At 59.9% G+C, this 45,881-nt stretch carries 46 protein-coding genes (1 of these 46 running past the window's edge); 10 read left to right on the top strand and 36 right to left on the bottom strand.

Annotated elements, in window-relative coordinates; genetic code table 11:
* Positions 1 to 178: 178 nt before the first annotated feature.
* From AC3WPZ_RS03730 to AC3WPZ_RS03715, 4 genes are all read left to right on the top strand, one after another.
* Positions 179 to 2,149, top strand: coding sequence for a DNA topoisomerase IV subunit B (locus AC3WPZ_RS03730; RefSeq protein WP_382323752.1), 1,971 nt, complete (start codon positions 179 to 181; stop codon positions 2,147 to 2,149).
* 118 nt (positions 2,150 to 2,267) lie between these two features.
* Complete coding sequence (gene parC / locus AC3WPZ_RS03725) at positions 2,268 to 4,616, top strand: DNA topoisomerase IV subunit A (protein ID WP_492438261.1); 2,349 nt, start codon at positions 2,268 to 2,270, stop codon at positions 4,614 to 4,616.
* Positions 4,617 to 4,623: 7 nt separating this feature from the next.
* Positions 4,624 to 5,730, top strand: coding sequence for a DNA glycosylase AlkZ-like family protein (locus AC3WPZ_RS03720; RefSeq protein WP_444688175.1), 1,107 nt, complete (start codon positions 4,624 to 4,626; stop codon positions 5,728 to 5,730).
* A gap of 21 nt (positions 5,731 to 5,751) precedes the next feature.
* A complete protein-coding gene (locus AC3WPZ_RS03715) occupies positions 5,752 to 5,931 on the top strand; it encodes a hypothetical protein (RefSeq protein WP_382323755.1) in 180 nt (59 codons plus the stop codon).
* Positions 5,932 to 6,036: 105 nt separating this feature from the next.
* Here AC3WPZ_RS03715 and AC3WPZ_RS03710 read toward each other — a convergent pair whose 3' ends face one another.
* The 4 genes from AC3WPZ_RS03710 to AC3WPZ_RS03695 all read right to left on the bottom strand — a co-directional run bounded on the left by AC3WPZ_RS03710 (position 6,037) and on the right by AC3WPZ_RS03695 (position 13,723).
* A complete protein-coding gene (locus tag AC3WPZ_RS03710; RefSeq protein WP_382323756.1) occupies positions 6,037 to 6,507 on the bottom strand; it encodes a RidA family protein in 471 nt (156 codons plus the stop codon).
* Positions 6,508 to 6,549: 42 nt separating this feature from the next.
* Positions 6,550 to 7,515 (bottom strand): transglutaminase family protein, encoded by a 966-nt coding sequence (locus AC3WPZ_RS03705; protein ID WP_382323757.1) that lies wholly within the window; start codon positions 7,513 to 7,515, stop codon positions 6,550 to 6,552.
* 1 nt (position 7,516) lies between these two features.
* Positions 7,517 to 10,117 (bottom strand): circularly permuted type 2 ATP-grasp protein, encoded by a 2,601-nt coding sequence (locus AC3WPZ_RS03700; protein WP_492438259.1) that lies wholly within the window; start codon positions 10,115 to 10,117, stop codon positions 7,517 to 7,519.
* A 99-nt stretch (positions 10,118 to 10,216) separates the two neighbouring features.
* Positions 10,217 to 13,723, bottom strand: coding sequence for a transglutaminase family protein (locus tag AC3WPZ_RS03695; RefSeq protein WP_492438257.1), 3,507 nt, complete (start codon positions 13,721 to 13,723; stop codon positions 10,217 to 10,219).
* Positions 13,724 to 13,842: 119 nt separating this feature from the next.
* On the opposite strand from AC3WPZ_RS03695, the gene AC3WPZ_RS03690 reads away from it, so the two are divergent.
* Entirely contained in the window at positions 13,843 to 14,679 is an 837-nt protein-coding gene (locus AC3WPZ_RS03690) for a ComEC/Rec2 family competence protein (RefSeq protein ID WP_492438255.1), read from the top strand.
* Positions 14,680 to 14,710: 31 nt separating this feature from the next.
* Positions 14,711 to 16,273, top strand: a complete 1,563-nt coding sequence (locus tag AC3WPZ_RS03685; RefSeq protein ID WP_492438253.1) for a recombinase family protein — start codon at positions 14,711 to 14,713, stop codon at positions 16,271 to 16,273.
* A gap of 317 nt (positions 16,274 to 16,590) precedes the next feature.
* Here AC3WPZ_RS03685 and AC3WPZ_RS03680 read toward each other — a convergent pair whose 3' ends face one another.
* The 30 genes from AC3WPZ_RS03680 to AC3WPZ_RS03535 all read right to left on the bottom strand — a co-directional run bounded on the left by AC3WPZ_RS03680 (position 16,591) and on the right by AC3WPZ_RS03535 (position 40,743).
* Positions 16,591 to 17,052 carry a hypothetical protein gene (locus tag AC3WPZ_RS03680; protein WP_492438251.1) on the bottom strand — a complete coding sequence of 154 codons (462 nt, stop codon included), beginning with the start codon at positions 17,050 to 17,052 and terminating at the stop codon, positions 16,591 to 16,593.
* Positions 17,049 to 17,219 carry a hypothetical protein gene (locus AC3WPZ_RS03675; RefSeq protein WP_492438249.1) on the bottom strand — a complete coding sequence of 57 codons (171 nt, stop codon included), beginning with the start codon at positions 17,217 to 17,219 and terminating at the stop codon, positions 17,049 to 17,051. Before AC3WPZ_RS03675 ends, AC3WPZ_RS03680 begins: the two co-directional genes overlap by 4 nt.
* A complete protein-coding gene (locus AC3WPZ_RS03670; RefSeq protein ID WP_492438247.1) occupies positions 17,216 to 17,383 on the bottom strand; it encodes a hypothetical protein in 168 nt (55 codons plus the stop codon). The genes AC3WPZ_RS03675 and AC3WPZ_RS03670 overlap by 4 nt, the downstream gene beginning before the upstream one ends.
* A gap of 479 nt (positions 17,384 to 17,862) precedes the next feature.
* A complete protein-coding gene (locus AC3WPZ_RS03665) occupies positions 17,863 to 19,083 on the bottom strand; it encodes a hypothetical protein (RefSeq protein WP_492438245.1) in 1,221 nt (406 codons plus the stop codon).
* Between the two features lie 59 nt (positions 19,084 to 19,142).
* Positions 19,143 to 19,409 (bottom strand): hypothetical protein, encoded by a 267-nt coding sequence (locus AC3WPZ_RS03660; protein ID WP_492438243.1) that lies wholly within the window; start codon positions 19,407 to 19,409, stop codon positions 19,143 to 19,145.
* Positions 19,410 to 19,417: 8 nt separating this feature from the next.
* Positions 19,418 to 21,034, bottom strand: a complete 1,617-nt coding sequence (locus tag AC3WPZ_RS03655; RefSeq protein ID WP_492438241.1) for a hypothetical protein — start codon at positions 21,032 to 21,034, stop codon at positions 19,418 to 19,420.
* The gene (locus tag AC3WPZ_RS03650) at positions 21,034 to 22,533 is read right to left on the bottom strand and encodes a hypothetical protein (RefSeq protein WP_492438239.1); all 1,500 of its coding nucleotides are present in this window, start codon (positions 22,531 to 22,533) and stop codon (positions 21,034 to 21,036) included. Before AC3WPZ_RS03650 ends, AC3WPZ_RS03655 begins: the two co-directional genes overlap by 1 nt.
* 60 nt (positions 22,534 to 22,593) lie before the next feature.
* Positions 22,594 to 22,998, bottom strand: a complete 405-nt coding sequence (locus AC3WPZ_RS03645) for a phage tail fiber protein (RefSeq protein ID WP_492438237.1) — start codon at positions 22,996 to 22,998, stop codon at positions 22,594 to 22,596.
* A gap of 33 nt (positions 22,999 to 23,031) precedes the next feature.
* Entirely contained in the window at positions 23,032 to 23,421 is a 390-nt protein-coding gene (locus tag AC3WPZ_RS03640) for a hypothetical protein (RefSeq protein ID WP_492438235.1), read from the bottom strand.
* A gap of 103 nt (positions 23,422 to 23,524) precedes the next feature.
* The gene (locus AC3WPZ_RS03635) at positions 23,525 to 27,397 is read right to left on the bottom strand and encodes a TipJ family phage tail tip protein (protein ID WP_492438233.1); all 3,873 of its coding nucleotides are present in this window, start codon (positions 27,395 to 27,397) and stop codon (positions 23,525 to 23,527) included.
* 24 nt (positions 27,398 to 27,421) lie between these two features.
* Positions 27,422 to 28,066 (bottom strand): tail assembly protein, encoded by a 645-nt coding sequence (locus tag AC3WPZ_RS03630; protein WP_492438231.1) that lies wholly within the window; start codon positions 28,064 to 28,066, stop codon positions 27,422 to 27,424.
* On the bottom strand, positions 28,041 to 28,799 hold the full coding sequence (locus tag AC3WPZ_RS03625) for an NlpC/P60 family protein (RefSeq protein WP_492438229.1): 759 nt from the start codon (positions 28,797 to 28,799) through the stop codon (positions 28,041 to 28,043). Before AC3WPZ_RS03625 ends, AC3WPZ_RS03630 begins: the two co-directional genes overlap by 26 nt.
* Complete coding sequence (locus AC3WPZ_RS03620) at positions 28,796 to 29,317, bottom strand: phage minor tail protein L (protein ID WP_492438227.1); 522 nt, start codon at positions 29,315 to 29,317, stop codon at positions 28,796 to 28,798. The genes AC3WPZ_RS03625 and AC3WPZ_RS03620 overlap by 4 nt, the downstream gene beginning before the upstream one ends.
* Positions 29,317 to 29,664 carry a phage tail protein gene (locus AC3WPZ_RS03615; RefSeq protein ID WP_492438225.1) on the bottom strand — a complete coding sequence of 116 codons (348 nt, stop codon included), beginning with the start codon at positions 29,662 to 29,664 and terminating at the stop codon, positions 29,317 to 29,319. The genes AC3WPZ_RS03620 and AC3WPZ_RS03615 overlap by 1 nt, the downstream gene beginning before the upstream one ends.
* Positions 29,665 to 29,673: 9 nt before the next feature.
* Entirely contained in the window at positions 29,674 to 31,752 is a 2,079-nt protein-coding gene (locus AC3WPZ_RS03610) for a phage tail tape measure protein (RefSeq protein ID WP_492438223.1), read from the bottom strand.
* A complete protein-coding gene (locus AC3WPZ_RS03605; RefSeq protein WP_492438221.1) occupies positions 31,655 to 32,155 on the bottom strand; it encodes a phage tail assembly chaperone in 501 nt (166 codons plus the stop codon). The genes AC3WPZ_RS03610 and AC3WPZ_RS03605 overlap by 98 nt, the downstream gene beginning before the upstream one ends.
* The gene (locus tag AC3WPZ_RS03600) at positions 32,118 to 32,513 is read right to left on the bottom strand and encodes a hypothetical protein (protein WP_492438219.1); all 396 of its coding nucleotides are present in this window, start codon (positions 32,511 to 32,513) and stop codon (positions 32,118 to 32,120) included. Before AC3WPZ_RS03600 ends, AC3WPZ_RS03605 begins: the two co-directional genes overlap by 38 nt.
* Positions 32,513 to 33,421 (bottom strand): phage tail tube protein, encoded by a 909-nt coding sequence (locus tag AC3WPZ_RS03595; protein WP_492438217.1) that lies wholly within the window; start codon positions 33,419 to 33,421, stop codon positions 32,513 to 32,515. The genes AC3WPZ_RS03600 and AC3WPZ_RS03595 overlap by 1 nt, the downstream gene beginning before the upstream one ends.
* Positions 33,422 to 33,465: 44 nt before the next feature.
* Complete coding sequence (locus AC3WPZ_RS03590) at positions 33,466 to 33,873, bottom strand: phage tail terminator-like protein (protein ID WP_492438215.1); 408 nt, start codon at positions 33,871 to 33,873, stop codon at positions 33,466 to 33,468.
* Positions 33,870 to 34,178, bottom strand: coding sequence for an HK97 gp10 family phage protein (locus AC3WPZ_RS03585; protein ID WP_492438213.1), 309 nt, complete (start codon positions 34,176 to 34,178; stop codon positions 33,870 to 33,872). The genes AC3WPZ_RS03590 and AC3WPZ_RS03585 overlap by 4 nt, the downstream gene beginning before the upstream one ends.
* On the bottom strand, positions 34,178 to 34,501 hold the full coding sequence (locus AC3WPZ_RS03580) for a hypothetical protein (RefSeq protein WP_492438211.1): 324 nt from the start codon (positions 34,499 to 34,501) through the stop codon (positions 34,178 to 34,180). The genes AC3WPZ_RS03585 and AC3WPZ_RS03580 overlap by 1 nt, the downstream gene beginning before the upstream one ends.
* Position 34,502: 1 nt before the next feature.
* Positions 34,503 to 34,946 carry a DnaT-like ssDNA-binding protein gene (locus AC3WPZ_RS03575; protein WP_492438209.1) on the bottom strand — a complete coding sequence of 148 codons (444 nt, stop codon included), beginning with the start codon at positions 34,944 to 34,946 and terminating at the stop codon, positions 34,503 to 34,505.
* Positions 34,947 to 34,949: 3 nt separating this feature from the next.
* On the bottom strand, positions 34,950 to 35,111 hold the full coding sequence (locus AC3WPZ_RS03570) for a hypothetical protein (RefSeq protein ID WP_492438207.1): 162 nt from the start codon (positions 35,109 to 35,111) through the stop codon (positions 34,950 to 34,952).
* Between the two features lie 114 nt (positions 35,112 to 35,225).
* Positions 35,226 to 36,236 (bottom strand): major capsid protein, encoded by a 1,011-nt coding sequence (locus AC3WPZ_RS03565; RefSeq protein ID WP_492438205.1) that lies wholly within the window; start codon positions 36,234 to 36,236, stop codon positions 35,226 to 35,228.
* A gap of 184 nt (positions 36,237 to 36,420) precedes the next feature.
* Positions 36,421 to 37,179 carry a hypothetical protein gene (locus tag AC3WPZ_RS03560; RefSeq protein ID WP_492438203.1) on the bottom strand — a complete coding sequence of 253 codons (759 nt, stop codon included), beginning with the start codon at positions 37,177 to 37,179 and terminating at the stop codon, positions 36,421 to 36,423.
* A gap of 32 nt (positions 37,180 to 37,211) precedes the next feature.
* Positions 37,212 to 38,486, bottom strand: coding sequence for a DUF4055 domain-containing protein (locus AC3WPZ_RS03555; protein ID WP_492438201.1), 1,275 nt, complete (start codon positions 38,484 to 38,486; stop codon positions 37,212 to 37,214).
* Between the two features lie 66 nt (positions 38,487 to 38,552).
* A complete protein-coding gene (locus tag AC3WPZ_RS03550) occupies positions 38,553 to 38,696 on the bottom strand; it encodes a hypothetical protein (RefSeq protein ID WP_492438199.1) in 144 nt (47 codons plus the stop codon).
* Positions 38,693 to 40,003 (bottom strand): terminase large subunit domain-containing protein, encoded by a 1,311-nt coding sequence (locus AC3WPZ_RS03545; RefSeq protein ID WP_492438197.1) that lies wholly within the window; start codon positions 40,001 to 40,003, stop codon positions 38,693 to 38,695. Before AC3WPZ_RS03545 ends, AC3WPZ_RS03550 begins: the two co-directional genes overlap by 4 nt.
* Positions 39,987 to 40,283, bottom strand: a complete 297-nt coding sequence (locus AC3WPZ_RS03540) for a hypothetical protein (RefSeq protein WP_492438195.1) — start codon at positions 40,281 to 40,283, stop codon at positions 39,987 to 39,989. Before AC3WPZ_RS03540 ends, AC3WPZ_RS03545 begins: the two co-directional genes overlap by 17 nt.
* The gene (locus AC3WPZ_RS03535) at positions 40,276 to 40,743 is read right to left on the bottom strand and encodes a hypothetical protein (RefSeq protein ID WP_492438193.1); all 468 of its coding nucleotides are present in this window, start codon (positions 40,741 to 40,743) and stop codon (positions 40,276 to 40,278) included. Before AC3WPZ_RS03535 ends, AC3WPZ_RS03540 begins: the two co-directional genes overlap by 8 nt.
* A gap of 136 nt (positions 40,744 to 40,879) precedes the next feature.
* Between AC3WPZ_RS03535 and AC3WPZ_RS03530 the strand changes: the two genes are divergently transcribed.
* From AC3WPZ_RS03530 to AC3WPZ_RS03520, 3 genes are all read left to right on the top strand, one after another.
* Positions 40,880 to 41,863 carry a hypothetical protein gene (locus tag AC3WPZ_RS03530; RefSeq protein ID WP_492438191.1) on the top strand — a complete coding sequence of 328 codons (984 nt, stop codon included), beginning with the start codon at positions 40,880 to 40,882 and terminating at the stop codon, positions 41,861 to 41,863.
* 137 nt (positions 41,864 to 42,000) lie between these two features.
* The gene (locus tag AC3WPZ_RS03525; protein WP_492438189.1) at positions 42,001 to 42,336 is read left to right on the top strand and encodes a hypothetical protein; all 336 of its coding nucleotides are present in this window, start codon (positions 42,001 to 42,003) and stop codon (positions 42,334 to 42,336) included.
* Between the two features lies 1 nt (position 42,337).
* Complete coding sequence (locus AC3WPZ_RS03520; RefSeq protein WP_492438187.1) at positions 42,338 to 42,829, top strand: hypothetical protein; 492 nt, start codon at positions 42,338 to 42,340, stop codon at positions 42,827 to 42,829.
* Between the two features lie 641 nt (positions 42,830 to 43,470).
* Here the strand turns inward: AC3WPZ_RS03520 and AC3WPZ_RS03515 are convergent.
* Together AC3WPZ_RS03515 and AC3WPZ_RS03510 are read right to left on the bottom strand one after the other, a co-directional pair.
* Positions 43,471 to 43,614, bottom strand: a complete 144-nt coding sequence (locus tag AC3WPZ_RS03515) for a hypothetical protein (protein ID WP_492438185.1) — start codon at positions 43,612 to 43,614, stop codon at positions 43,471 to 43,473.
* Between the two features lie 335 nt (positions 43,615 to 43,949).
* Complete coding sequence (locus tag AC3WPZ_RS03510) at positions 43,950 to 44,189, bottom strand: hypothetical protein (protein ID WP_492438183.1); 240 nt, start codon at positions 44,187 to 44,189, stop codon at positions 43,950 to 43,952.
* 909 nt (positions 44,190 to 45,098) lie between these two features.
* Between AC3WPZ_RS03510 and AC3WPZ_RS03505 the strand changes: the two genes are divergently transcribed.
* Positions 45,099 to 45,881 carry the 5' portion of a plasmid replication protein, CyRepA1 family gene (locus tag AC3WPZ_RS03505; protein WP_492438181.1) on the top strand. The gene runs 2,445 nt beyond the window's last position, so only the first 783 of its 3,228 coding nucleotides appear in the window; the start codon lies at positions 45,099 to 45,101; the stop codon falls past the right edge of the window.

The raw sequence follows: 45,881 nt of genomic DNA, 5'->3' as shown, positions 1-45,881 counted from the left end.
GGTGGGGGTCGAGGGCATCCGGGAACTGTAGCGAAGATGGATGGGCCTTGCCTGTCACGGGCATGCCGCGAAGGCTTGATATTTTCCCGCGCCACTGATGAATCGCGCGCATCGCTGGTCGGCCTGAAGCCGAAAGTCTGTATTTGCATACAGTCTTCGGGGCATACAATCCGCCCCCATGGCGACCCAAACACCCAACGAATACTCCGAAGGCTCGATCCGCGTCCTCAAGGGGCTGGAACCGGTCAAGCAGCGGCCGGGCATGTACACCCGCACCGACAACCCGCTGCACATCATCCAGGAAGTGCTGGACAACGCGGCCGACGAGGCCCTGGCCGGGCACGGCAAGAAGATCAAGGTCACGCTGCATGCCGATCATTCGGTCAGTGTGGAAGACGACGGCCGGGGCATCCCGTTCGGCCTGCACCCCGAGGAAAAAGCCCCGGTGGTCGAACTCGTGTTCACCCGCCTGCACGCGGGCGGCAAGTTCGACAAGGGCAAGGGCGGCGCCTACAGCTTCTCCGGCGGCCTGCACGGCGTGGGCGTGAGCGTGACCAACGCGCTCTCCACCCGGCTGGAAGTGACCAGTTTCCGCGAGGGCCAGGTGGCCAAACTGGCGTTCTCCGCTGGCGACGTGATCGAACCGCTGGTGATCTCGCCCAAGGGCGCAGACGACCGCAAGCAGGGCACCACGGTGCGCGCCTGGCCCGACGCCAAGTACTTCGAAGCCGCCACCCTGCCCATGGCCGAACTCACCCACCTGCTGCGCAGCAAGGCGGTGCTGATGCCGGGCGTGAGCGTGACGCTGGTGAACGAAAAGACCAAGGACACCCAGACCTGGCTCTACAAGGGCGGCCTGCGCGACTACCTGCAGCAGACGCTCACCGGCGAGCCGGTCATTCCCCTGTTCGAGGGCGAAGGCTTCGCCGACAGCGGGCACGACAGCTTCGCCGAAGGCGAGGGCGCGGCCTGGTGCGTGGCCTTCACCGAAGACGGCCAGCCGGTGCGCGAGAGCTACGTGAACCTGATCCCCACCAGCGCGGGCGGCACGCACGAAAGCGGCCTGCGCGACGGCCTGTTCCAGGCGGTCAAGGGCTTCATCGAACTGCACGCGCTGCTGCCCAAAGGCGTGAAGCTGCTGCCCGAAGACGTTTTCGCGCGCGCCAGCTACGTGCTCTCGGCCAAGGTGCTCGACCCGCAGTTCCAGGGCCAGATCAAGGAGCGCCTGAACTCGCGCGACGCCGTGCGCCTGGTCGGCAGCTTCGTGCGCCCCGCGCTCGAGCTCTGGCTCAACCAGCACGTGGACTACGGCAAGAAGCTCGCAGAGCTCGCCATCAAGGCCGCGCAGTCGCGGCAGAAGGCCGGCCAGAAAGTCGAAAAACGCAAGGGCTCCGGCGTGGCCGTGCTGCCCGGCAAGCTCACCGACTGCGAGAGCAAGGACCTCGCGCACAACGAGGTGTTCCTGGTCGAGGGCGACTCGGCCGGCGGCAGCGCCAAGATGGGCCGCGACAAGGAAAGCCAGGCCGTGCTGCCGCTGCGCGGCAAGGTGCTCAACACCTGGGAAGTCGAGCGCGACCGCCTGTTCGCCAACACCGAAATCCACGACATCGCGGTCGCCATCGGCGTGGACCCGCACGGCCCGAACGACACGCCCGACCTCAGCGGCCTGCGCTACGGCAAGGTCTGCATCCTGTCCGACGCCGACGTCGACGGCTCGCACATCCAGGTGCTGCTGCTCACGCTGTTCTTCCGCCACTTCCCCAAACTCATCGAGGCCGGCCACGTGTACGTGGCGCGCCCGCCGCTGTTCCGCGTGGACATCCCCGCGCGCGGCAAGAAGCCGGCGGCCAAGCAGTACGCGCTGGACGAAGGCGAGCTGCACGCCATCCTCGACAAGACCGCCAAGGACGGCGTGCCGCCCGAGAAATGCCAGATCAGCCGTTTCAAAGGCCTGGGCGAAATGAGCGCCGAGCAGCTGTGGGACACCACCCTCAACCCCGATACGCGCCGCCTCATGCCGGTCGTGCTCGGCGCGATCGACTTCGCCGGCACCGAAGCCCTCATCACCAAACTCATGGGCAAGGGCGAAGCCGCCTCGCGCCGCGAGCTGATGGAGTTGCATGGCGACTCGGTCGAAATCGATATCTAGTTGAACTCCCCCCGCGCCGCTTCGCGTCACCCCTCAGGGGCGACACTGGCAGACCGGCAGAGCCGGATCTGCGGTGTCCTTGACCGAATCGCCGCCTTGAACGAAGAACTGATTTGCCATGACTGAAACTCCTGAACTGCCGCTGTCCGCGCCGGACGACGACGGCATGAACCTCGCGAACTACGCGCAGCGCGCCTACCTCGAATACGCGCTTTCGGTCGTGAAAGGCCGCGCCCTGCCCGACGTGTGCGACGGCCAGAAGCCGGTGCAGCGCCGCATTCTCTACAGCATGGACCGCATGGGGCTGGGCTTCAGCGGGCCCAACCGCAACACGGCCGCGCGCCCGGTGAAAAGCGCGCGCGTGGTCGGCGACGTGCTGGGCCGCTTCCACCCGCATGGCGACCAGGCCGCCTACGACGCGCTGGTGCGCATGGCACAGGACTTCGCGCAGCGCTATCCGCTGATCGACGGCCAGGGCAACTTCGGCTCGCGCGACGGCGACGGTGCCGCGGCCATGCGTTACACAGAAGCGCGCCTGGCGAAGATCACCACCCTGCTGCTCGACGAGATCGACGAGGGCACGGTGGACTTCGTGCCCAACTACGACGGCTCCACCGTCGAGCCCAAGCAGTTGCCCGCGCGCCTGCCGTTCAACCTGCTCAACGGCGCCAGCGGCATCGCCGTCGGCCTGGCCACCGAGATTCCCAGCCACAACCTGCGCGAGGTGGCCGACGCCTGCGTGGCGCTGGTGAAGAACCCCAAGCTGGCCGACGACGAGCTGCTCACGCTGCTGCCCGGGCCCGACTACCCCGGTGGCGGCCAGATCATCAGCCCGGCCGGCGACATCGCCGATGCCTACCGCACCGGCCGCGGCAGCCTCAAGGTGCGCGCGCGCTGGAAGATCGAAGACCTCGCGCGCGGCCAGTGGCAGCTCGTGGTGACCGAGCTGCCGCCGGGTGTGAGCACGCAGCGCGTGCTCGAAGAGATCGAGGAACTCACCAACCCCAAGGTGAAGGCCGGCAAGAAGGCGCTGACGCAGGAGCAGACGCAGCTCAAGGCCAGCATCCTCATGGTGCTGGATGGCGTGCGCGACGAGTCGAGCAAGGACGCGCCCGTGCGCCTGCTGTTCGAGCCCAAGAGCAGCCGCATCGAGCAGCAGGAACTCATCACCGCGCTGCTGGCCCACACCAGCCTGGAAACCTCGGCGCCGATCAACCTCACCATGGTGGGGCTCGACGGCCGGCCGACGCAGAAGTCGCTGCGGCAGATGCTCACCGAGTGGATCGAATTCCGCCAGGGCACCATCACCCGCCGCTCGCAGCACCGCCTCACCAAGGTGCTGGACCGCATCCACATCCTCGAAGGCCGGCAGCTGGTGCTGCTCAACATCGACGAGGTGATCCGCATCATTCGCCACAGCGACGAGCCCAAGGCCGCGCTGATCGAGCGCTTCAAGCTCAGCGACCGCCAGGCCGAGGACATCCTGGAAATCCGGCTGCGCCAGCTGGCGCGGCTCGAAGCCATCAAGATCGAGCAGGAACTCAAGGAACTGCGCGAAGAGCAGGGCAAGCTCGAAGACATCCTGGGCAACCCCGGCAGCCTCAAGCGCCTGATGGTGAAAGAGATCGAGGCCGACGCCAAGACCTTCGCCGACGAGCGCCGCACGCTGATCCAGGCCGAGAAGAAGGCCGTGGCCGAGATCAAGGTGGTGGACGAGCCGGTGACGGTGGTGATCTCCAGCAAGGGCTGGGTGCGCGCGCGCACCGGCCACGGCCACGAGGCCGGCAGCTTCGCGTTCAAGGCCGGCGACGGCCTGTACGGCACCTTCGAGTGCCGCACGGTGGACACGCTCATCACCTTCGGCAGCAACGGGCGCGTGTACTCGGTGCCCGTGGCCAGCCTGCCGGGCGCGCGCGGCGACGGCCAGCCCATCACCACGCTGATCGAACTCGAAAGCGGCACGCAGCCGCTGCACTACTTCGCCGGCCCGGCCAATGCGGCGCTGCTGCTCAGCAGCAGCGGCGGCTACGGCTTCCTGGCCACGGTGGAGAACATGGTGTCGCGCCAGCGCGGCGGCAAGACCTTCCTCAACCTCGGCGAAGGCGAAACGCCGTGCGCGCCGTCGCACGCGGCCTTCACCTCCGGCGGCGTGCCGCTGGTGCCGGCCACGCACGTGTGCTGCGCCTCCACCGGCGGGCGCATCCTCACCTTCGAGATCGGCGAACTCAAGCTGATGGAGAAGGGCGGCCGTGGCCTGATGCTGATCGACCTCGAAGCCAAGGACACCCTGGCCGGCGCCGCCGCCTACACCCGCAGCGTGAAGATCGAAGGCATCGGGCGCGGCGGCAAGGAGCGCGAGGAAACGCTGGAGATCCGCAGCCTCAACAACGCGCGCGCCGCGCGGGCCCGCAAGGGCAAGGCGGCCGATCTCGGCTTCAAGCCCAGCCGCATCACGCGGGTGGAGTAAGGCGGCCATGGCGCGCTCGCCCACCCTGGCCGAGCTGCGCCGCTATGCGATCGCGCGCAGCCTGTTCAAACCCGTGACGCTGCCGGCCGCGATCCGCCGGCTCGGTTTCGTGCAGGCCGATCCCATGCGCGCGCCGGCGCGCGCGCAGGACCTCATCCTCTACCAGCGGGTGCGCGACTACCGCGCCGGCGACCTGGAGCGCCGCTACGAGCGGCTGGGTGTGGAGGAGGACGCGTTCGTCAACTACGGCTTCGTGCCGCGCGAGATGCTGGCGCTGCTGCACCCGCGCACGCCGCGCCGGCCCTGGGACGCGGCCACCACGGACCGCGCGCGCGAGCTGCTGGCCTTCGTGCAGGAGCGTGGCGTGGTCCACCCGCGCGAGGTGGGCGAGGCCTTCGTGCACCATGGCCGCGTGGCCGGCTACTGGGGTGGTGAACTCAATGCCAGCACCCGGCTGCTCGACGACATGCACCACCACGGCTGGTTGCGCGTGCGCCGCCGCGAATCGGGCACGCGGGTGTACGAGGCGATGCGGCACACCGAGCAGGACGACAGCCCGGCGGCGCGTCTGGCGCGAGCCCAGGCCTTGGTCGATGTCATCGTGGCGCTGTACGCACCCATTCCGGCACCCAGCCTCGGCTACCTGGTCACCCTGCTGCGCTACGGCGCCAATCACTTGTCGGTCGAGGCACGCGCCGTGGTGAAGACCGCGCGCGAACGCTATGGCCATGCCGTGATCGACGGCACCACCTGGTTCTGGCCGGCCGATGAAAACCCCGCTTCGCGCCGCCACCAGCCCGATGAAGGGGTGCGGCTGCTTGCGCCGTTCGACCCTGTGGTGTGGGACCGGCGGCGGTTCGAGATGCTGTGGGACTGGGCATACCGCTTCGAAGCCTATGTGCCAGCGCCCAAGCGCACCATGGGCCACTACGCCCTGCCGGTGCTGTGGGGCGAACGCATGGTGGGCTGGGCCAACCTGCGCCTGGAGCGCGGGCAGCTTCGGCACGAACTGGGGTTTGCCGAGGCGCGCCCCCGAGATGCCGTTTTCCGGCGCGCGCTGGACGAGGAACTGGAACGGTTCGAGCGCTTCCTGGCGCCCGCCGGATCCGAATGAAATGACGCAGGTGAGCTGACGATGGACAACAGCGAATGGACGGGAATCGTGATCGCCGCGGTGATGGCGGCGCTGGCCTTTGGCGTCGCGCGCTTCGCCACGCGGTATTTTGCGAGGCGCCGTGCCGGCCAGGCCAAGGCGGTCCCGCAAACCGCCCAGAGCCGCCAGGTGCGGCGCGCCAACGAACGCAAGAAGAAGTAACCGGGCTGGAGTGGGGGAGCCCGTCCAGAGACACCCAGGGTCCGGCTCTGCCGGCCCAAGGTGTCGCCCCCCTTCAAGGGGGGAGCGCCGAAGGCGCGCGGGGGGTTACTTCAACTCTGCGATCAGCTCGATTTCCACGCAGGCGCCCAGGGGCAGCTGCGCCACGCCGAAGGCGCTGCGCGCGTGCGCGCCGGCCGCCGAGCCGAACACCTCGCCGATCAGCTCGCTGCAGCCGTTGGTGACCAGGTGCTGCTCGGTGTAGGTGGCGGTGGAGTTGACCAGGCTGAGCACCTTCACGATGCGCTTGACGCCATTGAGGTCCGTGCCAGCGGCCTGGCAGGCGGCGGCGAGCGTGCCCATCAGATCGATGGCCACGGCGCGCGCCGCGGGCTTGGCTTCGTCGGTGGTCATGGTCAGGCCGAGTTGGCCGACCCAGGGCTTGCCGTCCTGCTTCGCGATGTGGCCGCTCAGGAAGATCAGCTTGCCGGTCTGCACGAAGGGCACATAGGCCGCGGCGGGCACCGCCACGGGCGGCAGGGTGATGCCGAGTTGGGTCAGCTTGTCGTAAATGCTCATGGAAGGCTCCTGAAGAATGAGCGGTCCATTCTATCGACGGGTTCAGGCGTCTTCGGCCGTCTGGAGTTGTTCCAGTTCGTCGGGCGGGGCCACCGTCACGGCTACCGCCAGCGTGTGGCGCGCGCCGCTCTGGATCACGCCGCGCATGGGCGAGACGTCCGCGAAATCGCGCCCGATCGCCAGGGTCACGTAGTCCTCGCCCGGGCTGCCCCAGCCGCAGCGGTTGTTGGTGGGATCGAAGTCGAACCACGCGCCGGTGGGGGCGGCGTCGGGGTCATCGGCCGAGGCGGGCAGGGGCACGTACACCGAGACCCAGGCGTGCGAGGCATCGGCGCCGATCAGGCGCGGCTTGCCCGGCGGCGGGCGCGTGAGCAGATAACCGCTGACGTAGCGCGCGGGCAGGCCGAGCGAGCGCAGGCAGCCCAGCATGATGTGGGCGAAGTCCTGGCACACGCCCTTGCCTTGCGCCAGGGCGTCGAGCGCGGGGGTGTTCACCTCGGTGCTGTGGGTCTCGTAGCTCAGCTCGTTGTGGATGCGCTCCATCAGCGCGCGCGCCGCTTCCAGGGCCGGCAGGCCGGGCTTGAAGGCCGGGCGGGCGAAGGCGGCAAAGGCGTCGTCGCGCGGCACGTAGGGCGAGGCGAAGAGGAACTCGCTGGCCGCGTCGAACGGTGCCTGGGCGCGGTAGCGGAAATGCTCGCGCACGCGCTCCCAGTTCATGCCGCGCCAGGGCGGGCCTTCGGGCAGGGGCTCGGGCGCTTGTGTCTCGACCAGGCTGTCGGCCTCCACGGTCAACATGCTGTGGATGGATTGCAGCGAGAAGAAGGTGCGCGGGTTGCCGAACACGTCGGTGGTCTCGCTGCGCGCGGCCGGCTCGGGGTCGATGCGCAGCTCGTGCGAGCGCACGCGCTGCGAGGCCGTGTCCACCGGCCGCAGGTGCACCATGTGCTGCGCCATGTCGATGGCGCCGTGGTAGCGGTAGCGGGTGCGGTGCAGGATGCGCAGCAGCATGTCAGGCCCCGAGCGATTGGTTGCGCTGGTCCGCGTGGCTGAAGTGCAGGCGCGTGATCTCGTCGGAGAGGTCGATCGCCGAGATCTCGCAGCCGTCGAGCAAGGCGGCCAGGTCGCTCCAGACGCGCTGGCCGTCCGGGCTGCGCTGCCAGTTGCTCAGGTCGGGCAGCACCCAGGTGTTGGGGTCGGGCAGGCCGCGCGCGAGCACCGCGTCCTGCGGCGTGGCGCTGTGCGAGAGCTTGGCCAGGCGCGAGCGCAGCGTGTGCACCACCCAGGCCAGCGAGCGCGGGTTGTCGCGGTCCATCACCAGCAGGTCGATGAGCGCCACCATGTCGCGCCGCTGCTGGTATTGCGCGTGGAAGGTGATGGTGCTGTCGAACAGCGCGACCACGGCCTCGAAGCCGGCCTGGTCGTGCACGCAGCCGTGTTCGAGCGCGAGCGACAGCGCGCGCGCCAGCGTGATGAGCCGTTCGATGTGGCGGCCCATGGAGAGCAGGCGCCAGCCGTCGTCGCGCACCATGCGGTCGGTCTGCGAACCGGTGATGGCCGCGAGCAGCTCGCTGGCGTTCTGCAGCGCCGCGATGGCTTCGGCGGTGGCGTACTCGGCGTCGGTGGACAGGGCGGCGCAGTCGCGCGCGAAACTGGCCTCGGTGCGCTCGATCAGGTTCCAGTGTTCCTGCGACAGGCGCTCGCGCACCTGCGCGGCCGCCGCCTTGAGCGCGCGCAGGTTGAAGCCCACGCTGAAGGACTGCGCGGCCAGCGCATCGCCGGGCGCGGGCGAGAGCGCGGCGATGAGGCTGCGCGAGAACACGCGCGCCGAGAGCGAGGCGGTCGGCACATCGGGCAGCACCAGGGCGTTCTCGCGCGCCATGCTGGTCAGCCAGGCCATCAGCGCGCGCGAGTTCGGTTCTTCACCGCCCAGGTGGCTGAGCACGATCTGCGCGAGCCGCACGCTGTTTTCGGCGCGCTCGGTGTAGCGGCCGAGCCAGAACAGGTTTTCCGCGGCGCGGCTGGTCACGGGCCGTTTCTGCTGCGCCAGCGTGAGCGTGCTCGGCGCGGATTGCAGCAGGCTGGTGTGGTCCACCGGGCCGTCGGTGAGCACCCAGCAGTCGGCGCTGCTGCCGCCGCGCTGCATGGCGGCGATGAGCTGGCCGCGCGGTGCCAGGCGCACCATGCCGCCGGGCAGCACGCGCCAGGACTTCGGGCCGTCGGCCAGCGCGAACACGCGCAGCATGGCCGAGCGGGGCATCAGCCGCTCGCCGCTCCAGGTCGGCGTCTGCGACAGCGGCAGCCAGGACTGCACGGTGTAGTCGTCGGCGTGGCGGGCCATGCGGCCCGACCACTCGTCGAGCTCGCGCGCGCTCAGGCTCTGGCCCATCACGGTGTCCAGCCCGGAACGCGGGTAGGTGGGCTTGATCACGCTGTCGCGCAGCAGCGGCAGCACCTCGCGCAGCGCGGCGTCTTCGCCGCACCACCAGGTGGCCAGCGAAGGCAGGCTCAGTTCCTCGCCCAGCAGGTGGCGGCTGATGGCGGGCAGGAAGCCCAGCAGCGCGCTCGATTCCAGCGGGGCCGAGCCCGGCGCGTTGGCCAGCAGCAGGTTGCCCGCGCGCAGCACCTGCAGCAGGCCGGGCACGCCCAGGCGCGAATCGGAGCGCAGTTCCAGCGGGTCCAGCCACTCGTCGTCCAGCCGCTTGATGAGCGCGTGCACCGGCTCCAGGCCGCTGAGCGTCTTGAGGAACAGGCGCTGGTCGCGCACCGTGAGGTCGTTGCCTTCCACCAGCGTGAGGCCGAGGTAGCGCGCGAGGTAGGCGTGTTCGAAGTAGGTCTCGTTGTAGGGGCCGGGCGTGAGCAGGGCGATGCGCGCGTTCTCGCCCTCGGGTGCCATGCGCTTGATGCCGTCCATGAGGGCGCGGTAGCTCGCGGCCAGGCGCTGCACCTTCATGCCGGCGAAGGCTTTGGGGAACTGGCGCCCGATGGCGATGCGGTTCTCCAGCAGGTAGCCGAGGCCGGAGGGCGCCTGGGTGCGCTGGCCGACCACCCACCAGCGGCCGTCGGGCCCCTGCGCGAGGTCGAAGCCCACGATGTGCAGCCAGGTGTCGCCCGGCGGGCGCACGCCCTGCATGGAGCGCAAGTAGCCCGGGTGGCCTTGCACCAGCGCGGCCGGCAGCAGCGCGCGCTTGAGCAGTTCGCGCTCGCCGTACAGGTCGGCCATCATGGCGTTGAGCAATCGCGTGCGCTGCAACACGCCGGCCTCGATCTGCGCCCAGTCCTGCGGACCGATGAGCTTGGGGAAGAGGTCGAGCGACCAGGGGCGTTCGAGCCCGGTGGAGGCGTCGGCGTAGACGTTGTAGGTCACGCCGTTGTCGCGGATCTGGCGCTCGAGGTTCTCGGCGCGGCGGTTGAGGTCGCTGAAGCCGTCGGCGCCGATGTGTTCGAAGAAGCTGGCCCAGGGGCGCGACAGCGCCGAGGCCTCGGGGTCGCCGCCGGCGCGCAGCTCGTCGCGGTGGCCCGCGTCCGCCGGCACGGACAGGGAGAGTGCCCAGGCCCCCGGGGTGTCCGGGCGCAACTGGGCAAAGAGGGATTCGGTGGGGTCGGGATTCACGGGCTTAGAGTATGCCCGCTGGGGTATCGGCGGGCCGGGGGGACGTGAATCGCCGTGTGGCATCCTTCAAACAGGTTCTGGCAGGCCCGGGCCGCGTGTTCAGGTCCGCAGGTCGAGCGTGAACGGAAACTCGCGGCTGTGCTGGGCCGGCGCCACGTCCATGCGGCCGGGCGTGTGCCCCATCTGGAAGAAGCGCGACAGCCGGCGGCTCTCGGCCTCGTAGGCGTTGATGGGGAAGGTGTCGTAGTTGCGCCCGCCCGGGTGGGCGACGTGGTACTGGCAGCCGCCCATGGAGCGCTTGAGCCAGGTGTCGACGATGTCGAAGGTCAGCGGCGCGTGCGCCGCGATCGAAGGGTGCAGCGCCGAGGGCGGGCTCCAGGCCTTGTAGCGCACACCCGCCACGTACTCGCCCGCGGTGCCGGTGCTCTGCAGGGGCAGGGCGCGGCCGTTGCAGGTGATCACGTGGCGGCTGTCGTTGAAGCCGCTCACACGCACCTCCACGCGCTCCAGCGAGGAGTCCACGTAGCGCACGGTGCCGCCGACCGCGCCTTCTTCGCCCATCACGTGCCAGGGCTCCAGCGCACTGCGGAGGGTGAGCTCGATGCCGCGCGCGGCGACCTCGCCCACCAGCGGGAAACGGAACTCGAAGTGCGGCTCGAACCACGCCATGTCGAAGGGGTAACCGGCGTCGGCCATGTCGGTGAGCACGTCCTCGAAGTCCATGCGCACGAAGGTGGGCAGCAGGCAGCGGTCGTGCAGCTCGGTGCCCCAGCGGGTGAGGCGGCCCTGCCAGGGCTGCTTCCAGAAGCGCGCGATCATGGCGCGCAGCAGCAGCTGCTGCGCGATGCTCATGCGCGCGTGTGGCGGCATCTCGAAGGCGCGCAGCTCCAGCAGGCCCAGGCGCCCGGTGGGGCCGTCGGGCGAGTAGAGCTTGTCGATGCAGAACTCGCTGCGGTGCGTGTTGCCGGTGACGTCGATCAGGATGTTGCGCAGCGTGCGGTCCACCATCCACGGCGGCATGTCTTCGCCGTAGGTCTTGCGGTTCTGCCCGATCTGCGCGAGCGCGATCTCCAGTTCGTAGAGCTGGTCGTTGCGCGCCTCGTCCACGCGCGGCGCCTGGCTGGTCGGGCCGATGAACAGGCCGCTGAACAGGTACGACAGTGACGGATGGTTGTGCCAGTAGGCCAGCAGGCTGCCCAGCAGCTCGGGCCGGCGCAGGAAGGGCGAGTCCGCCGGCGTGGCGCCGCCGAGCACGAAGTGGTTGCCGCCGCCGGTGCCGGTGTGGCGGCCATCGGTCATGAACTTCTCGGCGCACAGGCGCGTCTGGTGCGCGGCTTCGTAGAGGAATTCGGTGTGCTCCACCAGCTCGCCCCAGTTGTGCGCGGGGTGGATGTTGACCTCGATCACGCCCGGGTCGGGCGTGACCTGCAGCATCTTCAGGCGCGGGTCGCGCGGCGGCGGGTAGCCTTCGAGCACGATGCTCATGCCCAGCTTCTCGGCCGTGGCTTCCACGGCGGCGAGCAGGTCGAGGTAGTCCTCCAGCAGCGCCATGGGCGGCATGAAGATGTAGAGGTGCTGGTTCTTGCCGCCGCCGGCCTTCTCGGCCTTGGGGCCGTTGGCGCGGTGCGGGTCGCGCGCTTCCACGCACAGCGCGGTGCGCGTGAGCCAGGCGGCCGATTCGGCGCGCTGCGGGAAGCGCGCGGCCAAGGCCTGCGCGGGCGCCGCGCCGGGGCCGGGCTGGCCCGGGCGCAGGCCTTCCACCGTCTCGGTATCCGGGTCGAAGTCCATGCCTTGCATGGAGACCGTGCCGCCTTCGGCGAAGCCGCCACCCACCTGGTGCGGTGACACCTGGTGCTTCACGGCCGCGCCACGCGGCAGCGGGTCGCGCGCGGAGTGCGGGTCCTGTTCGATGTGGTACGGGTAGTCGCCGGCCGACACCCAGGGCAGCGAGTCCAGCGGCAGGCGGTAGCCCATGGGCGAGTCGCCCGGGATCAGGTACATGCGCTCGTCGCGGAAGAACCAGGGCCCGGTGGACCACACCGTGCCCGAGATGCGCGGGTAGCCACTCTTGCCGTTGTTCGAGAGCGCGCCGTTGCGGCCCGAGGCCTGCAGCGGCAGCACGTAGCCCACGGTGGCGTCCAGGCCCTGGCCGAAGACGCGGCGCAGGCGGGCGCGTTCGAGCTCGTCGTCGAGCTTGCTGTCGAACGGGTCCACGTTCACCGGCAGGCGGCGCTCGCGCCAGAGGTAGTACCAGGTGTCCTCGTAGCCCGGGGTGATGTACTGGGTGGACAGGCCGAGCTTGCGCGCCAGCGCCTGCGTGAAGCGGCGTGCGTCGTCGCTGGTGCAGCGCGCTTCGTCGCGCTCGTCGGCCAGCAGGGCCGGGTTGTGCCAGAGGGTCTCGCCATCGGCGCGCCAGAACATCGACAGCGCCCAGCGCGGCAATTGCTCGCCCGGGTACCACTTGCCCTGGCCCATGTGCACGAAGCCGCCCGCGCCATACTCGGCGCGCAGGCGCCCCAGCAGCTCGGTGGCGTAGCCGCGCTTGGTGGGGCCCAGCGCGTCGGTGTTCCACTCGGCAGCGTCGCGGTCGCTGGTGGCCACGTAGGTGGGCTCCCCGCCCATGGTCAGGCGCACGTCGTGCTGTTCCAGGTCGGCGTCCACCTTTTCGCCCAGGGCCAGCACGCCGGCCCATTGTTCGTCGGTGTAGGGGCGGGTGACGCGCGGCGACTCGTAGACCCGCGTCACGCTCATGTGGTGGCTGAATTCCACCTCGCACTTGTCCACGCCACCTTCCACCGGCGCCGCGCTCGAGGGCTGCGGCGTGCAGGCCAGCGGCACATGGCCTTCGCCCGCGAGCAGGCCCGAGGTCGGGTCCAGCCCGATCCAGCCCGCGCCGGGCAGGAACACCTCGCACCAGGCGTGCAGGTCGGTGAAGTCTTTCTCGGGGCCATTGGGGCCGTCGACCGACTTCACGTCGGACGTGAGCTGGATCAGGTAGCCCGAGACGAAGCGCGCGGCCAGGCCCATGTGGCGCAGGATCTGCACCAGCAGCCAGCCGCTGTCGCGGCACGAGCCGCTCTTGAGCTTGAGGGTGTCCTCCGGCGCTTGCACGCCGGGCTCCATGCGGATGGTGTAGGCGATGTCGCGTTGCAGCCGCTGGTTGATCTCGACCAGGAAGTCGATCGTGCGGCGCTCGCTGCGGTCCACCTCGGCCACGTAGGCCTTGAGCAGCGGCGTGAGCGGCGCGGCGGCCAGGTAGGGGGCCAGTTCCTGCTTCTGCGCCTCGTCGTACGTGAACGGAAAGTTCTCGGCCGAGGGCTCCAGGAAGAAATCGAACGGGTTGTAGACCGCCATTTCCACCACCAGGTCGATCGTGACCTTGAACTCGGTGGTGGGCTCGGGGAACACCAGGCGCGCCTGGTAGTTGGCGAACGGGTCCTGCTGCCAGTTGATGAAATGCTCGCCGGGCTCGATGCGCTGCGAATACGAGAGCACCTTGGTGCGGCTGTGCGGCGCGGGCCGCAGCCGGACCACCTGAGGCCCCAGCTTGACCAGGCGGTCGTACCGATAATGGGTGATGTGGCTCAGGGCAACATGGATGGCCATACGAGAGACTTTCCTGGGAGGGGAACAACAATGGATCCGCGAGCCACCAACCGGCCGACGCGGCTTGCAGCCATGCTAGCAAGTCTTGCGCCACGGCCACATGACATTTCCACCAAGCGGTGCCGCCCGGTCTGATCGTGCGCCATTCCGGCTTCGGGGCGCTGCTGGGCTGGGTGCTGGGCGTGGCGCTGCAATTGCAGCAGCCCGCGCTGTGGTCCCTGGAGGTCTACGGCGCTTTGCTGCTGGCCGGTGTGCTGGGCCTGGGGGCCTTGCGGCTGACCCGGCGTGCCGCCCCTGCGCTGCTGCTGGCCTGGGTGGCGGGCGCGCTCATCGGTGTCGGTGCCACCGGCGCCCGCGCCGTGCATTTCGCGGCCGACGCGCTCGACCCGGCCCTGCAAGGCATCGACATCGAGGCGACCGGGCGCATCGCCTCCCTGCCGCAGCGAAGCGCGCAGGGTGAGCGCTTCGAGTTCGTGGTGGAGTCGGCCGCGCGCGGCGGCCAGGCGGTGGCGCTGCCACCGCGCCTGCAACTGGGCTGGTACCTGCGGCCCGATGAGGCCGGCGGGGCCGGCCCCGGCCTGCGCGCGGGCGACCGCTGGCGCTTCACAGTGCGCCTGCGCAGCCCGCACGGCAACGCCAACCCGCACGGCTTCGACCGCGAACGCTGGCTCTGGGAGCAGGGCATCCAGGCCACCGGTTATGTGCGCAGCGGCCCGCGCGACCCGGCGCCCCAGCGGCTGGGCGCCACACCCTGGCACCCGCTGGACCGCTTGCGCCAGGGCGTGGCCGAGCGCATCGAGGCCCGCGTGCACGAAGACCCGCGCAGCGCGGGCGTGCTGGCCGCGCTGGTGGTGGGCGACCAGTCCGCCATCGACCGCAGCGACTGGGACCTCTTCCGCACCACCGGCGTCGCTCATTTGATGAGCATTTCAGGTGTAAATGTTACTTTAATTTAAAATTGACAGTGTTCAACCAACAGGCACTGTCATGCCCAAGATAGCAATCAGCTACCAACGCTGGTCGTCCAAGGCCCAGGACGATGGCGACTCTCGACGACGGCAATCCACGCTCGCCAAGCAGTACGCCGAGAAGCACGGCCTCACCCTCGACACCACGATCACCGACGCCGGGATTTCTGCCTTCAAAGGCAAGAACTTCAAGGAGGGAGCCCTTGGCAAATTCCTCAAGGCCATCGATGACGGTTTGATTCCGAACGATGTGATCCTGCTCGTCGAGAGCCTGGACCGGATTTCTCGGGCGAACATCATGGACTCGCTCCCGTTGTTTCTTGGGATCATGAATCGTGGTGTGACGCTCGTGACGATCAACGACTACGAGTCCAAGGTCTACACCCGCGAGGTCTGCAGCAAGGACGGCGGTATGTCGCTCTTCGGCTCCATCATGGTCCTGCAGCGTGCCCACGAGGAAAGCGCGACCAAGAGCAAGCGGGGCAAAGAGGTCAAGGCTGCACGCCTCGCTGCTGGATTCAAAGGCGGCAAGGTGCCTGTGTGGCTGAAGCACACGGAGGACAGGCGAGGCTTCACCATCGTCGAGGATCAAGCCAACATCGTGCGCGAGGTGTTCCGCATGCGTTCTGAGGCCATCGGGTCGCTTCGCATTGCACGCCACCTGAACGAAACCTATGGGTGGAAATGGAGCACTCCGCAGGTTGCACGGCTTCTGCAAAACCCAGCGGTGATCGGGACGCGCATCTCGCAGGCGGGCTATGCACCACTGCTCGACTATTACCCGCCCATCATCAGCAAGACGGACTTCTACGACGTGCAGCGGCTCATGGGCGGCTCCATCGGGACGAAGCGCGGTCGTCGTGCGGAAGACGAACCCAACCTTTTCACCGGCCTTCTGTTCTGCGGTCACTGCGGGTCACGCTTGAAATTCGTCCGTGCAAGCAAGACCGTGTTTCAACGCTACCTCCGCTGCGTCAGCGCTTTGGACCGTACGGGTTGCGAGCATGCAGGGCACATCAACTACGACGCCTTCGAGAAGGAGGTGATCGAAGGGCTGCTGCTGGACCTCGACCAAGACTATGTCGCGTTGGTGGACAAGAAGCCCACGATCAAGGTGGTGGCCAACGCAGAGGTCAAGGCGCTGAAGGAGCAGCAAGCTCGACTCATTGAACTGGTAAGCGATGGCCTGATGAATCCCAGCCTAGTGCGGGAAAAGCTGAATGCGCTCGAAATGCAGATCAGTCACCATGAGACAGCGCCCGTAGAGGAAGAGGACGACGTGCTGATGTTCGAGGAAAAGGCTTGGGCGTTGGTCGAGCGGCACCAAGACGCACAACTTGCGGTCGCTGATGGCGAAGACCCCACGGAGCTTTACGCGGTGCGTCGGGAGCTAAAGGCCGCATTCCATCGCTCCATCGAGCGGTTCACCGTGTTCAACGAGACGCGCGAGGGCGATGTGCATACGGGGAAGTTCTCGGTGCGGTTCCGTGGTTATGAGGATGGCCCCGTGCACACTTACAAACGTCCGGCCCTCATCCACGTCAAAGGCGTGTACAACAAGAAAAGGCCCTCAACCCGGTGAAGAATTGAGGGCCATTGCGTCAGAAGAACCTTGTCTTCGCATCAGCCGCCTTCCATGTTCGGGGCTTGCTGTGGTCGTGCAAGAGCGCCACGTTGCGCCTGCGGTAGTCGATGAAAACGTGCATCAAACGCCGAGCCTGATCGGCTGACATCTTCTGTAGTGTCTGAGCGGATGGTGGCGGGTTCTGTGGCGGCTTGCGCAGAGGGTGTTCGCCGTTGTTCAGCGACCAGATCAAGAACGCAGCATCAGGGGCATGTAGCTCCCCCGAAAGCTGACGCTCCCGAATTTCCTCTACCAGCTTCCAGATTTTCGACTGCTCACCCGGTGGCGGAGGCTTGTGCGCCATCGTCGGCCCCGAACTCCCAATCCTCTGCAAGAGGTTCGTCAGGAATTCGCTTACGCAAACGATCTGCAAGCAACTCGCCAAGTCGGATCGACGCTGCGGATTCCTCTGATGTGTCGATGACCCAAAGGTACTCGTGTGCAGCCTCAAGGAACTCGTCGTCGCACTCTGCCGACCCGTAGTCGTGCCCTTTGATCTCAAAGAAGTAGCCCGGCACCTCGTTGGGGTGGAGACGTCCACTCACATGGACATCGATATAGAGGTCACGAACTCGGTGCTCATGTGCTGTCATCACCAAGGCAACTCCACGTCTGCGCCACTCACTTTGAATGTGCTTGGTGATGGGCCAATCAAGTTCGCCAAGGATGGCGATTTGGTCGGAAGTGGTGAGCAAAAGCCCACCCTCGCCATTGCTGGTTTGGGTGGGCTGGTTCATGCAGCCTCCTTGTGGCGAACGCCTTCAGCGTCATGCGCATCCTCGATGGCGGGTGCCACCTGTTCGAGCAGTTCGCCACCAGCGTCAAAGTGCGTGGATACCTCGCGTTCCTGTGCAAGCGACGCCTTCAGACGCCGTGCCAGTTCTGCAACTGATTTGAAGTTCATGCTGCCTCCTTCAGCTGGTCGAGCAGCTGCTTGGCGCAGGTGATGCCTTTCGCCACCGCCAGACCCTTGGTGAACTGCGCCAGCTGCGGGTGCAGGGCGCGTTCTTCCGCCGCCAGCGCAGCGAGCTTTTCCAGGAAGGCGATGAGGTCTTGGTTCTTGTCCATTAAAATACTCCGGTCATTTCAGTGTGAATCGCCGTCAGCGGGATTGCTGCTCGGCAAGAGGTAGGCGCAGTTCTCCCCGGCTCAGAAGGTGTGCGATGTTTTCGAGGCACGCGCACACCGACTGACCCAAGCATCTCCACGCTATTGAGGGGTCTGGGGTAGGTTGACTGGTTACTTCATAGGGCTCCTTTCAAAAAATGTGCGGTCAGGCGGAATAGATGGGGGCTGTTCTTGAAAAATCAAGTGCGGCCCTTTTCTTTTTCTGCGCCGTTCGTCGCGTGCTTGTCCATATAGGGAGCCCTTGGCGATCCACAAGGGCCGAACGGTGTGTGAACGGATTCCGGGCCCTTGTTTTGAGGCACTTCCGTGCACCAAAGAGCAGACTGCATGCACCCAGATGCAAGAAAAGGCACTCTGGGTGCCTCTGGGGGTGATGAAAACGCGGTTGTGATGCAGCTATCACAACCGCTTGAACCGGGTCACGGTATGTGCGGAATCTGATGGCCGTTGACCAGGGCGTCGATGATCTCTTGCGGAAGAGGCTCGCCAGCTGGAACCTCGAAGACGATCTCAGGTGCCGTGCCGATGTCGAACACGATCTGTTCACTCTCACGTCGCACCTCGAAGGTCTCGGATTTCAAGACCTGATCGAAGACCCCGTTTCCAAGGTTGACATGCTCGTACCAACTCATGGTCAGTTGGAACACCCCTGGCTCGACGTTGACAATCCGAATCGTCACCGTCATGCCAAGCACCATGGCAACGTCGGCTGCAAGACTACGAATGCGCCTTAGCGTCGAAGTCGTCAGGCCTTGGATGCTCGCAATGCTTGTGATGACCGAGCGAACGCGTTTCATGTCAGCCGTCAGCGTAGATTGCTGGACCACTGCAACGCCCATTTCACGCATGCGACGTAGCGAAGCGCTGTAGGTCTCTACCTGTTCGATCAAGGCGTGAAGCCCACGCTTACGCGCAAGCTTGTCAACCTCCATCGCTGTTGCCTCGTTGATCTGTGTCGCTACCGCCTTGAGTCGAATCAGGTCTGTTTCGTCAAGGACAAAGACCTCTGCGATTGAAACGCTCTGCGCACGTCTGCGTGCTAATGCTGCATTGACACTGCTTGATTCAGCGAGCGCCACGATCAGCTGCAACGTCCGACCTACCTTAGCATTGACGGCCTCAAGCTCGGTGATACCCGCCGACATCTTGCGCGCTCGAAGCAGGCTAGTGACCGTTCCTTCAAGCTGATCGATGAGCACCTTCATGCCTCGATTGCGTGTCAGCGAGACGTTGAGAGTCAAGGCCGCATCGATTGCCGCTGTAAGGTAGATCGCAGTGCCGACCATGATCTCGATAGACATGGTTAGCGTTTGGCCGATGTCAGCTGAAATGCCACGAGCACGCAGAAGTGCTGCAGCTACGTTGAAGTTCTGAGCAACGGTGGACGCAGTGGCTCTGCTTCGAGCGATAACGATATCCAGCGTTTCAAGCTGCGCGATGTTCGCCGCCACTTTCTTCTGTTTCCTCAGTAGTGCGACAACGTCATAGCCCTCATTGACCGTAGCTGCAAGGCCAAGCGCTCGGGAGATTGCAGCGGATAGGACAGCCTCTTCACTGATGCTGGCCGCCACGGCGCGCTTGCGGTGAAGAGAATCAGCGGTGAGCGAGGAAGTGGAGTCGAGCAACGCAGCGAGCAGCACGGTTCGGCCGCTCAACAGCCCAGACAGTGGGGATGAACTGATCGGTCCGAATCCAAGCATCACACGTCCTGTGCGTCGTCGAACTCGACCAGCGTTTTCAGATGGTCGTAGATGTCTTGGAACAGGTTGTTTTCGCTGTTCGGTGTATCGACGACGTATTCAAGAATGCCCGCTGGTGGCTTGCCATCTAGGCGTGCTTGTGCGTCCTTGTAGATGCCAATCGAGGCATGCAACTTCTCACGGTCACCCGCAATGGTGTTGATCTTGAAATATGCGTTGACGATCTCGATTCCAGAGTCGGTGACAAAGTCTTTTTGAAGTGCCATGGTGGTCCTTATGGGTATGCCCAGAAGAGGGCAGAGTTTGAAGGTGGTGTCCCGCTGCTAGGCGTGAAGTCAGCTTTGTAGGCTGTGCTGTCTCCTACTGGCGTGGTGTGTACAAACCAGAAGTCGTAAGGTGTTCCAGTGGTCAACCCGGTCACAGTGGTGAAGAATTGAAGACCTATGTCGGTAACACTGATGCTCTCTGCGGCAATGGCGGAAATGCCTGCGCTGTTCTGGCCTGCTTTGATCTGCGTGACGCTTGGCGTGTCGCCGTCAGCAACGCACACCATGTAGAGGGTGCCCATAAACTTGTTAGTCGTGACCTTCGGAGTACCTGACGTGGTCGAAACCAGATCAACTGCCTGTCCTGTCAACGTGGCAGGCGTGTCAGCGCGAAGCTCAACAGTGATCGATGCATACCCCGAGGAAGTGCCGCCAACGGACGCGTTTGTTGCAGACCAACTTGTTCGACCACCATTCGAGTCATGCCATGCTGCCTCGTCCGTTGCGTCAGAGACGGAGACGCGATTGGTCATGCCGGACGGCGCAGTCTCGATGGCCACGTTTGTTGAGCGATGACCCGCCATGCCAGCAACCCATGACGTTCCGTCGGTGACTGCCATCGTCAGGGCCGGGAACGAAATCGTGGTAGATGAGCCGGATGTTGAGTTGATGCCACCAATCGGATTGTCAAAGTCGAGTCCGCGGTAGACCGCAACAATCGTAGATGTTGCATTCGTCCAAGTGCCAACGGTTTCGCTGGTAGTCAATGCGACCTTCACGGACACACGAGCAGAGTTCGTGCTTCCCGATGCGGTCGTCAGGCTAGAGTAGTCACTGACGTTTGTTGGGGCCGTGGTGTTGCCATCACGGTAGGAGAAGACGAAGATGAAGTCGCCTACTTGGTGAGTAGGCATCGTCGCAGTGGTCGTTCCAGTAGCGGAGCCAACGAAGGTAATGCCGGGTCCAACCGGCGCTGACTTGAAGCTGATGAGTGAGAGCGCAGACGCGTTCGTCGTTTGTGTCGTCGCGCTCGTAGTCGAGGAACCGGGAGAGTTCGCTTGACGCAAGCGAGCGTACACCGCATATGCCGCAGTGCTCTTGCTAGTCAGCAGCGACGTGTAGCCAGACTCGTTACCCGGGTAGACATCCGCCGCGATAGTGTCAAGACGCATATCTACGGCAAACACCAAACCAGTCGTTTCGCTGTTTACCGTCGCCGTCCCAGCAGTCGCACCGGTTCCAGTCGCACCAGTGGTGTCAATGCCGAGAACTGGTGTTGTTGGGTCTACACCCTGCACAAAGCAAACATAGACGCCCGTGCCAGCGAGCGTGTGTGCGTTGTCCCAAACTACCGTAATAGTCTTGCTCGCTCCAGTGCTTGTTACAGGTGCATATGCGGCAAATGTGGCTACCGCAGTCGGTGTGGAATTTCGGTCAGAGGAGGTCCACGTTCCAGTAAAGTTGCCAGAAATGGAGGCAAGCCCACCCGCAGTGACGTTGTCACCTGAGCAGACGCCAAGAACTGCAACGTACTCTGCGCCAGCAGGCACCGTCAGAGAGATCGGTGACGGCGTAGCGGAGGTACCGAGGCTGTAGAAGGCCGGGGCTTCGACAAATGCTGCCATCACGCAAACCCGATAGCAGCTTGACCCCAGTAGGACGTGCCGTCGTACTTGAGCGTGATGATGTCGGACTTGCCAACAGCAGTGCTTAGCGTCGGAGCCGTATCGCCAACCCACTTGATCGACGGCCACGTGACCGTGTAGCTACCTGATCCGCCTTGGACAATGCGCAGCGTGTAGGTGACGCCATCGACAGGGTTGCTTAGGGTGAGCGAACCGCTCGATGTCAACGTGCGTATCTGGTTCTGTCCGTTGTTCCAGTTGATCGTTCCTGGCGCACCAGAGCCAGCGCTGTACCAAGCAGATGCAAAACCAATGGTCGATTGCAGGACAGACCCTGTGAATGACGCTCCACCAGTTGTCGAGACGTTGAACGCGCTGGAGCCACCAAACGTGTTCGTCCCGCTTGATGACGTGAACGCGCCACCTACAGTGAGCGCTGACGTGTTGACGGTACCCGTGAAGGTTGGTGAAGCGAGGAACGCAACTGTCTGAGTCGTGCCGTTGATGCGGATGAATGCAGCAGAAGATGTAGTCCAGAAGTCGCCGTTGACTGGAGACGTTGGAGCAGTTCCATGTGGAAGAGTGATTGAGGCAGAGCCCGTAGCAGATGCCTTGAGAACCACCTTTGAACCAGATAGGTCAATCCCGCCAGTGGTCGAGACAGTGAACGCGCCAGAGCCGCCAAACGTGTTCGCACCATTCGAGGATGTAAAGGTGCCAGGAACTGCGAGCGTTGAAGACAGCGTCAGTGTCGGGTTGCCAGATACGCCGTTGCCGTTCGATAGGTTGATCTGGTTGGTAGTGCCCGTGATCGTGCGTTGTGCCCATGCGTCTGTGCCCGTGCGGACCGCAAAGCCTGTAGAGGCCAAGCCTTCTAGGGCCGCAAGGTCGTTCGCCAAATCAATGGTGCGTGAACCAGTCGTGGTGATTGCCGATCCGCTGTCCGAGACGGTAATACCTGCGGCGGGCTGGTTGAGGGTTACTGACGTAACCGTGCCAGTGTTCGCTGTGAGCGGACCTACTGTTGCGCCGTTGATTCGGACGTAGAGACCTGCAGAAGTGGTCCACATCGCGCCGTCTGCTGGGATCGTGGGTGCCGACCCTGGTGTCAGCATGAAGTTCGCAAGCAGTCCTGGCGCAGCTACCGAAATCTGCGCATTGAAGGTCTGAGTAGTCGTGAAGGTGTTGGCCTTGTCTGGAAGAACCAGGGCCGTTGCAGGCACCGTGAGGAAGATGTCCTTGCTGCCTGCAGACCAGCTGATTGCAGACCCTGTGCTCGAAGCAACCAGGGTCGTGCGAGTCAGCGTGCTCGGAGAACCGACCGTGTGTGTGCCGAGGTTGACTTCAAAGTTGGTGCCATCGGTCACGCAGTAGTACACGACACCACCAGCGATGGCCGTATCGAACGATTGGTGTCCTGCTTTGGCACCAGCTAGGCTGTAGGTGCCCGTGCCTGTTGTAGTTGTCGTCTCAAGGACGCGATCAGCGTATACCGCCATGTGTCTCTCCCTTTAGTTGTCTGATGCCGGAACAGGGCTGCATTGGCCCTGCCTTGTTCATCAGCTCAACGTCATGTCGAGTTCACCCGGTGCGATAGACAGCGTGTCGCCTGCCGTTGCGGACTTGGCTACAGTGATTGCACCGAACGACAGCATGTTTCCGCTGGTCGATGCGTCGTAGATGACTACGTGTGTGAAGTTCGCACCAGACAGCCACGTAGAAGACGCTTCAGGGAAGGTGATCGCGCTGGCATTTGAAGTAGCACCTGCGGATGCAGCTGCCCAGGTTGCGCCAGAGGTTGTGACTCGTGCGTATCCACCACCAGATGGTTCAGTGACGTTGGTACCTGCTGCGGTCGGCGTGGTCGTGGACAGTCCGATGTGAACTGCCGTTGGCATCGTGAAAGTTGTCTTGCCGTTCTGGTGGTCGAGCAGCTTGTTGGCTAGGTAGGTTGATGCTGGCATGGTGGCTCCCTTTTTGTTTTTGTAGGAATGGGATCAGCGCGTTACTTCACGCTTGACGATGAATGCGCCTTTTGGTCCGGCCAGGACGTTCAGGGCTGGTGAGATCAGTTCGAAGTCGTAGACGCCTTCAAAGGTGTCCTCGACAAATCGGTGTGCGGCAATCTCTGCGGTGTCAGCTGGATCGAGCGAGAGCTTGTAGCGACCGGTCGCTGCATCAACCCAAGTGACCTTACCGTTCTGCAACGTGCAGTTGATGAGGGCATCACCCTTTGCGGAATGAGAGGCACGCACCTGCATGCGGATGTCGTATCCGCTCATGTCAATCGCCATTCCTTCATGCGTCGCAGCGAAGTACAGTTCGACTGTCTTGCCCTGCTGAACGGTGATGTCGAAGACTGGCGCTTCTAGGTTGACTGTTGCCATGGCTCTTTCTCTTGTTGTTGCCTGCGTTATTTATTCGCCGACGAGAGGAAGAGCAGACAAAAGAAAGAGCACCCCAAGATGCCCGTGCCAACGCCGCGTGCGATCAGATTCGGATTTCTCGACCGAAGTACGAGCCCGAGAGCCATCCAACTTGGAGTTCGATCACAGACGCTCCAGCCGAGTTGTAGGTCTCAAACTGCCACTGCAACGAAACGCGATAGGTGCCGGCGGGAATGCCGGTGAGAACATGCGTCAGACTCGCAGGGATGTTGTATCGAGGGACTGTGCCGTTTACAGGTGTCGCCTGCCTTGAATCGGTGACAGTGGAGTACGGGGACGAATAGAGCACTGCATTAGTGGTTGGGTGTGTGAGTGCCAAGCTGTACTTTGCCCAGCACCAGTGAAGTGTTGAACCAGACTGGCGTATGTCGAAGAAGCCTGTGAAACCCATCTGCACAGAACCAGTTCGCAAAGTCGTAATCGTCGGACCTGAAGCCGTTCGGCCTGCGATTGCGGAGCCACCGAAAACGAACATCGATTCGACGGAAACAGACGTGACAACGTCTTGCGTGAAACCATTCAGGTAGAGGTCTGTACCGTTGTCAACGATGTTGCGTGACGAGGTACCGAGAGCGAAGCGGCCATCACCGTAAATGCGAAGGCCCGCACCCGTCATGGACGTACCGGAGATTGCTGGGCTTGCGCCAAGGATTGCTTCACCAGCTGTAATCGTGCCAAGGTCGCCGCTGATGGCCGACAACTCCGTGACGTTGATCTTGGAAGCCACGACCGCACCCGCTGCGAGGTTGTCGGTCTCGACTGCTGAAGCAGCTAGCTTGCCAGCAACAACCGAGTTCGCCTTAAGCATGTCAGCCGAAATGGTGTCATCACCGGGGACTACTAACGACCATTCGCCAGCCTCATAGGAATACAGCTTCTGGTCCGTGGAGAGGAACACCACGGCAGGGCCGTCGTAGCCGACAGGATCGGGGAGTACGTCAACCTCTGGAATACCTGGGGTTGGTAGTGCTTCGCTGCTGAACTCTGCGGAGACGTTGAGGCCATCACCATCAAGTGGCTTGCTGAAGTCATCGTAGCCAGCCAGCTTGTAGTAGTACGTCGTGCCAGGAGGGACGATGTCTACGAACGAGTTGGTGAGCGAGTCGAAATGCAGGTTTGCTTCGGATGGACTGAAGCTGCTCGTTTCCGACCGCCAAACCATGATGCCCTTGACATCTGAGTCAGTCGGGCGGTTGAAGCGAATGTGTACGTTTCCGATCCCTGGTGTGGCGGTGATGTCCTCAATGGCCGCAGGTACAGGGTTGGAGAACGTCACCGTTGCAGGATCGCTGAGGTTGCTGTTCGTGTCACGGCAGCGCACTTGGACCTGCACAGACCGGCGTGGGCCACCGTCCGCAACGCTCATGCCCAATGGGTAGGAGAACGTCTGCAGTGCGCCCGCTGAAACAGGAGCCACGTACACGATGCGAAGAACATCGGTCGTGACGGTGTCAATGAACTTGACTTCAAAGTCTCGCAGCGTGGTTGTCTCTACTTCGGCGTTGTCTTCCGAGTTTCGCCATTGGAAGTTGAGGTCAAAACCGGTGTAGGTCGATCCACCACCGATCACCTCTAGGTCTTCTGGTGCGTGAAGAACTGAAACACTGCCCCCGTTGGTGTTGATGGAGTAGCTACCTTCTAAGGATGGCCCTGCATTACCTTGCAGCGAGATGCCGTAGATGCTGACCTCATAGTTGCCACCTCGCGCCTGCTCGATGGTGTACGTAGGCGCTGAAATGACCTCATTGATCCATTCTTCCAGCCCAACGCGGTAACGCATGACGTAGCGAACAGTGACACCCTGGCTTGGTGGTAGCCATGACATCACCAGCGAACGCCGCATACCGGCAAGACCGTCGTTGGCGTCAACTACCTGCACTTCACGGAACACAAGTCCGGTCGGTGCATTCACCGTTGTAGGAGTCGCATTCGAGAAGATGGGTGCAGGGATGTCGATACCTGTTTCAACGCGGCTGTACTTGTTCGGATCGTGTTCGACGGCCTCAATGTTGATGTTGTTGTCTTCGCCCTGGTTGATCGCAAGAATCTTGAACTGACGTGGCTGCGCGGTCGTGACAAGGATGTAGTCAGCGTATGGGAGAACGTCCTGGCTGAAGGCTTCATCGATTGTGAATGTGTCGGTGGTGCCCGAGGTCTCGACGATGTTGCGCTCTTCGATGGTGACTCCGTCTGCCAACTGAACTTGGATCGTTGATCCGAATACCAGCTCAACAGGGCGGTCAATCGTGACAGTAGTTCCGTCTACCTCGATGATGCGGCCAGAGCCCGCCTTGTCCGTGTAGTGCTCGTCATAGACAAGAACGATGTCGTTAGGCTCAAGGTCGAAACCGTTGACGGACATCTGCCACTGACCAACCATCGTCTGATTGATTTCTGTGTCCAGCAGCCAACGGCCGTGTCTGATAGCCTGACCTTCAGTCGTTGCGCCGAATGCAGCGACATCGACAGGGTTGTAGCCGTAGATGTTCTGAGCTTCCTCAAGCGCATCCTTCATCGAACCCGTAGTTGTCGAAGCGTCAACCGTCGTGATGCGTTGAAGGTGGCGGTCCGCTCGGTCGTTGAAGGTGACGTTGACGCCAGTGTGTCGCTCAAACAGACTCGTTCCGCGATAGGTGAATCTGCCGTTGATGACGTTCGCATTGGTGATGAGGCGAATCGGGTCAGATGGTCGGTCTTGGAGAACCTTCAAGAGACCGTTCTGGTAGACCAACGTTGCACGCATGCTGCCTGCTACTTGCTGTAGAACGCCGAAGGCTTCCTCTCTCGATGCAAGAACTGCGTTGAATGTGAATCGAGGCTCCGTGCCGAAGCCAACGCCGCTCGGTACTAGCTCGTCGCTGTAGACAGCTGCGTCGTAAAACGAGAAGGCATCAATCTGGCTCTCGCTGATGAACTCACCGAGTCCGTAGCGCTCGTTCGTCAAGAGGTCGTAGAGCACCCATGCAGGGTTGTCAGACCATTCAATCTTGAAGGTTCCATCCCAGATCCCGGTGTAGGCACGGGTCGTCGTGTTGTAGTTCGTTGGAACCTTGAGCTTGACGCCCTTGACCAAGTAGGATCGATTCGGGATCTGGTTGCCGACCGTCTCAGCATCGATTTCCAGTGCGACATACGCCGTGTTGTTGTACTTGAGGACTTCGAGCGCGGGATACTGAATCTCGGTCACACGAGACACAGCGATTGCATCCTTGGTAGAAGCTACGTTCGAGTCAGCGGTTAAGCGTGTGACACGCCAATCGAAGGTGCCTCCTGCGGCTGGCTCGCCGATGCCGAACTGACGCTCATATGGAGTGGTGGTCTTTCCAGAGATCGTGTAGTCCTGCGCCCAAGTCCATGCGCCACTAGATGTCGCCTTGGTCTCAATGCGGAACGAGACTGATGCGCCGTTTAAGTCGCCGTTCGTTACGTCTTGGGAGTAGAGGCCTTGAGGCAGTTGGATGGTGATGCGAACTGCGCCAACTGCTGCGTCTGATGTGGTTCGTGTCACCGGACTTCCGTAGATGACAGGCGAACCCACCATCGTCTCTGCTTCGACACCGCCGAAGCCATTCATTGCTGGCTGATCGGGCAGACCAACTCTGTACGCCCATGCAGATCGAGGGAAGTTCGATCCGCCGCTTGAGTTCACCAACGGGGTGCCGTTGATGTAGATACCGCGCGCGCCGCCTGGAATGCCGACGATTTCACCTTCGCCAATCACGTCCAAGACACGGACGACTGCCGCTGAACGCAATGTGTTGGGTGCTTCGATTGCAGATCGCGCGCCACCTCCACCACCTTTGCCGCCTCCAGCGCCCTTCAGTTCCTTGTGTTCGCTGCCGCCTTTGTGAATCGTGATCGTGAACTTGCCGTCCTTGATCTGAATGCTTTTGTTCTTGTTATTCTTCTTGCTCATTTGTTCTTCTTCTCCCTCGCGCTCTTATCCGAATTGCCAGGTCTCCGTAGGTGGGATGCCGTAAGGCGGTGCTGATAGCTGTGTGGTGCCGTAGCCGTACTCTTCGACCACTACGCCAGCTGCGATGACTACTGACCCTGTGGTGTGAATGCCGTAGACAACCTGCACCGGGTACCCTTGCTCGACGACGTTGACTGCGCCGTTGTAGAGATACGAAGGGTTTTCATCTGCTCGTGCCGAGCCCGATCCAGTCTTTGGAGATGGAGCAAGCGCTTGGGCAATCGCACCGATGGCGAACGAGACAGCGAGGTTGATCGTGATCGTGGCCAGCATGGTTGCCGTGGCCGCAGATGCTCCGAGCCACGTGAAGAAGGCGTACAGACCTTCGGTGATACCTGCGCCTTTGACAGCTGGAACGATGTGGATGTCAGTTGCCCAAGGTTGCATCGGGAACTGGACAAGGTCGGGGGTGAGTGCCTTGAACTGCGTGCGTTCAGAGTCGGTGAATACGATGCTCATTTCCGGGTACTGACGCATCACCTTGCGAAAGTTCGGAACCTGACTTCTGAGGGCATTGAACAGCTGTGTAGGGCTGTCAACGTCGAATGAGAGGGATGCGTGGCCTGTTCGCTGCTTTAGTGCTTCATGGAAGTGGACTGTTCTTTTCATTGGGTCTCCCTACGTACCTGACGGCTCTGACGATGTGCCGCTTCCATTTGTCAAGGCGGTCTGCGCCGCTTAGACGGTGGAACATGTGGTGAAGAATTTCGTTTGGGCCGGTGATGACAGCGGCATGGTTCGTCACTGGTGAAGCGACTTTCATCATCACGCAGTCGCCGATGACTGCGTCCTTGAGATCAATAGGCACGAAGCCGACTTCAGCAAAGTTCTTCTCGTAGAGGTCTTCGCCTGTAAACCACCACTCCATGCCTCTTGCGAAGTTTGGTATGTCGATCTGTCTATTTACACGGAACCAATCTCTGATGAGGCCGTAGCAGTCGCGGACGCCATGGACGAAGTCCCTGCCGACAAGCGGTGGAAGTGAGTCGTCGAGCCACACCATGTCAGTGAGGCCTTCACCATCAGTGCCGACGATGCCCCATGGGATCGTTCCATCCATCCAATAGCGCATGTCATGAGCGGAAGGCCACTCAGACGGCCACTTCGGTGGATCAAACTTGCTGTACGGGTGTGAATGCAGGAACGCGTGTATGACACCCAGAGCCTCAGCTTTCACGTAGTCAATGGGTGTTACATGAAAGGTGGTCAGAGGCTCTGGTGATGAGTTCTTCACAGGATGGAACTCATCACCAATGATGAAGCCGCATGCCTCTTCTGGGTAGCATGCAACGACGTGGTCTTTGAAGTCGTTGAGCGCTTTGGCGCAGAGGGCGTAGCTCATCTAACACGGTTCCTTGACACGCCGGGGAAGCCCTTGTCCTTGTTGATCTGACGCCTCGGAATCCGCATACCCATGCGGTCGATGATCGACGTGAGCTGCCATGTGATCTGCACGTCATCGTGGGACGTAAGCTGCTCGATCACGTAGGTGCTAGGTGGGAGGAACTGGGAACCGTCCTCGTCGCTACCGCCATCAAGGAACTTCGCGAAGGTGCAGATTCGGGTGAAAGTGGCTCCGATCAGATGCTTGTTCGCAATGATCGTGCTGAGCATGTACTTGTTGACGTTGGCGACCGTGACTGTGGGCTTTGGTGGACTACCAGCTGAAGCCACGTCCCACCCGCTTACGGCCATCGGAATGCCGATGTAAGGCACGCCGTTGAATGAGACGTTACCGCCGTTCCCATCGACGTTCGGAGTGAATCGGAAGACACCAGCGCCGTAGTTGGTGGCGTCGAGGATGTAGAGGTAGACGAGGCCTGAGGTTTGGTTTAGCTTTTGTAGCTCTGGCTTGATCATTAGAAGTACTGCTCCACGTTGAAGGTGATGGTCGAATGGATGCCGGAAGTCCAGGACTCCGAGTAGCCGTCATCAGTGATTCGCCAACGCTTCTCCGTGCTGTCTCCGTGGGCTGTCCAAGTGAGGTAGTCGGTGGTGCCTACTGCATCCAGGACAGGAACCACAACTGCCCGTTCTGCTTCATCAAGGTTTTCGTATGTGATGGCCCAGAGCCCGAACTTGCTGTTGGTTCCATCAGCGACGCGCTGCTTGTAGCCACCGCCGAACTGAGCTTCCTTTGCGCGTTCTTTCTGCGTTCGAGAACTGGATTGGCTGATGCGATCTGAAAGGGGCATGACTTGAGGCATGTCTTCTCCTTATATTGGGTTTAGCAGTCCACCTTTTCGAGTGGCGCTTTGGATTTCCTGGCGGGCAAGGCCGCGCACAGCGGTCACCATCTCCGTGCTGATAGCCTTGCCAGTCTCAGCATTGGTGTTGCCGCCTTGGACGTTGATGGTGATGACGTTGTTCTGAACCATGCCGCCACCGCTGCCACCTGAAGCAATGACGCCAAGCTGACCTTGAGCGTTTCGCTTGAGTGGAAGCACTCCTTCTGGGCCAGCTTCACCGAGCACGCCAACGCCGCCTTTGTAGCCATGCATCGTTGGCCCGTCGAAGACGTTGCCCTTTGCTGACTTGAGGACACCTGAAGTACCGAAGGCGTTACCGTCCTTGGAGAACAGGCTTGCAATTGCGCTGCCCCATCCGCCGCCTTTCATCGAGTCCATCAGAGGCTTGATGATCTTCAGTTGAATGATGAGACGCGCAATGTCTGCAAGCATTGCTTGCACGAGCGTGTTGAAGTTGAGCTTGCCGGTCGTTGCGAGGCTGACGAGCGAGTCCTCTAGGCCCTTGAACGCGGTGTCTGCGACACGGGCCATGATGTCGAATTCATCCTTGGCTTTCTTCGTGCCCTGTACCGTCTCGTCGATCTGGCCTTGAATCTTCAGCCACGCTTCATAGAGCACTTCCGCCTTCTCGGGGAACTGAACCATGAGGTTTTCGATTTCCTTTTGCTGGCGCTGGTACTCAACGAGCGGATCACCCATGCGGACATACACCGCAAGCAGCTTCTCCAATTCGAGCCGCTGCTGCATGAGGTACAGGTTGTATTGCTCTTCCCAATCAAGGGCGTCCTTGTCAGGTCTGAACGTGCCGCTTGAGAACTCCTTTTCCTTCTTCTCTTTCGGTGGCTTGATCGGTCCACGTGCTGCGCGATCACTGCGGGACGGTGCATCGACGATGCCACCGCTGTCTGAACCCCACATGCCAACAGTTCGACTGTTTGCTGTGCTCCAGATTGCAGCGAGGTCTTCTTTCAGCGACTTGAACGGATCAAGGCTGCGCGTAGCAATTGCAGCGAACAGGGCACCGATGCTCTTGCCGACTGACTGGATTGCTGCGTCAAGCTGAATGAAGATGTTGAACAGCGCACGGATGGGAACCATCACGAGGTTCGCTGCGAGTTTGATGCCTTCAAAGGCAATCTTGACTAGGCCGCCGTTCTTGTACGAATCAACGAGGGCGTTGATGAGGCCTGTGAATGCTGGGACAACTTCAGCAACCAGCTGGGAGCCGACCACTTGTAGGATGTAGCTTGCGCCATCCATTGCGTCGTTGTAGGCTGCGGTCGCAGCCTCACCATCCTTGCTGATGCCAATGCCACGCGACTGCATGTCGTTGTACATCGCCATCGCATCAGCTGCTTCCTTTTGACGGAAGATGGTTTCCTTCCATGCGCTACCCAACGCCAACTGGAGCGCCGCTTGCTCTTCGATTGAGATGTTTCCTGACTTCACCTTGTCGCCGTACTTCTCAGTCAGATCACCGAGCACCTTTAGCGGATCGTTCGCCTTGCCTGCGTTGATGCCAAGACGCTCAAGGGCGGTGTAGGCCTTGTTTCCTTCTTCATCGGCACGACCAAGAGCTTTAGTGACCTTCTCAATGTCCTTCTCATAGCCTGCGATGCCGCCTCTGCCTTGAAGCTTTGCGTCGAGTAGTGCGACCTGGGATGCCGAGTAGCCGAACTGTTCACCCAACTTGGTGATTTCATCCAGCGTTGCGGTGAAGCGGATTGCAGCGAGGATGCCTGCTGAACCTGCCAATGCCGTAAGTGCGGTGCCGGCGATGAGCGTCGTTCCTGCGATGCTGCCAATGCCGGTTGCGAGGTTGCGGACAGAAGCGACGGCATCAGCTGCACGCTTCTTCATGTTTTCCAGCTGGCCAGCGACTTCGCCAACTGGTCCACCTAGAGCGCCAAACCCTGAAAGCGTATCGTCGAGCTTGCCTGTTTCCTTGTCAGCCTTTTTTGCTGACTCGCCTAGGTGCTGGACTGCTTTGTCGGCCTTCAGGACTTGCGCGAAGTCCACTATCGCCTTGATGTTGTATAGATCCATGTGACTCCCTCTTCTTGTTCTTGTTTTCTTCCGTCTCAATGAGAATCGTGTCCATGCGCCTCAAGGTCTCTACCTCCCAGCACCCAAATGATTCGCCCATCAAGTCCCTGTAGGCCTTGATTTCGAGGTACGTGATTGGTTGCGGACCTGCAAAACCCGAAGAGCGTGTCTGCGTGAGGTCGTTGAAAATCTTGACGAGGTGGAGTGACACGGGGTCAAGATCAATGCGCTTGATCTGCTCTTCGAGGTCGGTTGTGTCCTTGCCGACCTTCTTGTATTGCTTTATCCAGCTGGCGATGTGCTTGCGCTTCGAGATGCCCTTGGCGTCCGGTGCGTCAAGCTCAATGTTCGTGCGAACAAACTGCTCAAGCTTCTTGGTCGCTTTTACGAAAGAAGTTGGCACGCTGCCCGATGTAGGCCTCTACCTGTTCACGGATGTACGCTGTGCCAGGGTGCCCGATGATCCAGCGCGCAGCCTCAGGGCTGTAAGGGATCGCAGTGCCGTCGTCTTCAGTGAAGTCTTCCCAACCGACGACACACGCGGTCATCATTTCGAGGTTGCCGTTTTGAATCTCGTCAACCGATGGCTTCGTGCCAGCTGCATCATGGGCGAGCATGAGCGTTGCGAACTTCTTTGACGCGTCCTTGAACTGTCTGCTGTCCTGACCAACGACGTGAAACTTGAACTTCGCTGTCTCACCATTCGGGAGAGTGAAGCCCAGCTTCTGAGTGATGGGCGTGATACTTGCAATGTTGAACATTAAGCAGACCTCGTGATAGACATGGAGGTTGCTGCCGTCGAGTCATAGACCGCTTCAAAGCCAAGTTCGAACATGACTGGGCCGGTGTCGGATCGCTGAATCGTTCCGGACGTGTACTTGACCTTAGGGAATGCGAAAGTCAGGGTCTCTGCTGGTGAACCTGCGGAGAGGACCACAGACAAGGTCGAGTCCGTGTTGTTGACGAACTTGTTGTAGAGGGCGAACGAGTCGCAAAGGCCGGTGATCGTGCCGGTGACGGATACGCGACCCAATGACAGCGAGTGGTAGGAGGTCGAGCCGAGAGCGTAGTTGCCGGTGATGTTGTTGTTCAACTCAAACGAGACGGCGCTGAGATACGCAATCGGGGTACCACCTTCAGAGATCGTGCCTTCTTCGTGGAAGAATTTTGGTTTGGTGGTGACAGCGGTTGGTGACGCGTCAATGGACGATCCAGAGAAAGCAGTAGCGCCAGCACCGAGCAAGCCGAATGTTGCGGTGATGAGGTTGTCAGTGTTGATTTCTACAGCGAACGTGTTGAACGTCATGCCGTTGAAAACGCGGTACTGGCCAAGATCGACGAAGCCTTCTTCGATTGCGTAGGAGCGCTTCGTGTTGCCGACCTTGAGCACGTTGGTTGCCCAGGTGCCACCCATGACTGCTTGCAGGAAGTCGTCATAGTTGTCTGCAACCATTTCGACTTGCAGTTCACCTTCCGCACTGAGGTTTCCACGTCGTGCGTCCGACGTCTGACGGTGCGAATTGAGCGATGCGCTGGATAGCTGAGTGGCGTTGAGGTCACCAGTGAAGTCAACAAGCTCGATAAGCTGTGTGTTTGGTGAAGCCGGGGTTACGCCGAAAACTGTTTCCGCAACGAATGCGTACTGGCGTGAGTTGTTTGATGCGGTCATTGAGGGGTCTCCCTGTTTTTCGTGTTTTTATTTATCGAACTCGATCACCCAATGACATGCCATGTCACTGTTACCGGTGCCTGGTAGAAGGGTTCATGACGTGAACCAGCTTCGCGCCCAGCACGTTGAATGTGGACGGTGATGCCGTCGTGCTCGATGCGCATGCCGCGTTGGAAGTGGCCTAGAACGAGGTCAACAAGGCCGTTTGCAGCATCGACACCGGTGTCCTGAGGGATGAAGAGATCGATCTGATACAGACCACTCAACATGTCTCGCCCGGTCACTCCTACAGTCCTCTGCTGAGGCTGAGAAGGTATTAGGGTGGCTCTTGTGAAGGACTGCCCCGTTTTGAAGGGTGCACGGGTGTTCTCAAGCTGAACTTGTGGGATGCCGTCGAGTGCAAGCAAGTGAGCGTCGAGTGCCTTTTGGATTGGGGTGATGCTGATGTTCATTTCTTCTTGGCCCTCTCAGCTGCGATAGCCATGATTTCGGGCATCTCAAGCAGCGTGGCGCGCAGCATCCCGCGTGGTGCTTGGCGGTCGGTGCCGTACTCAACGTGTTCTGCGTAGTCCGCGGTGTTGTAGATTTCGACGTCTGATTGACGCTTGATGGCACCCCAGCTGTTCTGTAGGTGTCCGGTGCGGACAGGCGTTCGTGCCTTGACTCGCACCATAAATTCAAGAATCACTTCCTCTTGGAATTTGCGTCCACGGTTGTTGAGGCCTGCAAAGACCTTGTCGATTTCACCGTTAGCCATCACGACACCTTTAGGATGTAAAGGACCGTGGTGGTCGAAGGTCTTACGACTTCAATTTCTATGACCGTCCATTTGTCCTTGTCTGCGCTAACGATGTCGCCTACTGCGGGCGCTTTCATCAAACCGCTCAGGTACAGCATGCGTTCCGTTGCAGTTGACTGTGCGCGGTAGGCAGAAGAGGTTGAGGTCTCGTTCTGCTTCTTGGTTTGGTCGAACACGCCAACCGCATAGCCGACATGAGAACCAGCGCGTGTGAGCTTGACGCTCAATCCGAAGCGCTTGATGAGTTCATGCGTGTTCTTGGTGATCTGCGCGTAGTCCAAGTCAACCTCTCACTAGGCGAACGGTTGACGTGCTGACAAGATGGCCACGTACGAGCATCGAAATGCGGTACAGGTGGTCTTGCTTGAACGGGATTGCGTAGTTGATGGCTTCGGTGATTGGACCGACGGCGACAGTGCTCGACGTGATCAATGGGTCTTCTTGGGCGAACACGTTCAAACCCTGCTCGATCATCAATGCCAGTTCGACAGTGGCGTCGGCGATGTGATGTGGGATGCTCGTCGAGCCGTCACGAGGCCATGCAAGTGGCTGCTCAGAGTCAGTAGGCTCGCCAGCGAAGCGAAGTCCGTAAATGTCATCGAGCGAGCGTGTAGCGCGCTTCAGCGAAGCTTCAGGGTCGGACAGATCGTCGAGGCCCATCAATGCGATGTACTCAGCTGCGTGCGCCTCGTCTGCGTATGTGTTGGTGCCAACGACTAGAGCCATGGGTTACTCCTTGACTTCAGGCTTGACCTTCTTGGCGCTCAGTGCATCGACTTGCTTCTGTAGGTCATCGACCTTTGCTTCGATACGGGTGAGGGCGTCGAGGATGCTGTTCTTGAATTTTTGGTCCGCCTCTTGACGAAGCGCCGCTGAAAAATCTACTGTCATGGAGTCTCCTATTGAGTGCGCTGTATTTATCTGTGTGGTGCCACCAACGAAAAAAGGCTGACCCTGTGAAGAGCCAGCCTTTGAGGATTGCCAACGTAGAGTTGACTTCTGCGATTACAGGTTGTGGACCAGTGCAGCAACACCAATTTGCTTGTCTGTGAAGACCTTGCTCCAGTTGGATGCAGTAGCAAGTGCTGCGTCGGTAGGCAGAGCGGTAGTTGAACCGACCCATGCAAAACCGTTAACGTGGTACGCGAAGGTGTCGCGGACGATCAGGCTATCAACACCACCGGAGTTACCGGCGAGTGGGTTGCGGTAGAGTTCGACCGCGTCAGGGGTCACAGTGGAACCGAGGCTGATCGCTCCTGGCTGGATGATGTACGAGGTGTACACCGTGCCAGAAGTCGTACCAGCGCGGACTGGTGCGGTGTCATCGACGAGAAGGGTGAAGCCTAGGTAGGTACCGAAGCCAATGTCTTGGGCGTTCGTTGGCTGGCTAACAACCAAGTTCGCCTTGAGCATTGCTACCCAAGTCTTAGAGTGGATTACGAGAGCGCCGCCGTTGCCAGCGTTGTCGCCCCAACCGTTACCGATGGTGTCGATCAATGCGCCTGCGGAGAACTTGTTTGCATCAGCAAGACCAACGGTTGTTTCAAGTGCGATCGTGTTAACGAGGTTTGCAGCACGGGTTTCGTTGATCGTTCCAGCCAATACGCTCAATAGCGAAGCCTGACGGACCTTGTTTTGATACTCGCCGAACTCTGCAGCTACCGTCGCGATTGGGTCTGCGCCGGAAATTTGGGAAGTAAGTGAAGCAGCAGACCACGGCTTGTTGCGCTGCATGCGAACAACAACCTGCTTGCTGGACGTGAGCTTTTCAGCTTCAGCAATGACAGCTTCGTCATCCGATGGGACCAGTGCAGCAACGGACGAGGTGTCGATGTGCTTGAACGATGGGAACGACGCAACGTAGCCGCCAGTAGCGAGGAAGTTGCTGATCGCTGGGTTCTGAGTAACAAGACCAGATGTGATGAGCTTGTTCTTGACAACGGATTGTTCGTTGACGTATCCGGCGAGAATGGATGGGACGATTACGTCCGCGAGTTTTGTGACTTCGTTAGCCATGTGGGAACCTCTTAGGTGGGTTTTGAAGAAAGCTTGTGCTTCGCCTTTTCTTCCCCACTCCCTGAGTCACCCTTGATGACCGCAGAGGTATCCTTTGGATAAACCGATGAGTGACCCTTGATCACTCATCGCCTTAGGCTACGAAAGATTGCGTTGCGAACTATTTATTGAGTTCGCACTGATGTCACGGAAGCTTGACGTTGAATTCAGCGGCCATACGCTGCGCTGCTGCCTTGTCTTGGTGATACAGCTTCATCTGTTCAGTGACGTTCTTCGTGACTGGATTCCAAGGGTTTGCTGCCACGCTCGCACCGGAAGACTCCTTGCCGCCAGTTCCGCCGGCTGTTGGTGCCTCGAAGGCACGCTGATAGATCGCGTTGGTGCGAAGCTCAGAGATCAAGTCCTTGACGGACGCTTCCTTGCCGTCGTCCTTCAGCATCGGCCCCCCAGAGGCGTTGAGGACGGTAATCTTCAACTTGCCATCAACCATTTCTGATCGGACGCGGCTGCGGACGTGAGATTCCAGAAGTTCAGGGACGCCCTTTGCTTCACGGATTTCAGCGTTGATCTTTGCGGACACCTTTTCGTTGAGGATGGCCGCTTTGAGGTCGGCAAGTTCTTGTTGTGCAGCGCTCAGCTGTCCGCTGTAGTGCTTCTTAACGTCCTCGACGTTGCCAGACTTCTCAAGGACTTCCTGCTCCGCCTTCTTGCGTGCTTGCTCGGCATCTGCGGCTTGCTTCGCAAGTGCTTCCATGCCATCGAGGCCGCCATACTGCTCAAACCTCTTGTTCAGTGCGGCTTGGTTGCCAAGCAGCTCATCACGTTTTGTCTTCAGGCCTCGCGTTTGGGCTTCGACGAGTGCAGCGACTGCAGCTTTGTTGGCTTCGCTCTCAAGGAACGACTTCAGTTCAGGCGTTGCGTCTTCAGGGATTTCGAATTCCATTTGTTCTCCGTTGTTCTTATGGACAGTCTTATTTACTGTGTTGGCGTCGATGGATCGACTGGTTCGCTCGTGGTCTTCAGGTCAACAGCGAACGAGGTATCGATGACGACGCGTCCGGTGACTTCACCCAGCCCGAGGTAGAAGCCCGTGAGGTACATGGCCTGTTCAAGCGCGTCACCCAGCGACAGCGCGTAGTCCTTCAGCAGCGAGTTGCTTTCAGCTGCGTTGATGGCGTTCTCAGTAGCCGTCGTGTTGCCCGAGCGTGGGGCAGTGAGCATCAAGCCCAGCGCTTCCATCTTCTGCTCAAGGTCTGCAAGGTCGTCTGCACCAGCGGTAAGTGCCGTGCCCGTCGTCTCAACCCACTTCGCGTTGCCTTTCTCCCCGGTTTTCAGAATGGAGTGAATGCTTAGCTCAATCTCCTGGTCGTTGCCATTTCCATCCAGCGTGGGTTCTAGGCCGCTGACATGCAGGAACGGGACGCGAGCTACGTGGAGGATGTTGCGTTGCTCTGACGACGACTGCCAGTGCGCAATGTTCGTTTCAGCCAGGTCAAGCAGCGGAGGTGTGCCAATGAAGAAGCCTGTACGGTTCGTGTACGCACACACCACAGGGATTTGCGGAACGCCTTCGACAATGCCGCTGTCATAGACAACCCAGCCGCCATCGACCTCACGGTAGATGGTGAACACCACCGGGCCGTTCGGGCTGGCCTGTGTAAAGGCCTTCACCTGTTCGATGGTCGTCTCATCCAGGCCATCTGGTGTGACCTCAAGTGCATACTCAAGGAAGCGGAAGTGTGTAAGGCGCTCGGAACCGTTCTGGAACTCGGAGTACGCTGCAAGCACGTTGCGCGCTGGAATTGAAATCCAGTATGGTCGATCACCTGAGGCCATCGCATCAGCAAGTGTCAGTGGTTGCTCAAGGCGACGTGGGAAGTCAACGAGCATGTACGACGCACCACGATTCATTGCGTCGGAGAACAGCGCCTTTGCAAACTGCGTCAGGTCTCTGTTCTGCGCGTCCACATCCTGCGTGAAGATTGCACCTAGCTCTGTCGGGTAGCCTTCGACGGTGATGTCATTTGAAAACGCGCGCGCAACTGCGTGCTGTATAGCTCGCTTGTAGACGTTGAAGAGGGTAGTGCGGTTGACCCGCGTGATGTAGTCTTTCTCGGACTCTTTGGGGTTGCGTGGAAGGTACCGTTCGCCAGCACTACGCATGGTCGTCGTGCCACCTTGCAAAGAGTCAACCATCTCCCATTGACTCTCGACTCCCCTGAACTTGTTGCTTTTCTTGTTTGGATTCATTGTCCTTCCTAGTGCATGCGTAGCACTATTTATGTCGTCATGTCACTAGCCTGACGTGCCCGCAACTCACTGGTTGTGGATCGGCGCTGTGTTGATGTCTTTGATGATGTCGATGATGATTTCCTGCTGTTCCTCGGACATCCGGTCCCATGCGACGAGCATGCATTCGCTGATGAGACTTGCTGTTTCGGAAAATTCGGAATTGGTCATGCGACAAGCTTCAGTTGATGGAGTGGCATGCCCATGCGGATCGGCCAGTTCTTGTAGATCAGGTAGCCCAGCGCATCGAGCGGGCCGTCGATGTAGGTCTTTGCCGTTGACGGAAGACCGATGAGTTCGTTCTTCTTCGGTGCACCGTTTTTGTCCCACACTTGCGACATCAGGGCCTTGTGCAGACCTGGGCAAGACGCCTTGTTGATGTGCAGTCGTCGTTCCTTCTGGCCGTTCAGGAACATCGCATTGACGCTGTTGACACGATCACGAATTGGCGGGTTCTTCGACAGACTGCGCAACTCGAATCCAGCTTGATCTAACAGCGCGTGACAGCTGTAGTCGGAGTTGGCACTACCGCTCGATCCAGAGGCATCTGGGTAGATGAGGGTGTTGTAGCCAGAGAATCTGCGGTTCAACCTCTCTGCAAGGTCCATGGTGTTCACTGCGCCTAGCAGCTCGTCAAACACGTAGACTTCGTTGTTGCGGATCACTGTGGCAACGGCTGACATCCCGTTGTGGTTGAAGTCAACGCCAATGTGGATGCGCTCGTTGACACTGATGTCGGCAAGGGTGAGTGAGGTCTGATTCTTGCCAAGCTCGAAGCCGTATTGGTCGTAGACCACGCGACCATTCATGTTCACGAACTCGCCGTTCAAGTACGCTTCAGCGATCTCTGGCGGGTACTGCGATAGAAGGTGCGGGACGTAGTGATCCGGCAGGAATGGGTTGTCTCTTGTCTTCCCTCTGATGATTCGACGCTGCGACTTCAGTTCGGGGTTTTGATTGATGTCATCGACGAAGTGCTGCCACGCAAACTTGTAGCCTTCGGGCGTGGTGGTAGCGCATGCCTGGAAAACGCTACCTTTGCGCAGACGTGACACCAGAAGCTTCCACGCTGCAGAGGCAACGTCGGCTTCGATGAGGTCAAGCTCGTCGATGAGGAACGCGGCGGCGTTGATGCCAGCTGCACGCTTGTAGGTTTCCGCAGCCATGATGTGAATCTTGGTGTTGCGGCCCTTGATGATGATTTCAAAGATCAGCTTCGACTTGTTGAAGTGGAACTGAAAGCCATGAGCACGAAGGAAGTCCTCGATGGCTGGCACCAGTACCTTGTCGGCCATGCCGTAGGTTGGTGAGAGGCCGATGAGTTCGTGGCCTGCGTTGTGCATCGCAAGCAGGCAGAGCTTTACAGCAGCGGCGTAGGTCTTGCCGCAGCCGTAGCCACCTACCAGGGCAAGTTCGGGTGATGTCGTGTCAGCGATGAAAGCAGCTTGGTGTGGCAGTAGGTCAAGATTGATGTTCATCAACCACCTGCCAACGATCACCCCTGCGATCACGCTTGTTGCGTTGATCCTGCCCGATAGAGTGGTTGTAGTGCGTGCGTGCTTTGACGACCACTCGCACGAAGGTTGCGGCGTCCTTACGCTTGAGACCTTTGACGACCTCTTCGTTCGGGTCGTCTAAGTCACTGCTGATCTCGACCATGCCTGCACGAAGCTCTGCACGCAGCTTCTCCCGCTGTATGCGGATGATCGCGGTCGCCGTGATTGGGTGCTTGCGCGGCCGTCCTCTGTTCTCAGCCATCAACGTCGCCCTCAGGCTTTGCGCTGATGACGTTGACATTGACGTTCACGTCTGCGCCGGAGTCCTCGATTGACAGCGTGACACCGTGCGAATCGCTCATGCCAGCGATAGCCTTTGCGGCGAAGATGGCGTTGACTGGTTGGTTGGTGTCCAGACCGTTCGACACGATCTTTCGATACAGCAGGGCATCGACTTCGGCCTTGCCTTGACGCCATGCAGGAGCGAACAGCTTTATCAGTTCATCCCGTGGCACTGCGAGTAGGTCTGCAATCGTCGTCATTGGGCACCCGTCGAGTGCCATCTGATACACAAGCTGCTCGATGCGCTCGTAGATTTCGACGATGTCTTTGTTGGACCAAAGCTCCTTGAACTCGTCTCTTCGGTGACGCCATCCGTCGTCAGAGTCGAGTGGGATGTACGCTCTGATTGGCTGGTTGGGTCCTTTGTTGGGTTTCGCCATGAAATACCGCTCCTATCACCTGCAACGGTGCAGGGTTCGCGGTATTTATGAGAGTGAGACTGATGTCTATGAGGAGGCTGCAGCCGAGCCGTGTTCACGTTTGGTTACGATGTGGCTCTTACAAGGAGAGAGACGCATGGCGTGGGATGACATCAGCAAATCATTGGGTACCGTAATCGACGAGAGGTTGTCGAGTCCGCTCGTCAGCAGCTTTGTGCTCTCGTGGTCGCTGTTGAACTACAAGGTGTTTTTCATTCTCTTTGCGGACATGCCGCTCGCAGCGCGGTTCGAGTGGATGCATGCTGAGCGTTTCGCTGGCATGCACTTCTGGTCGAACGGGATAGGGCTGCCATTGATCTTCGCCATCCTGTACCTGTACGCGCTGCCGATACCTGCCCAAGAGGTCTACAGAATCTGGCGAATCAACCAGAAGAAGAACGATGACATCAAGGCTGAGTACGACAACCTGAAGCCGATTCACCCCGATCAGGCACGCGAGTATCGTCAAAGGTTTCGTGACTTTGAAGACAACGAGGAGAAGTTCAATGCCCTCATTCAGACGCAGCGCGCTGACTTGAACAAGGCGAAGGAAGAGATCGCGGAGCTTAAAAGAGAGGCCTTGGATGCGGCAAAGATCGTCGCTGAGAGCAAGGGGGTTCGGGACCGGCTTGTTGACGTAAGCGAACAACTTGCTGCGGAGAAAGAAATCTCGAAGCAACGAGCCCAATGGTTGGACGACCTTATTCAAGCTGCAGCAATTAAAGATGGGAACGTCGAGGACGAGCTCGATACTGTTTTCAACGCCATCACAGCAAGCTTGGTTCAAAGCGGTGTCAGTAACCAAGACCAGTTGAACAATGTGCGCAAGATTGCAAAGCCAATCGAGATGTTCCGAAGAAACTTGGTCAATGTTGCAGCGCGCATCGATAGAGAGATCAAGCTTAGAAAGCTGCAGGAGTATCCGGTTGCCCCAGCGCCGAATCTGCAGCCCAACGGGGAGGACAGCCCTCCCATTGAGCATCGCAGTAGAGAAGTGGACTACGTTTCAAATCCTGGCGGCGGCTTCCAGAAGACTGTTAGCACGAATATGAGGCCATCGAGCGAAGGCAAATTGCCCTGAAGTCAAGGTTCGGAAGTGCTCCATACGTGAACTAAGTCACCACCGGACTGCTTCAACATCGAACTACCCGAACTTCGACCTCAAACGGCGAGCAGACCATCGCTACACTGCGCGTGGCTACCAACATCTGAAGCAGTATGCGCAATATTCTTTTGGCCTTCATGACAACCATTTCGCTCGCTGCGTGTGGGATACCCAACACCGACTTTCCAGATGATGTCACCAAGCTTGAGTTGACAGCGGTAGACAGATGCGTCTCGCTGATTAGCCAGCAGTTGCCATCAAGTTACTCCCCACAATCAGCAAAGCTCACCCGGTTGCTCTCCGACAGCCATGTGGAGATAGATGAGGGCAAGGAGCAAGGAGGCCACTGCTTCATGGACTCCAGTGGATTCCCAAAAACTGCGCGTGTCCAGCAAAAAGACGACTGGAAGCGGTGGGAGCTCTCGCGTGGCTGGTATGGAGCGTACTGACATGAAAAACCTTCTGATCGTGGCGATCCTTCTTGCCCCGCTTTCTGGGTTTGCTCAGTCTTGGAAGGTCAAAATCTCAAAAGACGAGATGACTAACGGCCGAGATGTTCAAGTGTGCGCGCTCTCACTGAATACAGTCCAACAAGGGTTCCCTTACAACCGAGGCACAACTAGAGCCAGGCTGTGCGCATACAACAGGTCCGACGGATGGACGGCAACATTGAACATTTCACAAGGCCAGATCATGTGTGAAGCCATGGGCGACTTCCAGCTGAAAGTTGATGAGCAGGAAGCTAAGACTGTGGAGTGCGAAGGCACTGCAGACCATGATTCAGAATGGGGCTTCTTTGAAGCTGGTTACGTGAGCGTCAAAGACTTCATCCAAGCAAAGCAGATCATTCGAGTGCAGGCTACGCTGTATCAGTCAGGGTCGCCCATCTTCCGATTTCCGCCAATGGACAAGAAGGCAATCGAAGCTCTTGATGTGAAGTGAGCCTGTTTCAACCAGTGGGGACGGTGCAACGCTGGAACATTCTGTTAGTGCTCAGAGGTGATCAAACGCAATAGGTACAGGCCAATACATCAAAGCGACCGGTCACCTCTGAGCCAGCTGTGGTCAACTAACTACAGACGTTGATCACCTGAAGCACAGTGGTTGAATGATCATTCAACGGTGGATCAGGAAGTTTCTACAATAGGAAGGATGTTCCTGTAACCCAAGATTCTTCGGTAACTGCTTGGGTTGCCTGAGGAACCAAAGTTACCAGTCCCCGGTTGGCTACCGTGGCTCCAGATAGCACCGTGATTCCCAAATACTTCTGGTTATATTGGGCGGTTGGCTACCGTGGGTTCCTGAGCGCCCCAGCAGGAATGCAAAAAAGTACAGCTGTACTAATTTCCCGAAAGGCTGGCTCGTCACCTCAAGTGCCAGGGATTGTCATAAGAAGAATGTTCCTGGCCCCCGGACGGGCTCGCTCGGCATCCGAAAATGGCCTTTCCTGTAGCAGAGGCCAAAAGCCTGGGCTAATCGTTGACAGCTGCCAGCCCCGTGTATTGCCGGAGGTGTCTGGTGAGGCCCAGAGGTGTCAACCTGCTTTTTCTCTAAAAACCCAGAAGACCCGGAAGAAGGGCGCATTACTTGGGCAGGTTCGAATAGACCAGCAGAGCCACCAAAAGGATCAACAACACGATGACGAACATCGCTGCTCCAAAGCGGTGTTGGTCCATGGTTTCGATCAGCTTCGTCAAGCTCGGCAGGTTGTTGAAGACGATTTGCATGTGGGCTCCAGAATCGTGTGCGGTTGCAGGGCATCTTGCATGCTTGGCACGTCAGGCAGTCCCACCTGACTCGTACTCAGCGCATGGACGAATCCTAGCGTCACGACCGATCTGGCGTCACCGACAATTTTTCGCAGGTCGTTGTTTTAACCTAAAAAAGTCGCTGTGTACCTCAGAACACCATTAGTGTTTGAGCACTAAAGTTCCTGAAATTTGGAGTCTGGCAGGTGTAGTCGCCGTGATTCTGCCAGCCACCTGGATGTCGGGGAAATCGGACTGAGGCGTCGTTCTGGTCGTTGCGGCCAGGGCGTGGCCGAGGTGAAAAGCTGACAGTGTTACTTCTTCGGGTTCGTGAGAGAGTCCCACATTGCATCTTGCAGTTGCTTCGAGCGCTTCGCTTCAGCTGCACGCCACTTCGCATGCGCCTTAGGATCGTTCTTCTGCCACTTCGCAATCGCTTCCTTGCATCCTGGCACATCGTTGTAGAAGAAGCTTTCGTTCACGCACGCAGGAGGTTCACTGCTACATGCAGCAAGAGGAACGAGTAGTGCGAGTGCAATCATCGCCGACTTCATAGTTGATCCTTTAATTGCGCAAAAGTACGCAATTAATTTTAAATTGCAGGTCATTGGAAGTACACAGTAGATTTAATCAGCAAGACCGCGAGTTTCGTTGATGAAGTAGCGCTTCGATCTATTGCCTCTAGGACCGAGCACGCGCCGTTTCAACCTGATGTTCCAATGGGCACCGATTGTGTGATTCCATGTTTGCGTCGATGCGTACACCGGATCAACCAAACGGACTTTGAAGAGCCTGTTGTAGTAGTCCTTGCGAGCTTCGTAAGCTCGCGCAAGTGCGGTCATTTCGTCTCGCGTGATTTCTCGCGTGTTACCTGAAAGCAGTTCGTGTATAGGCAATGCAGCTGCAGTGCACAGTTCTTCACACAACACGTCATAGATTGATATTCGCATAATGGCTCCTATTAAAGAGTCTATTTATGCAAAGCTGATGCACCACGAATCAGCTGGTGACACCCGGCAGTCCGGGGTGTCTCAGTTTTTACATTAGTGTACGACAGTCGATAAACATTAATGGCAAAACAGGACACCAAGCCTGGAAAATCCCGGATTCCACCCCATCTGGGAAAGTCCAAGAATCCCAAAACCGAGTCCGGTTCAAAAGTCCGAAATCCGACTTGGTGTCCTCACTTGCGCCTTAATATAGACAGTCGATACATTAATGTTAAAACTATTGCACCAAGTCACTCCGAATCGATGAAAAGTCCGTGATGGAAGTGACAGGGACTCGCGTTTTCATCGATTTTGGGTAGGAATTGGATCAACCTGAAATCCCTGAAAAGATCGCAATTGCAGTAAATAAACCGTTAGGAACAGCTGTAGGAGTCATGACCTGCAGTGGCAGTGAATGTGTAGTGGCATTCACTGCCCCTTACACCACTACAACAAGGGAGCAACGACCACCACATGAACAGCAATCACACCTTCAAGCTCGCTGAGCTCAAGCACACCAAGGACGGTGAACCACGAGTAACCACTTACACCGTCGAATCGTTCGTCAGCAAGGTCCGTCAACCTGAAGCGTCACCGACACTGTTCCAGGCCTACCACTTCCAGAAGGCCGAACAGAAGAGGTTGACCATTGAAGCCTCGGAAGCGAACAGCCTTGGGAATGTCGAGCGCTACAAGCAGCTGAAGGCAGACGCCAACCATTACAAGGACTTCATTGATCGCACCAAGATGGGCAAGGCTGTCATGCCCTTCATCTGGAAGAACGATCGCACCTACAAGGTCAGCGACAACGGCTTCAAGCAACGCGATAACGCCCACATCACGCACTTCTCGCTCGTCATGCTCGATGTCGAATCGCACATCAGCAAGGACGAAATCCATGCAGCGCTGAACGGATACGAATACGTGCTCTGGCCGTCGATCAGCCACACGCCTGACGATCCTCGTTTCCGTGTCGTCCTCTTTCCTGCACAGCCTCTGACCACTGCGGAAGCGGAAGCCCTGATCTACCGCATCGACTTCCACCTTCCTGCTCGCAACGATCCGTCGAAGAAGACGCAGGCAATCGACCCTGCATCGCTCGAAGCAGGGCGGCTGATGTACCTGCCGAAGTGGCTCACGGCACACCCTGAACGCTACGCAGACTCGTTCGTCCACAACCGCGGCCAACTGCTCACCGCTACCAGCTTCGCGCTTGACGCTCAAGGGCTCGAAGCGCTGAGTGCTCGACAGGCGAAG

The sequence above is a fragment of the Hydrogenophaga sp. FW305-3-2-15-A-LB1 genome, assembly GCF_058787875.1.
This window is presented reverse-complemented; position numbering and strand designations above follow the sequence as displayed.

Coding starts and splice junctions, on each gene's coding strand:
- AC3WPZ_RS03590 (WP_492438215.1), bottom strand. CDS start 33,873: ATGAACATCAGCATCACCCCAATCCAAAAGGCACTCGACGCTCACTTG.
- AC3WPZ_RS03675 (WP_492438249.1), bottom strand. CDS start 17,219: ATGAACTTCAAATCAGTTGCAGAACTGGCACGGCGTCTGAAGGCGTCG.
- AC3WPZ_RS03525 (WP_492438189.1), top strand. CDS start 42,001: ATGCGCAATATTCTTTTGGCCTTCATGACAACCATTTCGCTCGCTGCG.
- AC3WPZ_RS03535 (WP_492438193.1), bottom strand. CDS start 40,743: ATGGCGAAACCCAACAAAGGACCCAACCAGCCAATCAGAGCGTACATC.
- AC3WPZ_RS03685 (WP_492438253.1), top strand. CDS start 14,711: ATGCCCAAGATAGCAATCAGCTACCAACGCTGGTCGTCCAAGGCCCAG.
- AC3WPZ_RS03575 (WP_492438209.1), bottom strand. CDS start 34,946: ATGGCTCTAGTCGTTGGCACCAACACATACGCAGACGAGGCGCACGCA.
- AC3WPZ_RS03545 (WP_492438197.1), bottom strand. CDS start 40,003: ATGAACATCAATCTTGACCTACTGCCACACCAAGCTGCTTTCATCGCT.
- AC3WPZ_RS03670 (WP_492438247.1), bottom strand. CDS start 17,383: ATGGACAAGAACCAAGACCTCATCGCCTTCCTGGAAAAGCTCGCTGCG.
- AC3WPZ_RS03520 (WP_492438187.1), top strand. CDS start 42,338: ATGAAAAACCTTCTGATCGTGGCGATCCTTCTTGCCCCGCTTTCTGGG.
- AC3WPZ_RS03715 (WP_382323755.1), top strand. CDS start 5,752: ATGGACAACAGCGAATGGACGGGAATCGTGATCGCCGCGGTGATGGCG.
- AC3WPZ_RS03560 (WP_492438203.1), bottom strand. CDS start 37,179: ATGGAATTCGAAATCCCTGAAGACGCAACGCCTGAACTGAAGTCGTTC.
- AC3WPZ_RS03565 (WP_492438205.1), bottom strand. CDS start 36,236: ATGGCTAACGAAGTCACAAAACTCGCGGACGTAATCGTCCCATCCATT.
- AC3WPZ_RS03660 (WP_492438243.1), bottom strand. CDS start 19,409: ATGGCACTTCAAAAAGACTTTGTCACCGACTCTGGAATCGAGATCGTC.
- parC (WP_492438261.1), top strand. CDS start 2,268: ATGACTGAAACTCCTGAACTGCCGCTGTCCGCGCCGGACGACGACGGC.
- AC3WPZ_RS03625 (WP_492438229.1), bottom strand. CDS start 28,799: ATGAGCTACGCCCTCTGCGCCAAAGCGCTCAACGACTTCAAAGACCAC.
- AC3WPZ_RS03630 (WP_492438231.1), bottom strand. CDS start 28,066: ATGAAAAGAACAGTCCACTTCCATGAAGCACTAAAGCAGCGAACAGGC.
- AC3WPZ_RS03555 (WP_492438201.1), bottom strand. CDS start 38,486: ATGAATCCAAACAAGAAAAGCAACAAGTTCAGGGGAGTCGAGAGTCAA.
- AC3WPZ_RS03530 (WP_492438191.1), top strand. CDS start 40,880: ATGGCGTGGGATGACATCAGCAAATCATTGGGTACCGTAATCGACGAG.
- AC3WPZ_RS03705 (WP_382323757.1), bottom strand. CDS start 7,515: ATGCTGCTGCGCATCCTGCACCGCACCCGCTACCGCTACCACGGCGCC.
- AC3WPZ_RS03710 (WP_382323756.1), bottom strand. CDS start 6,507: ATGAGCATTTACGACAAGCTGACCCAACTCGGCATCACCCTGCCGCCC.
- AC3WPZ_RS03615 (WP_492438225.1), bottom strand. CDS start 29,664: ATGCCTCAAGTCATGCCCCTTTCAGATCGCATCAGCCAATCCAGTTCT.
- AC3WPZ_RS03600 (WP_492438219.1), bottom strand. CDS start 32,513: ATGTTCAACATTGCAAGTATCACGCCCATCACTCAGAAGCTGGGCTTC.
- AC3WPZ_RS03635 (WP_492438233.1), bottom strand. CDS start 27,397: ATGAGCAAGAAGAATAACAAGAACAAAAGCATTCAGATCAAGGACGGC.
- AC3WPZ_RS03640 (WP_492438235.1), bottom strand. CDS start 23,421: ATGGCAACAGTCAACCTAGAAGCGCCAGTCTTCGACATCACCGTTCAG.
- AC3WPZ_RS03610 (WP_492438223.1), bottom strand. CDS start 31,752: ATGGATCTATACAACATCAAGGCGATAGTGGACTTCGCGCAAGTCCTG.
- AC3WPZ_RS03595 (WP_492438217.1), bottom strand. CDS start 33,421: ATGACCGCATCAAACAACTCACGCCAGTACGCATTCGTTGCGGAAACA.
- AC3WPZ_RS03650 (WP_492438239.1), bottom strand. CDS start 22,533: ATGGCGGTATACGCTGATCGCGTCCTTGAGACGACAACTACAACAGGC.
- AC3WPZ_RS03620 (WP_492438227.1), bottom strand. CDS start 29,317: ATGATCAAGCCAGAGCTACAAAAGCTAAACCAAACCTCAGGCCTCGTC.
- AC3WPZ_RS03585 (WP_492438213.1), bottom strand. CDS start 34,178: ATGGCTAACGGTGAAATCGACAAGGTCTTTGCAGGCCTCAACAACCGT.
- AC3WPZ_RS03655 (WP_492438241.1), bottom strand. CDS start 21,034: ATGGCAGCATTTGTCGAAGCCCCGGCCTTCTACAGCCTCGGTACCTCC.
- AC3WPZ_RS03730 (WP_382323752.1), top strand. CDS start 179: ATGGCGACCCAAACACCCAACGAATACTCCGAAGGCTCGATCCGCGTC.
- AC3WPZ_RS03695 (WP_492438257.1), bottom strand. CDS start 13,723: ATGGCCATCCATGTTGCCCTGAGCCACATCACCCATTATCGGTACGAC.
- AC3WPZ_RS03570 (WP_492438207.1), bottom strand. CDS start 35,111: ATGACAGTAGATTTTTCAGCGGCGCTTCGTCAAGAGGCGGACCAAAAA.
- AC3WPZ_RS03645 (WP_492438237.1), bottom strand. CDS start 22,998: ATGCCAGCATCAACCTACCTAGCCAACAAGCTGCTCGACCACCAGAAC.
- AC3WPZ_RS03540 (WP_492438195.1), bottom strand. CDS start 40,283: ATGGCTGAGAACAGAGGACGGCCGCGCAAGCACCCAATCACGGCGACC.
- AC3WPZ_RS03515 (WP_492438185.1), bottom strand. CDS start 43,614: ATGCAAATCGTCTTCAACAACCTGCCGAGCTTGACGAAGCTGATCGAA.
- AC3WPZ_RS03510 (WP_492438183.1), bottom strand. CDS start 44,189: ATGAAGTCGGCGATGATTGCACTCGCACTACTCGTTCCTCTTGCTGCA.
- AC3WPZ_RS03680 (WP_492438251.1), bottom strand. CDS start 17,052: ATGAACCAGCCCACCCAAACCAGCAATGGCGAGGGTGGGCTTTTGCTC.
- AC3WPZ_RS03720 (WP_444688175.1), top strand. CDS start 4,624: ATGGCGCGCTCGCCCACCCTGGCCGAGCTGCGCCGCTATGCGATCGCG.
- AC3WPZ_RS03550 (WP_492438199.1), bottom strand. CDS start 38,696: ATGACCAATTCCGAATTTTCCGAAACAGCAAGTCTCATCAGCGAATGC.